Origin of the sequence: Corynebacterium sp. Marseille-Q4381 (assembly GCF_036881695.1) — a bacterium.
Classification (GTDB): Bacteria; Actinomycetota; Actinomycetes; order Mycobacteriales; family Mycobacteriaceae; genus Corynebacterium.
Map to the genome: position 1 here is coordinate 280566 of NZ_JBAJNR010000001.1, position 55793 is coordinate 336358.

Sequence of the window (55793 nt, forward strand, 5' to 3'; positions counted from 1 at the left end):
AAGCTCGCGGGCCCGTACGTCCAAGGCGGGGAGGCCTCAGCGGAAGCCGGGAAGACCAATGACGCCCCGAAGGCCGCGGGCGCGGCGTTGCCGTCGCGCAAGACCGCGCTCGCAGTCGCTGGTGCCGCGGCCGGTGTCGCAGCTGTGCGCCGAGCTCGCCGACGCGGGAAGCGCCACTAAGGCAACTTCACCACGACCCCACATTCACCGCGGCGATCAAACGGGACGAGATCAACGGAACATTCCCCCGCTCGCTCACGGATGTAGCCTGCGTGAATGTGGCAGATCATCGCATCCGGCGCGGCGCCATCTGCGTTGATAAATGGGCATGCCCTGAGGCCCACTATCTTGTTTTCCCGGAGGTGCGGGTCGAAGCCGAGCTTTCGCAGTTCTTGCACCGCCGCACCCAGTGGGTCTTCGTACTCCATCCACGTTGCCTCCCTTGGGCGGTCCGATGGGAGGACGCCCCTTCCCCACACTCGCCCGAGCTCTTCAGCGCGAGTAATTGCAGCCGAGCCGTCGGTAGATTCCGAGCCGCAGAGTTGACCTGCAAGTACCTGGATGAGCTGGACGTATTCGTTTGCCAGCTCCGATGGTTGGGGCGAGCGAATCGAATACTTCAGCCACGGTCGACCTCGATAGGGTGTCTCCTGAGCCTCTGCGGTGACAACCCCCGCATCGATCAACCCGTCGAGGTGGCCTCGCACGGTATTCGGATGCGCAGCTACCGCCTGAGCAATCTCGGACACCCGCGCTGCGCCTCCGCATTCACGGATTGCTTCAATCACCTCGCGTTGTTTAGCGCTGGCCGCTGCAGCTTCTTCTGTCGCCGCGTATGCCGGGCGCGGCCCGGCTCCCTGACCCCGGTTGCTCTCATCTCTGACCACTGTGGACCTCCGTAGCTTCGCGCGTGTTTGCCCCTACACCAGAAATAGTACGATGAAAGCCGTGAAAAATGATGGGTTCGCGGCACACCGCAGGTGGCACAGGGTACTTGCGGGGGTGGTCATAGCCTGGCTCGTTGCCGCCGTGTGCGTGAATGCTGCGGCGCTAGGCCCAAGCAGCGCACCGGTCTCGCACTGGGCACGCGTGCACACCCTGACAATCGGGGCAATCACCACCGCAATCGTCGGGTACTCCGCCCACTTTACCGCGACACTCACACGGGGTCCGCAGCCCTCATACGTCCAGCTAGGCGCGGAGATCGCCATCATCCAAGTGAGTCTCGTCTGGTTCCTGCTCCACCCCGTCTGGACTACAGCAAACTCGGTTTTCGCCGCCACGGTCGCCGCCGTCATCATCTGGCACGTGCGCACGCTGACACGAATGATCCGCCGCGCCTTCACCAACCACCTTGCGGTTACCGCGTGGGCCTATGTCATCGCCGGTTGCTTGCTTCTTGTTGCTGTTACCCTCGCTGTGTTGGCGCAGTACTGTCGCAATCACGACGCATTCATCCACGCGCACTCGCGCGCAGCCGTGTGGGGATTCGCCTGGACTGCTGTCCTCGGCACCTCATTAACCCTGCTGCCGACGCTCACTGGAGGACACGTCAATGTGAAAGCCCGCACTCGTTGTCCACAGGCGCTGATCATTCACGGGATTGCTGTAGCGCTCGCTGCCACGTGTCTCGCTGCAGGACTACCGCGATCAGCAGGTGCATGGCTGCTCATTTCCGCCGCCAGCTGCGCAAGTCTCATACTGCCGACACTTGTCGAAGTGGTTCACAAACACACCCCACGAAACGCCTCAGCCTTGCTCCTGTGGTTCGGTGTTGTGTGGCTTTTTGCCTGCCTCGTGGGCGACGCCGTCTTGCTGGCCGCTGGTCATCTTCCACCCAGCCTGACGGCCGGGATCGCCGTTGCATTGCTCGGCGCGGGGCTTGGACAGACGCTCCTCGGCGCACTGTCGCACCTCCTGCCAGTGCTCACAGGGCGGCCAGCAGCCAAAGAGCACTTGGTTCGCGGTTTGGTGGCTCGAATTGCCCTGATCAACGCTGGTGGATGTGCGGCCATTGCAGGCTTTCCGGTGGCTGGTGGCGCTGCAGTAGCTGTAGCCGGTCTCTGGCACACCGCGCAATTAGGTATCTCTCTCAAGAAAGCGAGCCAAGACGCATGACACAACCCAGCCCCTCCCACACCATGCAAAGCAAGAAGGCATCTCACCGCAACGGCGCTGTGGCGTGGGCAGTTGTTGCGCTTCTTGCGGTTGGCGCAGTCGGCGGAACCCTGCTGGTAGACAGCTCCGGCCCAGGCCCGGTGCGAGGACAAGTGATCCAAGATGTCCGAATTAACGGCATGAGTTTCGAGCCTGCAAGCGTTGTGGTTGACTCCAGCACCCCTGTCGTCCTGCGGATCACGAACGACGACGACCGGGAGCACAACCTCAAACTCGGCGATGGGTTCTCTGGCCCGATACACCCTAACGACACCGTTATCTTCGACTTCGGCACCTTCGAAGCCAGCGAGCAGGGGTGGTGCGCGAAGGCGGGACACAAATCGATGGGAATGGTCTACGACGTCATCGTGCAGTGATCACTGCACGCTGCACCTTTACGCCTCGCACCATGAGCGGCAAGAACGCAACGAGGCAACCAAAAGCCACGAGGCTGCACAGGATTGCGGCGACAGAGTTCTCAACCGCAAGCCAGCAAACGAGCGCAGCGTTGAAAAGCACAGCCCGTGTCACACCTGCCCGATTCAGTTCTGCGAGGCCTGCGCGGGTGGCTGTCGGCCCACCTCCCATTGTCGTAGGCAGAAGGTAACTCATCGTCCCGAAGAGCAGCTGCGCCGCGAAACCGAGTAGCAAAGGAATCACCGGCATCTGAAGGCCGCTAAGGCTTTCCCCCGAGGTAAGAAGCCTCGCAGCAAACGACACGCAGAAGACGAAAAGCCACGTCACAGACGCAAGAGCAGACAGGCTCCAGTAAGTAACCCGGCCCTTCCGCTCGCCGCGCACCCCAAGCAGCGCCGAAATCCACCCCTGCAGTGCGTATGCCCACGAAGCTGCATACACAAGCATGCCGATGCCCGCTGTCACCCCATGGCCACCGACAACGCCGGCGACCGCCAACCCCAGCCCAGCGCACCCTGCAATGAGCATGGCTGATGGCTTTCCGAGCGTGCCGTTGATACGCCACATCGCGGGAAACAGCACGGTCAATGACCCGGCCGCGGCGAACCCTACAAACCCGAAGACATTCAGCATCACGTGCGCCAACAGCGCACGGTTCTGCCAAGCGCCCTGCAGATCGGAGACCAGCAGCGCTCCCAGCAACGCTCCTACAACCAGGCATCCGGCAGATGCAACGTAAAAGTCAACCGCCGGCCGGAACCGTTGATGAGGTCCTGCCGCCCGAATCTGACGCGCGATGACGGCCCCGTGCCACGCCAGAACACCCGCCACACCTGCGGCTCCTGCGGCGGAGATCCACCATGCCCACTGCTGCGCTGGCCCTGGCAGCATTCCCACCAAGACCAGCACGACACAAAGGTTGAGCAGCCGAGAGCGGAGCAGCTGAGCGGGACGCTCGCTGTCATCCAGCCGGCGGTGCAAAAAACGCTCAGTGAGGTTCTGCGACCAAACGGTGATTGAGTTAGTCAAAATCCCGAGGGCGAAGATATGGATCAGCAGCCACCGGGAACTTGGAACGAATGGGTGGACGAGACCGACAAGGATGAACACCAAGATCCAAACCGTAACCGGTCGGGACACGCGGCGATGCCAGACCCGAGGACTCCACTTGTCGGTCTCAGAGGGATGATGAAGGCCACCGTGATCTGTCATACCTTCAAAGGTATCAATCTGACGGTGATTACTACGGAACCAACCGTAAAAAATAGGCGGCCGGATAGCCACCCATTTTTCTACCGCCCTTTACTCCTCGCCGTCCTCCACTGGGACCAGCGAGATCTTGCCGCGGTTGTCGATGTCGCGGATCTCCACCTCGACCTTGTCGCCGACGTTGATGACGTCCTCGACGTTTTCAACGCGGGTGTTGCCGCCCAAGTTGGAGATGTGGATCAGGCCGTCGGTACCCGGCAGGATCGAGACGAACGCGCCAAAGGCAACCGTCTTGACCACGGTGCCGAGGTAGCGTTCGCCGACCTTCGGCATCTGCGGGTTCGCGATGGCGTTGATGCGCTCCACCGCCGCGTCGGCCGCCGAGCCCTGCGTTGCGGAGACGTAGATGGTGCCGTCGTCCTCGATGGTGATCTCGGCGCCGGTCTCCTCCGTGATGGAGTTGATGGTCTTGCCCTTGGGGCCGATGACCTCGCCGATCTTGTTCACCGGCACGGTGACGGTGGTGATCTTCGGAGCGAGGTCGCTCATCTCGTCCGGACCGTCGATGACCTCAGCCATGGTGTCGAGGATCGTCTCGCGGGCCTCGCGCGCCTGGTTCAGAGCGCTTGCCAGCACGTTGGACGGGATACCGTCGAGCTTGGTGTCCAGCTGCAGGGCGGTGATGAACTCGCGGGTGCCCGCCACCTTGAAGTCCATGTCGCCGAAAGCGTCTTCAGCACCGAGGATGTCGGTGAGCGCGACGTACTCGGTCTCGCCTTTGACCTCGCCGGAGACCAAGCCCATAGCAATACCTGCAACCGGGGCCGCCAGCGGTACACCGGCGTTGTACAGCGACAGCGTCGACGCACACACGGAACCCATGGAGGTCGAGCCGTTGGAGCCGAGCGCCTCCGAAACCTGGCGGATGGTGTACGGGAACTCCTCGCGCGACGGGATGACCGGGGTCAGAGCGCGCTCCGCGAGCGCACCGTGACCGATCTCGCGGCGCTTGGGCGAACCGACGCGGCCAGTCTCGCCGGTGGAGTACGGCGGGAAGTTGTAGTGGTGGATGTAGCGCTTCGACTGCTCCGGCGTGAGCGAATCGATGTGCTGCTCCATCTTCAGCATGTCGAGCGTGGTAACGCCGAGGATCTGGGTCTCGCCGCGCTCGAACAATGCGGAGCCGTGGGCGCGCGGGATGAGCTCGACTTCAACTTCGAGATCGCGGATGTCGGTGACACCGCGGCCGTCGATGCGGAAGCCCTCGGTGAGGATCTTCTCGCGCACGATCTTCTTTTGCACCGCGTTGTACGCCGCGCGGATCTCCTTAGAGGCGGCTGCGAGCTCTGCGGTGTCGTCGTCGTCGATGTCGAACTTGTCCAGGAGATCTGCTTCGATCTCCTCCATGTACGCGTTGGACTCGTTCTCGCGCTCGGCCTTGCCGGCGATCGTCATGATCTTCGAAAGGCGCTTTGCAGCCTTCTTCTCCACCGCGTCGTAAACCTTGTCGGAGTACGCCGGGAAGAGCGGAAACTCCTTTGCGTCCTTCGCGGCCTCCTTGGCCAGCGCGGCCTGGGCCTCGCACAGCGTGCGGATGTACGGCTTTGCAGACTCGAGGCCCTCCGCCACGGTCTCCTCGGTCGGTGCCGGGTAGCCGTCGCGCACCAGCTGGACCACGTTCGCGCCAGCGCCAGCCTCGACCATCATGATCGCGACGTCGGACTCAGTCTTGCGGCCGCGACGGCGCTCGACAATGCGGCCCGCAACCACCATCTCAAACAGCGCTCGCTCGTGCTGCGCGTGGTTCGGGAACGCAACCCACTGTCCCTCAGGGTGCTTGTCATCGGCGATCAGCGCCATGCGCACGCCGCCGACCGCGCCGGACACCGGCAGGCCAGACAGCTGGGTCGCAGCGGACGAGCCGTTGATGGCGACGACGTCGTAGTACTCCTCCGGGTCCCAGCTCATAACCGTCACCACAACTTGCACTTCGTTGCGCAGACCCTTGACAAAGGTCGGGCGCAGCGGGCGGTCGATCAGGCGGCACGCCAGAATCGCCTCGGTGGACGGGCGGCCTTCGCGGCGGAAGAAGGAGCCGGGGATCTTGCCCGCGGCGTACATGCGCTCCTCAACGTCCACCGTCAGCGGGAAGAAGTCGAAGCCCTCGCGCGGCTGGTTGGATGCGGTGACGGTGGCGAGCATCATCGTGTCGTCATCGAGGTAGGTGGTCACCGACCCGTCGGCCTGGCGCGCGAGCTGGCCGGTTTCAAAACGGATGGTACGGGAGCCGAAATCGCCGTTGTCAATGGTGGCGACCGCTTCAGTAATGCCGTAATCCTCGTCGACAAAGACGTCGTACGAGTTCTTCGGGGTAAACGTGCTCAAAAAATTCTCTCCTTAGGCGATCATCGATGCCGCCGTAACGTGCTCTGACTGTTGAACGGTCTCACATAATAGCAGCTCGCATGCAAAACGGGCCCGCCCCCGTGAAGGAGCGGGCCCGTAGAGCCTGAAAAACGGCGGCGCGACTAGCGGCGCAGACCCAGGCGAGCGATCAGGGAGCGGTAGCGCTCAACGTCGTTCTCGCGCAGGTACTTCAGCAGACCGCGGCGGCGACCGACGAGCAGCAGCAGACCACGGCGGGAGTGGTGGTCGTGCTTGTGGTACTTCAGGTGCTCGGTCAGATTGTTGATGCGCTCGGTCAGCAGCGCAACCTGCGCCTCCGGGGAACCGGTGTCGGTCTCGTGCAGGCCGTACTCCTTGAGGATTTCGGCCTTCTTCTCAGTGCTCAAAGCCATGAGGAACTCTCCTTGTATTTCAGTTCGCACTCGTGATGTTTTCTTGCGCCCCAACTGCTGCGAACCACAGTCAAAGCCGAGAGGCGATGTTACCGTGCAGCTGTGCCGGCAGCCAAACCGGTCAGGCGTTGCATGAACTCTTCCAAGAATCTGTCGACGTCCACGCCGACTGCCACGTGGGCGGTCTTGACCGGGTCGTTCAACCGCGTCTCGTCGCCGATGGTGCGGCCGCGGGTCTCCCCCTCGGTGTCCGTTTTCATGTTGATGTCCAAGGTGGTGACCAGGCTCGGGTCCACGGCGACGGCGACGGCGAGCGGGTCGTGCAGGCCGCAGCCGCCGAGGTAAGGCGCGGTAGTTTCGTACGCCTTGATGTAGTAGTTGGTCGCCGCCGCCAGGAAGTCGCCGCCGGCGGTGCCAAGCTCGGACCACTTCGCAGTCTCCTCAGTGGTCAAAAGCGTCTGCAACGTGACGTCGAGACCGATCATGGTCACGTCCTTCGCGCGGCGGAACAGCAGGTCGGTGGCCTCGGGGTCCTGGTTCACGTTTGCTTCCGCCCACTTCGACACGTTACCCGGCACGGTGAGCGCTCCGCCCATCATGACGATGTGGGCGCGCTCGGCGAAGGTCTCGCTGGCTTCGATGGCAGCGGCGATGGTGGTCGACGGACCTGTCGGCACGATGACCAAGTCGTCGCCGTACTTCTCCACCGACTCGACCAAGAAGTCCACGGCCGAGGTCTCCTCCACCGCGCGCGAGGGCTCCGGCAGATCCGCCTCCCCCACGCCGTTCTTGCCGTGGATGAACTCGGAGATCTCCAGCACCTCGAAGCTGTCCTTGGCGCGGGCGTGATCGGGGCCGGCGAAGACCGGCACGTCACCGCGGCCGAACAGCTCCAGGATGGCCAGCGTGTTGCGCACGCCGGTCTCCACCAACACGTTGCCGTAGGTGCCAGTCACGCCGATGAGGTCGAGCTCCTCCGAGCCAAGGGCGTAGGCCAGGGCGAGCGCGTCGTCAATGCCAGTGTCAAGATCGAGAATGATTTTGCGGGTCATGGCACCCGACTCTACGCGCTGGTCTCACGCACCGAGGATCTCGCGGGTGCGGGCGACGTCGCGGCCCATGTGCTCCAACAGCTCGTCGACGGAGTCGAACTTCACCATGTCGCGGACCTTTGCCACGAACTCGACGCGCGCCACCCTGTCGTACAGATCCGCGTCGCGGTCGAGCACGAAGGATTCCACGCTGCGGCGCTCGTCGCCGAAGGTGGGGTTCGTCCCCACCGAGATTGCGGCCGGGTAGCGCACGCCCGGTTCCATATCGCCGTCGATCCGCGCGTCGTCGACGATGGTCAGCCAGCCGGCGTACACGCCGTCGGCGGGCAGCGCCGCGCCTTCCGGCACGTACTGGTTCGCCGTGGGGTACCCCAGCTCGCGCCCGCCGCGCCCGGCGCCCCGCTCGATTGCGGAGACGACAGAGAACGGCCGGCCCATGTAGTCGGTGGCCACGCCCAGGTTCCCCCCTGCGAGCTGGTCGCGGATGGCGGTGGAGCAGATGCGCACGCCACCGTCGTCAAGCAGCTGCACCACAGTGACATCGACGCCGTACTTCTCCCCCAGCGACGTCATGGTTTCCGGCGTGCCCTCCGCGCCGCGGCCGAACGTGAAGTTCCGGCCCACCACGACGTGCTTGGCGTTCAAGCGCCCGGCAAGCGTGTCGCGGACGTAAGACTCGGCGCTGTCTCCTGCGAGTTCGACGCGGAAGTCGATCACCACGAGGTAATCCACGCCGAGCTCCGCGATATGGCGCGCGCGCTCTGCAAACGGGGTGAGTTCCGCGGGTGCCGTTTCGGGCGCGAACACGGTGCGCGGGTGCGGGTCGAACGTCATCACGACGCTTTCAAGCCCCAGCTGGCGGGCGGTGTTGACCGCCTGGGTGATCAGCAGCTGGTGACCGCGGTGCACCCCGTCGAAGACGCCGATTGTGACTACGGTTCCGTCCGGGCGTCCGAAATCGTGGGGCACCTCGGCCAGACCGCGCATAATCTTCACGCGACATAGAGTACGGCATACTGAAAAACCATGACCGATCCCCTCGAAGCATCTGGCATCGTGATTGTGGACAAGCCCGCGGGCATGACAAGCCACGACGTGGTGGCGCGCCTGCGGCGCATCTTTGGCACTCGCAAGGTGGGCCACGCCGGCACCCTCGACCCCATGGCCACCGGTGTGCTGGTCGCCGGCATCGAACGCGGTACGAAGCTCCTTGCTCACCTCGTGGCCGAGGAGAAGGTCTACGAGGCCACGATCCGCTTGGGCGCGTCAACCACCACGGATGACGCTGAGGGCGAGGTCCTTTCAGCGGCGGATGCATCGCACGTCACAGACGAGGCGATTGCGGCGGGCATCGCGGCGCTGACCGGCGACATCATGCAGGTTCCGGCGAGCGTGTCCGCCATCAAGATCGGCGGCAAGCGCGCTCACGAGCTGGTCCGCGAGGGCGCCGAGGTGGCAATCCCCGCGCGCCCGGTGACGGTGCACAGCTTCGACTACACCGTCCGCCGCGGCGAGCACCTCGACATCGACGCGATAATCCGCTGCTCCTCCGGCACATACATCCGCTCGTTGGCGCGGGACCTCGGCGCTTCGCTTTCAGTTGGGGGGCATTTGGTTGCTTTACGACGCACCCTAGTCGGCCCCTTCCCCATCACCCGTGCACACACCCTGAAGGACTTGGAAGCGCACCCGGCGCTGACGCTGACGATGGACGAGGCGCTCACCACCGCCTGGCCGGTGCTAGACATCACCCAAGACGAATACGACGCGCTCGCCATGGGCAAGTGGTTGGAGCCGAGGGGGCTTTCCGGCGTGCACGCGGCTAAAGGTCCTGACGGGCGCGTCGTCGCGCTGGTGAAGGAGCAGGGCAAGCGGCTCGCAACCACCTTCGTCGCCCGCCCGTCGACGCTGACGTAGCACTAGATAAAGAACGCCGACGCGATCACGTACCCGCCGCGCACCACCCAGCGGCCCTCGAAGTACGGCGCGGGGGCGGGGCGGGCAAGCAGCTGGGCGACAAACGTGCCGTCGGCGCGCAGGGCAATCTCCGCCTCTTCGAACCCCAGCCAGCGCCTAGTCAGCGGGAACCAGCACTTGTAGGTGGCCTCCTTCGCGCAGAACAGCAGCCGGTCGGCCCACGACTGGCCCGCGGCCATCATCGCCAAGACCGACTCGCGCTCCGCCGGCAGCGCGATCTGCTCCAAAACACCTTCCGGCAGCGGCTGCGCGGGTTCCGCGTCCAGCCCCATTGAGCGCACGTAGCGCGTCGGTGCCGCCACCGCCGCGCGCAGGCCCTCGGTGTGCGTGAGCGAGCCGGTGAAACCTTTTGGCCACAGCGGCATACCCCGCTCCCCGCGCAGTATCGCCCCCGCCGTGGTCACCCCGAGCTCTTTCAGCGCCTGGTGGGCGCACCAGCGGGCGTCGCCGAACTCGCCCTTGCGCATGTCGAGGGCCTCCGAAACCTGGGCGCGTTCACTCGGCAGCAGGTCGCGGTAGTTGGTCAGGTCGCGGGCGTCGTCGTTGCGCAGGTACACCACGCGCGCGGCGGGCGGAAACAGGCTTACGTCCCTCATCACCCCTCCACCTCCATCACCGGATACGGGAAGGCAAGGGGCGGGTGCTCGCGGTGCTCCCACTCGCGCGGGTAGCCGAGCGAGACCTCAATGTGCTTCACCCCGTCGACTTGCATGACCCCCGGCATGTGCAGGTGGCCGTAGATCACCGCCTTGGCGTTGTAGCGCTTCGGCCAACTGCGCGTGTGCCTGGTGCCGCACCACAGCGCGACTTCGGACCAGCGCATCTTCAGCGTCGGCTCCTGCACAAGCGGCCAGTGGTTAATCAGGATCGTGGGGCCTTCGATCCGGGACAGCCGCTTGGTGGTGTACGCGAGGCGGTCCCAGCACCACGCCCGGACGTCGACGAAAGGGGCGATGGCGAACTCGTCCGTCATCATGATGTTGCGGCGCCGGGCCGCGGCAACCGCCTCCTCCACGCTCATGCCGGGTGCGCGGAAGGAGTAGTCGTACAGCGTGAACAGCGGGCAAACGGTTACCCCGCCGAAGACCGGGTAGGGGTCCTCCGGGGTGATCACACCCATCTCCCGCATGGACTGCACCAATGCCGTGTACTTGTCGCGTCCCCGGTGGCGGTCAGCGGAGCGGGAGAACAGCTCGTGGTTGCCTGGGGCCCAGATGACCGTGTCGAATCGCTCGTTGAGCTTAGCCATGACCCGGACGATCAAGTCGCTTCGCTCAGCGACGTCGCCGGCGACGATGAGCCAGTCCGACGGGTCGGTCGGCTGGATCTCGTCAATGCGCGGGGAATTCGCCTTCACCGCCGCGTGCAGGTCGCTCACTGCCCACAAAGTGGTCATGGAAGGTTTCTAGCACACAGCGCGAAGTCTCGGCCGCGCAGCCGGCCGGGTTAGGCCCCTGTGCGCGCCCACCGCATCGACCTGAACCGCAGCCACACGCCCACCAAGCGGAAGACAATGGACAGCAGGTGGCCAGTCCAAATCCCCGTCAGCCCCCAGCCGAACTGGACGGAGAGAAGCGTCAGCGGCAGGAACCCGCCGAGAACTGAAGCGATGGTGAGGTTGCGCAGGAACGCGGCGTCGGACGCGCCGAGCAGCACACCGTCGAGGGCGAAAACCACGCCACCCGTGACGACCATGGCGATCAAGAGCCACCACGGCACGCGAAGCTCCGCGAACACAGCGGCATCGCTCGTGAACAACGACTGGATCGGCCGGGCGAGCAGCGCGAACACCGCGGCGAGGGCGGTGGAGAACAGCACGGAGAACCGCGTGACCTGCACCCCGACAAAACGGGCCTCGTCCACGTTGCCCGTGCCGAGGGCGGAACCGGTAAACGTCTGCGCCGCGATGGCCAAAGAATCGAGCACCAGCGTGAGAAAGTTCCACAGCTGCAGCATGATCTGGTGCGCGGCGAGCACCGCGACGCCCGACCTGCCCGCCACGGCAGCGGCCGCTAGGAGCGAAATCTGGAACGACAGGGAGCGCAGGATGAGATCCCTGCCCAACACCAGCTGCTGCTTAATCACGCTCCACCGCGGCGCCCAGCTGCCGCCGTAGCGCAACTGCTCCCGGATCAGCACCGCGAGGAAGAACCCCGCTGTAATCCCCATGCCAATGACGTTGGCTACGGCGGAGCCGACCAGCCCGTACCGGCTGACCAGCACCGGCAAGAGGATTGCCCCGGGCACGAGCCCGCACAGCGTGAGCATGAACGGCAGCCGCGTGTTCTGCACGCCCCGCATCCACCCGTTGCCGGCCATGATGACCAGGGTGAGCGGGATCGCGAACGCCGCCACCCGCATCCAGCGCGCAGCCTCGGCGGACGTGGCTGCGTCGTTGGTCAAAAACATCGCGAGCGGCTGCGCGAAGAGCATGACTAGCGCAGCGAGCAGCGCGCCGACAGCGAGGGCGACCCAGGTGGCTTGGACGCCCTCAGCGACAGCGTCGTCGCGCCTGCCCGCGCCGAACATGCGCGAGCTTCGCGCGGTGGTGCCGTACGACAAAAACGTCAGCTGGGTGGTCACCGTGGACTGGATCGCGGTGCCAGCCGCCAGCGCGGCCAGCTCCCCGGTGCCGAGACGGCCCACCACCGCCGTGTCTAGCAGTAGGTACAGCGGGTTCGCTGCCAGCACACCGAGTGCGGGCAGCGACAACGTGAGGATCTGTCGCGCGGTGATCATGGCAGCGCAGCGAGCAGCTCGCGGGTGATCACGTCTTGGGTGCCGTAGGCGGAATACCCCGCCGCCGGCACGTGCCCGCCGCCGCCGAGCGCCTTCGCCACCTGGGACACGTCGATCACGGACGACCGCAGCGACACGGCCCAGTAGCGCGGCGCTTGCTGCTTGAACACCACGCCGACGTCGGAACCCTCAAGCGCTCGCGCGTAGTCGATCACTGCCTCAACTGCAGTCTGGCTCATGCGCGCCAGCGACTCGGCCGGCACCGCAATCACCGCAACCGTGAGTCCCTTCTCGCGGTAGATCTGCATGTCCGCGAGTACCGAGCCCATAATCTTCAAATCGATGGCGCTCATCGAATCCATCAGATCGAGGGCGATCTGGCGCGTGTCCAGATCGAACTGCATGAGCTCAGCGGCGAGCACGTGCATCCGCGCGGTGCCCCACCGGAAGTTGCCCGTGTCGGTGACCAGCCCCGCGTACAGGCAGTACGCGATATCCCGGTCAAGCTCGGCACCCATGTAGCCCAACAACTCGCGCACCAGCGTGGTGGTCGACTCCGAGTCAATGATGAGGTTGGTGCCGCCGAAGCCGGGGTTCGTCTCGTGGTGGTCGATCACCACGACACGGGACGGGTCGGCGGCAATCGCGTCCTGCACCAAGCCGGTGCGGTCAAGGGAGGCGCAATCAACGGTGACCACGAGCGCGTCGTCAGGCAACGAGCCCCCGTAGTTGATTGCTCCCACACCCGGCACGGTGTCCAGGTTGGACGCGTGCGGGTAGGTCTGGCCAATATGCACGCTGGTGTCGATCCCCAGCCGCCTCAGCCCGAACGCCAAGCCGCAAGCTGAACCCACGGCGTCGGCGTCGGGTTTGACGTGGGCCACGACCGCCACCTTCGCAGCGCCGAGCAGCCGCGAACTTACGGCCTCGAACTGCGCGGCGTGCGCGGGAAACAGTGAGTCCATTTCCGCGCCCTACCTACTTCTCCCCGTCACCCTTGTACGGGTTGGAACTGCCGGCGGGCGTGGCGTTGGCGCGCAGCCGAGCGGTTTCCTCGTCGCGCGCGCGGGCGCGGCTGAGAAGCTCTTCCATGCTTGCCGACGCCGCCGGCACCTCGTCGTACACAAACTTCAACGTCGGCGTGAACCGCACGTTGAGCTGGTCCCCGACAATCTTGCGGATCTGGCCGCGGGCGCGGTTGAGCGCTTCCGCAGCCGAATCCAGGTCGGGCTCGTCATCGATGTTGCGCCCGCGCACGGTGTAGAACACCGTCGCGTCGTGCAGGTCGCCGGTGACGCGGACGTCGGTGACGGTGACCAGCTCGAGACGCGGGTCTTTTACCTCGTGCTCAATCGCGGTCGCCACGATCTGCTGGATCTGCTTGGCAAGGCGCTGTGCGCGCGGGTTCTCACCCATGACTCCTCCTTGTGTGTCGGTTTCCCACCTGGAAGGTACCCGTGCGGCGTAAAACTAGCCGCGCGGGACCTCGACCATCTCGTACGCCTGGATGATGTCGTCCACCTGGATATCCGGGTAGGACAGCACCATGCCGCACTCGTAGCCCTTCGCAACCTCGGTGACGTCGTCCTTCTCCCGGCGCAGCGAGTCGATCGTCGCGTCGGGGGTGACGACGTTGCCGTCGCGCACCAGGCGCACCTTCGCACCGCGGCGCACCGCACCGTCGGTGACCATGCAGCCTGCAATGAGGCCGACGGCGGAGGCCTTGAAGATCTGGCGGATCTCCGCCTGGCCCAGGTCGCGCTCCTCGTAGATCGGCTTGAGCATGCCGCGGAGCGCAGCCTCAACCTCCTCGATGACCTGGTAGATCACGGAGTAGTAGCGGATCTCCACACCCTCGTTGTTCGCTTCCTCCGTCGCCTTGCCCTCGGCGCGCACGTTGAACGCGACGATGACAGCGTCGGAAGCTGCGGCGAGCAGGACGTTGGTCTGGGTGACAGCACCGACACCGCGGTCGATGATGTTCACCTCCACCTCGTCGTCCACCTCGATCTTGAGCAGCGCCTCCTCCAGCGCCTCCACGGAACCGGCGTTGTCGCCCTTGATGATGAGGTTGAGCTGGCTGGTTTCCTTGAGCGCCTGGTCCAGGTTCTCCAGGGAGACGCGCTTCTTGGTGCGGGCCTGCATCGCAGCGCGGTGGCGGGCATCGCGCTGCGCGGCAATCTGGCGCGCCACGCGGTCGTCGTCCACCACGAGCAGGTTGTCGCCCGGGCCGGGGACGCCGTTGAGACCTTGGACCTGCACCGGGCGGGACGGGCCCGCCTCTTCGACGTCGTTGCCCCACTCGTCGACCATGCGGCGCACGCGGCCGAAGTTGCCGCCGACGACGATGGAGTCGCCGACGCGCAACGTGCCTCGCTGCACGATCACGGTCGAAACCGGACCGCGGCCGCGGTCAAGGTGGGACTCGATCGCAACACCCTGCGCGTCCATGTCCGGGTTCGCGGTGAGCTCAAGCGCTGCGTCCGCGGTCAGCAGGACTGCCTCAAGGAGATCGTCGATACCCGTGCCCTGCTTGGCCGAGATGTCGATGAACATGGTGTCGCCGCCGTACTCTTCCGGCACAAGGCCGTACTCGGTGAGCTGGCCGCGGATCTTGTCCGGCTGCGCCTCGGGCTTATCCACCTTGTTCACGGCAACCACGATCGGCAGGTCCGCCGCCTTGGCGTGATTGATCGCCTCAACGGTCTGCGGCATCACGCCGTCGTCCGCAGCAACCACCAAGATGGCCAAGTCGGTGGACTTGGCGCCGCGGGCACGCATGGCGGTGAACGCCTCGTGGCCCGGGGTATCCAGGAAGGTGATCTTGCGTGGCTCGTCCTCGAGGGTCACCTCAGTCTGGTACGCGCCGATGCCCTGGGTGATGCCGCCGGCCTCGCCCTTGCCCACGTTCGCGCGCCGGATCGAGTCCAGCAGGCGGGTCTTACCGTGGTCGACGTGGCCCATGACGGAAACCACCGGCGGGCGCTGTTCAAGCGCTTCCTCGCCACCGATGTCCTCACCGAACTGCAGGTCGAAGGACTCGAGCAGCTCGCGGTCCTCGTCCTCCGGCGAGACAATCTCAACCTCGTAGTTGATCTCGGCGCCGAGCAGCTGCAGCGTCTCTTCGGAGACAGACTGCGTCGCCGTGACCATCTCGCCCAGGTTGAACAGCGCCTGAACAAGGTTCGATGCCTCGGTGCCGATCTTCTCGGCGAGATCCGTCAGGGTCGCACCTTGGCGCAGGCGCACGGTCTTGCCGCCGCCGTCGGGAAGACGAACGCCGCCGATGACGTTCGGTGCGTGCATCTCCTCGTACTCAGCGCGCTTCTGCCCCTTGGACTTGCGGCGCTTGCCGGGTGCGCCGCCCGGACGCCCGAAAGCGCCGGCGGTGCCGCCGCGGCGACCGCCGCGGCCTCCGCGGAAACCGTCGCGCGGGGCGCCACCCGGGCCGCCCTGGCCGCCGCCGCGGCCGCCGCGGTTACCGCCCTGGCCGCCGCGGCCGCGGTTCGGGCCCGCAGCCTTGGACGGCATCTGGGTCGGCGACGGGTGCGCAGCCATATCGGCCGGCGACGGGCGCGAGCCGCGCTCGCCGCTCGGACGCGGGGCACCTTGCCCCTGGCCCTGTCCCGGGCCGCGGCCGCGGCCAGCACCCTGCTGCGCGCCACCACGGCCGCCGCCCGGACGCGGGGCGGGACGGCCGCCGCCGCTGTTGGAGGAGAACGGGTTATTCGCTACGCGCGGGCGGCCGCCCGGCTTCGGCATCGGACGCGGCATCGCATTGCCCGGGTTTGCGGACTGGCCGGACCCTGCGCCCGGCTTCGGGGCAGCAGGCTTGGGCGCTGCCGGCTTCGGAGCACCCGGCTTAGCCGGCGCGGGCTTGGCGGCAGGCTTAGCCGGCGCGGGTTTCGCGGCTGCCGGCTTCGGCGCTGCGGGCTTGGCAGCACCCGGCTTCGGGGCTGCGGGCTTGGCAGCCGCAGGTTTCGGCGCCGCAGGCTTCGGAGCCGCAGGCTTGGCGGCAGGCTTGGCCGCCGGCTTCTCCGCCGCGGCGGCAGGCTTGGGCGCCGCCGGTTTGGCGGCTGCGGGTTTCGCGGCCGCAGGCTTCGGGGCCGCCGGTTTGGCCGCCGCCGGCTTCTGCGCGTTTGCGTTTGCGGTCTTGTCGGCCGCGTCTGCCTTCTCACCGCCGGCTTGCGCCTCGTAGTGGGCGCGCATCTTCTTCACCACCGGCGGTTCGATGGTGGACGAAGCGGTCTTGACAAACTCGCCCTGCTCCTTGAGCGTGGCGAGGAGTTCCTTACTTGTTACGCCGAGCTGTTTTGCCAGTTCGTGAACGCGTAGCTTTCCGGGCACGTGTCTCCTTGGTTGTTGGCTAGGAGTGCGCGCCCTTCGTAGTTACACAAAAAGCGACGTACCCCTAGATTGGTCAGTGACTTTCATCGCTGATGCTGCTTCATGGTCGCGTACTCATCAGTGTTCGGTCTTCCTATCTGTATGTGGGTCTCTATGTGGGTCGCTAACGTACTCACGTACATGACTCACGTCCACAAGGGTGGACAAGCGAAGCGCCCTGGCGAACGCCCGGCGTTGCTCCGCTAGCTCAACAGCTTCCGGCGTCGGTATAATCCACGCGCCCCGCCCAGGCAGCCTGCGGCGGGGGTCCGCCAGCACGCGGCCGGGGTGTTCCGGATCCTGCACAACCCGCAGAAGCTGGGTGTCTTCCACCTTCTGGCGAGTGGCTATGCAGGTCCGCATACGGATGGGCATGCGCATACCTTCGCTGGTAACAGTTTGTAAGCCGTCGCCTAGAATACGCCACGTTACGCCGAAACTTCTAACCCGCGGCCCCCGCGGCGGTTAAGCGTCGTCGCCGTCGGCGTCGGAATGGATGTCGATCTTCCAGCCGGTGAGGCGGGCGGCGAGGCGGGCGTTCTGGCCTTCCTTGCCAATGGCCAGGGACAGCTGGTAGTCCGGCACCACGACGCGGGCGACCTGCGCCTGGGCGTCGGTGACCTCGACACTGATGACCTTCGAGGGCGCGAGCGCGTTACCGACGTAAGTCGCCGGGTCCTCCGAGTGGTCGATGATGTCGATCTTCTCGCCGCCGAGCTCTTCCATGATCGCGGTGACGCGCGAGCCGCGCGGGCCGATGCAGGCGCCCTTAGCGTTGACGCCCTTCACCGTCGGGCGCACGGCCACCTTGGTGCGGTGCCCCGCTTCGCGGGCGATCGCGATGATCTCAACGGTGCCGTCGGCGACCTCGGGCACCTCGAGGGCGAACAAACCGCGGACAAGTTCGGGGTGAGTGCGCGACAGGTTGACGGTGACGTCGCGGTCACCGCGGTTGACGCCGACTACATAAGCCTTAATGCGGTCGCCGTGGCTCAGTTGCTCGCCCGGGATCTTCTCCGCCGGCAGCAAAATACCGTCCTGCGGCTCGATCTCTGAGCCGATTTCCACCGCGTTCACCCCGCGGGCTTCCTTGTACGCGTCGCGCTGGACCACGCCAGAGACGACCTGGCCCTCTAAGTCGGCGTACTCCGAGTAGACGCGGCCAACCTCGGCCGAACGCAGCTGCTTCTTAATGGCGTCGCGCACGGCGACAGCGCCGATGCGGGAGAAGTTCACCGGGGTGTCGTCGTATTCGGAGAGTACTTCTCCCTCAGTGTCGTGCTCTGTCACGATGACCGAGACGTCGCCGGTTGCGGTATCAATGTCGATTCGCGCCTTCGACCCGTCGTCGAGCGGGTGCTCGCGGAAGTCCTTGTACGCCCACAACAGTGCGGACGCAATCGTCTCCAGCAGAGCCGGAACCGGAATCCCCTGGTTCTTCTCGATGGCCTTCAAGGCCGCCATATCAATATTCACTTGTCACCTCTTCAAACGGGAGTTCCGCCAGCTCCATCTCCTCTGCCGGCGGATTGTTGAACTCAATTTCTACCACCGCACCCGCCAATTCAGAAACTGCGCGAGGGGCGGCTTCCGGCTGTTTGGCACCGGAGCTGACAAGCGCAACCTGCGTCTCATCCTCGCTTAGCGCGCCGATGCGGAACACCTGCTCGCCGACCGCCACTAAACGCCCGCGGTTGCGGCGCCAGTGACGCGGCTGCGTCAGCGGCAGATCCACGCCCGGGGTCGTCACTTCAAGGGTGTAGCCGGCTCCAAAGTTGAGGTCGCCGGCGTCCTCGCGTGCGTCGAAAAGCGCGGAAAGCTCCTCGCTGACCTCCTCCAGCTCATCGAGCGTGGGGCGGGAATCGCTGTCGAGCGCGACGACAACCTGGGACTTCGCCCCCGCTTTCGCGGTGCGCACACCCTCCACGTCCATGCCGTAGGCGGCGGCGACCGGCTCGATCAGGCGCGTAAGTTCTTCTTCGGAAGGGAAAGCCATGCGCTAAAGCCTATCGTGTAGCGTTTGAGCAGTGAAAAAGCTGTTCGCCCTGCCCGCCTGCCTTCTTGTCGCTAGCACGGTCGCCGGGTGTACCGTGATGGACGTCGTCGGCCCGCGCCCGAACGCGGAGATCGTGGCTCTGGCGCGACAGGCGGCGGCTGATGAGGCGGCGGGTAGCGAACTGCGGGGGGCGCAGAAGCAGGCGCTTGTTAACGAGGCGTTGCGTCTCTGCGGCACCACCCCTCAAGGCGAAACCCCGTCGTCGTGCAGCGTGGAGCTCGGGGAACTTCCCGCGGCCGCAGACACCGGGTCGTTGGTCGCAATGACCGCTGAGGCGGCGAAGCGGGTACCGGAGGATTCCGTGGACCTCGTCGTCGCGCAGGCCATCGACGCCGCGGCTGCGGGAGGCGTCGACCTCGAGGACGCCCATCCGGGCGCGAACGAACTCGACGCCGCGGACCCCGCCGACGCCGCGTCGCAGAAAGACATCTTAGAGCGGGAATACGCGTTCCAGTACGGTCTCGGGGTGGCCAAGGCGTTCGGCGACGACGCGCTGGCGGACCGCATTGTGGAGCTCGACCGGGCTTCGAAGGAGCGGGTCGCGGCACTAGTTGAAAGCGTCGACGGGGACACCCCTGAGACGGTTGCCGCCCCAGGCTACCTCATCGGCGACGCCGAGCAGCCGACGGATGAGGCCTCGGCGGCAGCGCTGGTGGAGCACCTGCGCCAGAACCTGGTCGACGAGTGGCGCCACACCGCCGCCGCGGCGAACGACCCGGCGTGGCGCGAGGCCGCGATCTGGCTCGCAGCCCACGCGCAGCGTTCGTAGCTAACCCGCGCGTAGTTAGCCCGCCAGCGGCGCAGTTTCCTTGCGCACCAGCTCGACAACCTGGTCGACGATGCGCTCTGCCGGTACCTCGAGGGTCTCGCCGCCGCGAATGCGCAGCTCCACGATGCCGTCGGCGAACGAGCGGCCGAGGATCACCACGAACGGCATGCCGAGCAGCTCGGCATCTTTGAACTTGACGCCCGGGGAGACTTTGGGGCGGTCGTCGAAAAGCACCTCGAGCCCCGCGGCATCGAATTCAGCAACCAGCCGCTCGCCGGCCTCGAGCGCCGCGGCGTCCTTGTTCGCGACCGCGACGTGCACCTGGTACGGCGCGATGGCGACCGGCCACACAAGGCCCTTGTCGTCGTGGCGCTGCTCGGCCACAACCGCCATCATGCGGGAGATACCGATGCCGTAGGAGCCCATGGTGGGCACGGCGCGCTTGCCGTTTTCATCGAGAATCTGCACGTCCATCGCTTCGGTGTACTTGCGGCCCAACTGGAAGATGTGGCCCAGCTCAATACCGCGGGCAAGGGCCACGGTGCCATTGCCGCTTGGCGACGGGTCGCCTTCCTTAATCTCCGCAGCCTCGATGAACCCGTCGACGGTGAAGTCGCGCCCGGCCACGAGGCCGACGACGTGGCGCTGCGGCGCGTCCGCGCCCGTGATCCAGCTGGAGCCGTCGACCACGCGCGGATCCGCCAGCAACCGCACCCCGTTGGCCGCGAGCGCGCGCGGGCCAACGTAACCCTTGACCAGGAACGGGTTGTTTTTGAAGTCCTCGTCGCTTGCGAGCTCAAACGTCGCGGGCTCAAGGCTCGCCTCGAGGCGTTTTTCGTCCAGTTCGCGGTCGCCCGGGATCAGGATGCCGGTAAGTTGCGGGCCGACCGGGTTGCCGTCCTCGTCGGTGGCGCGCGGGTCGTTGACCTTGACCATCATGCACTTGAGGGTGTCGGAGGCTTGGACCGCGCGACCGTCGACAAGCAGCTGCTCCCGGTTCGCCCACTCGACCAGCGCCGCGATGGTTTCGGACGCAGGCGTGTCGTACTCGGTGGCCTCCGGCAGGCCCGCGATGTCGCGCGCGGGCGGGGCGACCGTGGTCACGGCCTCGACGTTGGCGGCGAAATCACCCGCGGTCGAGACGACGAACGTGTCCTCGCCGTTGTCGGAGTACGCCAAAAACTCCTCGGAGGCAGAGCCGCCCATCGCGCCGGAGGTGGCCTTGCAGATTTCGTAGCGCAGACCAACGCGGTCGAAGATGCGCTGGTAGGTGGCGCGGTGCTTGGCGTAGGACTCAGCCAGCCCCTCATCGGTCATGTCGAAGGAGTAGCTGTCCTTCATCACGAACTCGCGGCCGCGCAGAATGCCCGCACGCGGGCGCGCCTCGTCGCGGTACTTCGTCTGGATTTGGTACAGCGTGACGGGAAAATCCTTGTAGCTGGAGTAAAGGTCTTTGACCTGGGCGGTGAACATCTCCTCGTGCGTGGGGCCGAGCAGCATGTCCGCGCCCTTGCGGTCCTTCAGGCGGAACAGGTCGTCGCCGTACTCGGTCCAGCGGTTCGTCGCTTCGTACGGCTCGCGCGGCAAAAGCGCTGGGAAGAGCAACTCCTGCGCGCCCATCGCGTCCATCTCTTCGCGCACGATGCCCTCGATCTTGCGCAGCGTGCGAAGGCCAAGCGGCAGCCAGGAGTACACGCCGGGAGCCGCGCGGCGCACGTAGCCTGCGCGCACAAGCAGTTTGTGGCTGGGCACTTCCGCGTCGGCGGGATCTTCGCGCAGGGTGCGCAGGAACAGGGAGGACAGGCGTGTGATCATGTCAGGAAATTCTAGCGCTAGGGTTTTTGGCATGCTCATCGTGCTGCCACCGTCTGAAACCAAGGCTCCCGGCGGTGCCGGTGGCCCGATCACCGTCTCCTTTCCCCAGCTCGACCCGGTGCGCGAGACGCTTATGGGGCAGCTCGCCGCAAGCGACGTCGACACTCTCATGACCGAGCTGAAGATCCCCGCCGGCAAGCGAGCGGAGGCGGAGGAGAACCTGACGTTGCAGTCAGCGCCTGTCATGCCCGCGATCGAGCGCTACACCGGCGTGCTGTACGACGCCCTCGATGCGCCGTCGCTTCCAGCCGCTGCGCGCCAGCGGTTGGCGGTCGGCTCGGCGCTCTTCGGGCTTGTGCTTGCTAACGACCACGTGCCCCGCTACCGCCTCTCCGCCGGTTCCAAGCTCGGCGGACGGACAATGCGTGCGTGGTGGGGCCCGCGCGTTACCGAAGTACTGCAGGCGGAGGATTTCGTCGTTGACCTGCGTTCGGGCGCTTACCAGCAACTTGGCCCAGTACCCAGCGCGGTGACCGTGCGCGTAGAGCAGGCCGACACAGGCAAGGTGGTCAGCCACTTCAACAAACGCTACAAGGGGGAACTGGCGCGGACCCTGGCATTTGCCACTACCCCACCGAGTTCAGTCGACGATGTTGCGGATGCGGCCCGGGCAGGCAGTTTGAACGTGCTGGTGGACGGAAACGAGGTGACGCTTAAGGTGTGAGAACGGTGCAGTACATTCGATGACCATGCCGTTGCGCCGCGCTCTTCCAATCTCCGGAATCATTTACCTCGCCGTTCTCGCGTTCGTTGCCGCCAGGTGGGACGCAATTCCGGACCCGGTGCCGATGCACATCGGCCCCGGCGGTGAAGTGGATCGATGGTCGGAGAAGAACTTCCTCAGCGCCACCGCGGTGACGTGGATCGGCGTCGTGATTTCCGCGGCGATGGCGCTGTGCGCGCCGAAGCAGAGCCTGGCCGCGGCGCGGCGCGAGCCCTCCGACGAAGGCACCCTACCCAACGACGCGCTGCCCTACTCGGAGTCGGCGTCGCAGCGCGCGCAGCATCTCATCGATACCACCAATACATTCTTGGGAACGCTGCTTATCGCCACCAGCATCGTCTTGGCGCTGACCCAGGTCATGATGCTGTTTCCCGAGATCGTCTCGCCCACCCTGTGGTGGGTCTTTTTCGGGTTGTACATGGTGGGGGTTGTGGTGGCGTCGATAAGCCTTGCCCGAACATCCCGCCGGAACTTCGACGACATACCGGCAGACGCAGATGAGCTGCAACGCGTGGACGCGCTCAAGCGGGTGGCGTCGATGGGCTTGTATAGTCAGCCGCGCGACCCCATGGCGGTGGCAGTGCTGCCCGGTGAGCCCGGCAAGCTGCAGATCAACTCGGCGCACCCGGCGGGCAAGCAGCAGCTGCGCCGGATGGGCATCGGCATCGGCGTTTCGATCGTCCTCGTTGTGCTGCTGGCGGTGATCGCGTGACGGCGCCCCGCACGCAACGCCGCGGCGCGCTCAAACTGGCAGCGGCCATCCTCATCGCACTCATCGGCATCGCGGCGATCGCGTTCACCGTCAAGACGTGGCAGGAGCGCACCGGAGACACGGTGGTGGTGAGCCGGATTGTGGACGGCGACACGATCGATATCGAGCGCTCGGGCGAGACGGTTCGCGTGCGCTTGCTCAACATCGACACCCCGGAGAAAGAGGAGTGCCTGTTCAACGAGGCGACCGAGCACCTCACGATGCTCATCGCCCCCGGCGACCGCGTCTCACTGGTTCACGACGTGGAGCGCCAGGACCGCTACGGCCGCGAACTGGCCGGGGTGGTTACAGCCGACGGCACCTTTGTCAACGAGGTGATGGTGGCCGACGGTTTCGCGCGCGCCGTGGAATATCAGCCGAACACCCGCTTTACCCGGCAGATGCGCGACGCGGAGGCCCAAGCCAAGGCCGCTCGCACCGGCATCCACGCCGTGCCCACCGAGTGCCTTATGCCCACCGAGATCGCCCGCGACGCGCTTGCGCGCTACCAGGGTGACCCGGACCCGTTTTACCTCGACGTGATGCGCGACGCGGTGGACAACACGAACAACTTCACCTACCGGGACCAGGCGATTGCGCTGATCGACAGCCTCTAAGCCGATAGCCTTTAAGGCCATGAGCGACTTGAACGAGGCACGGGCCATCCTGGATAACGCCCGACATATCGAGGTCTTCACCGGCGCGGGTATGAGCGCGGACAGCGGGATCGCGACCTACCGCGACGCTCAGACCGGCCTGTGGGAGAACGTGGACCCGCAGGCAATGGCGTCGATAGACGCGTGGCGCATCGACCCGGAGACCATGTTCGCCTGGTACCTCTGGCGCGCACACCTCGCGCAGCAGGCCGAGCCCAACGCCGGCCACTTCGCCATCGCCCGCTGCCCGAAAACCTCAGTGACCACGCAGAACATCGACAACCTCCACGAGCGCGCCGGCAGCCACAACGTCGTCCACCTGCACGGGTCGCTGTTCGAGTTCCGCTGCTCCGAGTGCGGCCGCCCCTACACCGCCCCGATCGAGCTGCCCGAAGGGCCGGTCGAGGCAATTACCCCGCCCGCATGTCCCGAGTGCGGCGGTGCGGTGCGCCCCGGAGTGGTGTGGTTCGGCGAGGCGCTACCCGACGACGCGTGGGCGGAGGCCGAGCGGCGCATGAAAACCGCGGACGCGCTGTTGATCGTCGGCACCTCGGGGGTGGTCTACCCCGCCGCGGGCCTGCCGCTCATCGCCCACGCGAACGGGGTGCCGATCGTCGAGGTCACGCCAATGCGCACCGACCTGTCCCACCTGGCTGACGTGGTGGTCGAGGACACCGCGGCGCGCGCCGTGCCGCAGCTTATTCCTACTTCGTCGCCCGCAGCACAGTAAACGTCGCGTCGCGGGCGACCTGCTCCACCGTGGTGAATCTGCGCTCCACCTCGCCGCGGTAGCGCAGGTGCGAGTTGTGCACCAGGTACAGCTGCCCGCCGGGTTTGAGCATTCTTATCGACGCCCCCAGCAACTCCCTCACCAACGTCGCATCCACCGCCGTGCCGTCGTGGAAGGGCGGATTGAGCGCAACCGTGTCGAAGGACTCGCCGGGGAACTTCGACCCCGCGTCGTCCCACGTCGCGTTCAGCCCGTTGGCGCGCGCTGAAAGCACTGCGTCGGCGTCGGAGTCCGTGGCGAAAGCGTTCATGCCCCGCGTCACCGAGCCGTTGCCGCAGCCTAAGTCCAGCAAGCGGCCGGGATCCGCGGGCAGGCACGATCGCAGCAGCTCGCCGCCGCGGTCCGGCTTCGCACCTGAGAACACACCGCCGATCGCGGTGAGACCGTTGACTGTCACCGGCTCGTACGCGACCGGCTTGGGGCCTTCGGCGGCAAGGCAGCGGAACTTGCCTCGGCCGCGCGAGGCCGCGACGCGGTCGAACGACTCAGCCAGCACGTCGTTCATGCCCCGCGAGAGGTGCTTGTTGTTGCCGCCGAAAACAACACGAAGCGGCGCAAAACCGCTGGAAGCGAGCGAGCGCGCCACGTAGTCCAAGCGACCGAGCGCCTTCGGCATTTCTCCCACCGCCACGGCCGGCCCCTCCGAGCCGGCGAGGAAAACGTCCAGCCGCACGTCGCCGGCGGTCGCCGCGCCGAGCGACGCCGCCGACTGGCTGCGCGCGTAGTCGGGGTCGAGAAACACCACCGGGTTGCCCGCGCCCAGCGCGGCCCGCGTGAGGTCGAGGGTGGGGTCGTGGCAGATCAGCACGGTCTCGCCCGGCGCGATCTGCGCGGTGTCGAGGATCAGGCTATCCAGCGTGCGCAAGGCCGGCCACCTCCCCGAAGACGTAGACGGCGGGCGCGGACACGCCCTCGGCCTCCATGACGTCGGCGAGCGTTTCGGCGGTGGCGAAGAAGACCCGCTGGTTGGATGTCTCGCCGTCTTGGATAACGGCGGCGGGGGTGGTGGGGTTCAGGCCGGCGTCGATAAGCGACTGCCCTATGGCGCGCACGTTGCGCACCCCCATCACCACCACGATGGTCCCGCCGAGCGTGGCAAGCGAAGCCCAATCCACCAGCGACTTGTCGTGCCCGGGCGGCAAGTGGCCGGAAACCACCGTGAACGCGTGGGTGACCCCGCGCTGCGTGACCGGGACCTGCGCCGCCGCCGGCACGGAAATCGCCGAGGTCACCCCGGGCACCACGTCGCATGCAATCCCCGCCGCCGCGGCCGCCTGCAGCTCCTCGAACCCCCGGCCGAAAACGAACGGGTCGCCGCCCTTCAGCCGCGCCACGTGCTTGCCCTCGCGTGCGTAGGAGACCAACAGTTCGTTGATGCGCTCCTGCGCCACCTGCTTCGCGTACGGCAGCTTGGCCACATCCACGACCTCCTTGCCGTCGATGTCGATAAACTCCGCAAGCTCCGCGGCGGGCCCTAAGTGGTCGACGAGGATGACGTCGGCTGCCTCAAGCGCGCGCAGACCTCGGATGGTGAGAAGGTCCCACGCGCCGGGGCCGCCACCGACAAGCGTGATGTGGCCTGTACTCCCTGTACTCATGGCAGAACAGTTTAGGGTGAGACCATGCAACCACCACAGCTCGCCCACACGCTCGCTGACCGCTTACCCGAATTGGCGCACGCGCAGCCGCCCACGCGCTTTGAAAACCCGAAGCTCGTGGTGCTGAACGAGCCGCTGGCGGCCGAGCTCGGCCTCGACGCAGGTTGGTTGCGCACGGACGAGGGGGTGCGCTGGCTGGCTGGTTCCTCCGGCGGCCACGCCATGGCGTATGCGGGCCACCAGTTTGGACAGTTCGTGCCGCTGCTTGGCGACGGCCGCGCCCTCCTTCTCGGCTCCCTTCCCCACGCAGACGGCACGCCCCGCGAGATCCAGCTGAAGGGCTCGGGTCCGACGACGTTCTCGCGCCCGGGTTCTGACGGTGTCGGGGCCATCGGCCCCATGCTTCGCGAGTACTTGGTCTCCGAATTCATGCACGCGGTGGGCATTCCCACCACGCGATCGCTGGCGGTAGTCGACACCGGCGAACACGTCGTCCGTCAGCAGGGCCGCGTACCCGGGGGCATCGTCGTGCGTGTGGCCGCGTTGCACCTGCGCGTCGGCAGCGTGCAGTACGCCGCAACGCAGTCCGCCGAGCTAGTGGACCAGGTCGTGCGCGCCGCCGGCTTCGACTCCCCCGCCGCGATGCTGGACGGTGTCCTGGACGCGCAGCTTTCGCTCGTTGCATCCTGGATGCGCATCGGGTTCGTCCACGGGGTGATGAACACGGACAACACCGCGCTATCCGGCGAAACCATTGACTACGGACCGTGCGCGTTCACGGAGACGTATGACCCGAACGCGGTGTTCTCCTCCATCGACGCGCAAGGCCGCTACCGCTTCGGCTACCAACCTTCCATCGCGGTATGGAACATCGCGCGGCTTGCCGAAGCGTTGCTTCCCGTCATGGACCAAGACGCGGCCCAGGCTGTGCTGGCGGACGCGCAGGAGCGTTGGGACCGGGCATGGAATGCCGCCGTGCCAGACCCGGCTGCGCTGGCGGCGGCGGGAGACCTGTTCACCCACGCCGGCATCGTCTTCGGCCCCCGCAACGGCATGCTTGAGCGGGCCATTGTGGAAGCGGAACAGAACGGCAACTACGCGCCGTACTTCGAGCTTCTTTCCGCGACCAGCGACCCGTTCAACCCCGACGCCGGCCCGGAATGGATGAAGGCGCCCGAAGGCGCCTTCACGTTCCAAACATTCTGCGGGACCTAAGACCCCGCCGCGCAGGACTCGGCTACTTGGCCGTGCCCTGCCCGTCCAAGTGGCGCTCCACATCCAGGCCCAGAGTCTTCTGGGTCCACGCCCACTGCTCCTCGTACGCCGCGCGGTCGCGCTTCAGCGACTTGCCGTAAGTCGGGAACATCTCGTGGAGCTTGTCGCCCCAGTCGATCATGCGCTCACCGAAGCAGCGCTCGAGCAGCTCGAGCATCGCGGCCGGGGTGATCGACGCACCCGGGGACGCGCCCAGGATGCCGGCGATGGTGCCGTTCTGGTCGTTGACCAGTGCGGTACCGAATTCCAGCGAGCCGAAGCGGGGGGCAGCGGTCGGCTTGATCACCTGCACGCGCTGGCCGGCGACAACCTCTTGCCAGTCCTTCGGGTCGGCCTCCGGGTAGTACTCGCGCAGCACTTCCATCTTGCCGTCGAAGTTGCGGAAGACCTCCTCCACCAAGTACGTGACCAGGTTGAAGTTAGTGGCCGCAACGCCCAGGTACGACGGGATGTTGTCCGGGCGAATCGACTTAAACAGGTCGAGGTAGGAACCCTTCTTCATAAACTTCGGGGTCCAGCCGCCGTACGGGCCGAACAGCAGCGACTGCTCGCCGTCGACCACGCGCAGGTCAAGGTGCGGCACGGACATCGGCGGGGCGCCGACCTTCGCCTTGCCGTACACCTTCGCCTGGTGCTGGGCCACGAGCTCCTGGTTGGTCGTGCGCAGCCACATACCGGAGATCGGGAAGCCCGCGTAGCCGCGGACCTCCGGAACACCCGCTTTGCGCAGCAGGTCGAGCGCGTAGCCGCCGGCGCCGACGAAGACGAAGCGTGCGCGGGTGACCTTGCGGTCGCCGTTGCGCAGGTTTTTCACGCTGACCTTCCAGAAGTTGCCCTCGCGCTTAATGTTGGTCACTTCGTGGCCGTAGCGGATGACGGTGCCGTTTTCCTTCGCGGAGTCCAAGAACTGCTTGGTCAGCGCACCGTAGTTGATGTCGGTACCCGCGTCCGTCCAGGAAATCGCAACCGGCTCGGCGTCGAAGTCACGGCCCTGAGCCATCAGCGGCAGCATGCGGGCAAACTGGTCGCGGTCCTCGGTGTACTGCATCTGCGGGAACATGTGGTTCGCGCTCAGCGCGTCGTAGCGGCGCTTCAGGTACCCGATCTGGTCTTCGCCCTGGCCAAACGAGACGTGCGGCACCGGATTAATGAAGGCGCTCGGGTCGGTGAGCACGCCGTTTTCCACGCGGTTCGACCAGAACTGACGAGAGAGCTGGAACTTCTCGTTGATGTTCATGGCCTTGGAGACGTCGATGCGGCCGTTCTTCTCCGGCGTGTAGTTCAGCTCGCACAGCGCGGAGTGGCCGGTGCCGGCGTTGTTAAACGGGTAAGAGGACTCCTGGGCTGCGCCGTCGAGACGCTCGTAGATCACCTGAGTCCATCCCGGCTCCAGCGCCTGGAGCATCGCCCCAAGGGTCGCACTCATAATGCCGGCGCCAACGAGGAGAACGTCTACCTCGTCGTCATAGTGGTCTTTCTTCTCAGCCATTGCATGTCACCTGTTTCATTTCAGATCGTGTTCTGGTGCTGTCAAGGGTAATGGTTTTTCACTCTACGCTTATATAACTTGGCTCCGGCTAATATCGGTCGCATGAGTGCGCCGATAGACCCGACGTTTCAACCAGACATCCTCGGTGACGGCTTCGAGCAGGCGGTTTTGCCCATGGGCAAGGATCCGGACACCGGCACAGACGTCCGCGCCGTCCTCGTCCGCGCGAGCGTCGGCAACAAACACGCCGACAAGAACAAGCCGGCCCTGCTGTGGGTGCACGGCATGTCGGACTACTTTTTCCAAGACCACGTCGCCGACTACTTCACAGATCTGGGCTACCCGTTCTACGCGCTCGACCTGCGCCGCTGCGGACGGGCGCGCACGACCGGCCAGCGCTGGCACTACACCCTCGATGTGGCTAACTACTACCCGGAGCTGACTGCCGCACTCGATATCATCACCCGCGACCACCCCGGCGTGATCCCCATGGCCCACTCCACCGGAGGCCTCATCGTGCCGCTGTGGGTGGATGAGCTGCGCCGCGAGGATCCGAAGCGCCACGCGCAGATTAAAGGCATGGTTCTGAACAGCCCGTGGCTGGACCTCCAGTTCAACCCAGTAGCGGTCGCAGTGACCCGGCCAGTCATCAACACGCTCGGCCGCGTTGCCCCGAAACTACCCCTGCCGCAGGGCGGTCTCGGCGCCTACGGCGCTTCGATCTACCAAGGTGAGCACGGCGAGTGGGACTTCAACACTTCCATGAAGCCGCTCGACGGCCACCGCAAGTACCTCGGCTGGATCCGCGCTATTAATAAGGCGCAGCAGAAGATCCACTCCGGCGAAATAGACGCGGGTGTTCCCACGTTGACCCTCGTGTCTGCGCACTCGTACCTCGGCGAGGACTACTCCCCCGCCGCTGACACCGCCGACACGGTGCTCGATGTGGATCAGATCCGCAAATGGGCTCCTGAAACCTCATCCCAGAACGAAACAAAGATTATCGATGGCGCCCGCCACGACGTGTTCCTGTCCGAACCGTTCGCGCGCGAAGTCGCTTTCAAGACCACCGCCGAGTGGCTGGAGAAGATTTAAACGACATGGACACCACGCACTACGACCTCATCATCATCGGCACCGGCTCCGGCAACACGATCATCACCGAGGACTACGACGACAAACGCGTCGCCATCGTTGAGAACGGCAAATTCGGCGGCACCTGCCTAAACGTTGGCTGCATCCCTACGAAGATGTACGTGCTCGCCGCGGATACGGCCTACCAAGCGCGCGAATCCGAGCGCCTCGGCATCGACCTCGAGTTCAAAGGCGCCGACTGGCCTGCCATCCGCGACCGCGTTTTCACCAACCGCATCGACCTCATCGCAGCGGGCGGCGAGGAGTACCGCCGCTCCGACGCGTGCCCCAACGTGGACGTCTACGATCAGCCTGCGCGCTTCGTTGGCCCCCGCACGATCGAGACCGGCACCAAAGAAGGCCCCGCCACGATTACGGCGGACCAGGTACTGCTCGCCGCCGGCTCGCGCCCGTTCATCCCCGATTGGGCAGAAGGACTGGATTACCACACCAACGAGGACATCATGCGCCTCGAGAAGCTGCCCACATCCCTCACAATCGTCGGCGGCGGCTTCATCGCCATGGAGTTCGCCCACGTCTTCGAGGCGCTCGGCACCGACGTGACCATCGTCAGCCGCTCCGCGCTCCTGCGCACGCTCGACGAAACGATTCGCGACGAATTCAACACCCTCGCCGAAAAGCGCTTCAACGTCGTGCACTCCACGGTTGAATCCGCCCACCAGACCGAGGACAGCATTGAGCTGCTGCTTGCCGACGGCACCACCGTCTCCTCCCAGCACCTTCTCCTTGCCACCGGCCGCGTCCCCAACGGCGACGAACTCGAAGTGCAGAACGGGGGCATCGAAATGCTTCCGAACCACAGCGTGAAGGTCGACGAGTTCGGGCGCACCACCGCCGAGGGCGTGTGGGCGCTCGGCGACATCTCCTCGCCCTACCAGCTCAAGCACGTGGCCAACGCCGAAGCCCGCGCCGTCGGCGCCAACCTGCTGGCCGCCTTCGCCGGCGAAGAGCCCACCATGACCATGCCGCACGAGCACGTGCCATACGCCGTGTTCACCCACCCGCAGATCGCCACCGTCGGCCTCACCGAGGAGCAGGCCGTCGCAGCCGGCCACGACGTCACCACGAAGATCCAGCGCTACGGCGACGTCGCGTACGGCTGGGCGCTCGAGGACACCACCGGCGTGGTGAAGCTCGTCGCCGACAAGCAGTCGGGCCGCCTCCTCGGCGCCCATTACATGGGTCCGCAGGCCTCCACGCTGATTCAGCAGGCGATCACAATCATGGCGTTCGATTTGGACCTCCGCGACGTTCCCCGCAAGCAGTACTGGATCCACCCCGCGCTTGCTGAGGTCACCGAGAACGCCATCCTAGGACTCGATCTGGACTTCGCCCTCGCCTAACCCCTACCCCCACATGAGGGGGCCATGCGGGGCCCCTCCGTCAGCAGGCATCGCCTTTGCCCACGCCCACGTTACTTTTCCAAGGTTTAGATACTTCACTGGACGTTACCTGTGAAAAATATTGTGTGGTGGTTGCACGTTGCTCTAAGGACATTGCTACAGTAGTGCACGACACTCGGTCAGATGGAGCCGGTACTCCAGATCGAGAGCCTCCGGGCCAAGGTCGCCAGATCAAGTTCGGATGACTTGTAAAAACTAGAAGTAAGGATTTCGTTTCATGCGTAACTTCCGCAAGGCAGCCTTCGCAGGCGCCACCGCCGTTGCCGTGGCATTCGGCTCCACCGCAGTCGCCGCTGCAGACACCACCGAGAACACCCAGGAGTTCTCCCACACTCGCGTTCAGAACGTTCCGGCGGACGCAGAGTCTGACTTCCGTACCAACGTTGGCCACAAGGTCGAGGCTTGGTACAAGGACGAGGAGGGCAACGTCATCGCCACCGGCGTCAACAAGGACGAGTTCTACGGCGAGTGGACTGACGAGACCCCCGCTTGGTCCAAGATCCTCTTCGTTGGCGGTATCGCTGCGATGGTCAGCGCGGTTATCGGCCTGATCGTTGGCCCGGCTTACAACTTCTTCGTCCACGGCCCGGCAGCTTTCTAAGCCTCGCTCATCCACAAACTAAGATTTCTTGAAAGAAGGAAAATATGCGTAACTTCCGCAACGCAACCCTGGCCGTGGCGACCGCTACCGCTGTGACCTTCGGTGGCGCAGCTGCTGCAGGTGCACAGGAGGCAGGGAACACCGACCAGTCGTCCGTCGAGCAGACCAACTCCTCCCAGCAGAACGGCTCTTCCCAGTCGGCTGATGACAATAAGGATTACTTCATCGTCGACTCTCACGGTAAGACCAAGGACGAGGACGAGGTTCCGGCTTGGGCGAAATCCTGGAACACCGCCTCCATCGTGGCCTCCATCGGCGCTGTTATTGGCCTGATCATCGCTGGCTTCAACTTCGCTTCCTACAACGGCTGGATCAACTTCTAAGATCGCCGTTCGCTAACTGCGAAGCTATTGCGAAAGCTCCCGCCCTTCGGGGTCGGGAGCTTTTTCGTGCCGGCGGGAGCCTGCGCTCCCGGGGCGGCTACGCGCCCAGCATGTGCTGCCCAGCTGCGAGGTCGGCATCTGGGATCGTGAGGATCTCGTTGCCGTCGTCAGTGATCAGGATGGTGTGCTCGAACTGGGCGGTGTACTCGCCGTCGCGGTTCTGTACCGTCCAGCCGTCGTCCCAGATGTCGTACGGGAGGGCGCCGAGGTTGATCATCGGCTCGACGGTCAGCGTCATCCCGGGCTCGAGAATGTCGGTGTAGGCGTCGGAGTCATAGTGCAGCACCACGAGGCCGTTGTGGAACGTGGTGCCCACACCGTGGCCGGTGAAGTCGGTGACCACGTTGTAGCCGAAGCGCTTGGCGTAGGACTCGATGACGCGGCCGATGACGTTGATCTGTCGGCCGGGCTTGGCGGCCCTGATGCCGCGCATGGTGGCTTCGTAGGTGCGGTCCACCAGCAACCGGTGCTCCTCCGCCACCTCGCCCGCGAAGAACGTGGCGTTGGTGTCGCCGTGGACGCCGTTCTTATACGCGGTGACGTCGATGTTGGCGATGTCGCCTTCCTGAATCACCGTGGTGTCGGGGATACCGTGGCAGACGATCTCGTTGAGCGAGATGCACGAGGACTTGGTGTAGCCGCGGTAGCCCAGGGTCGACGGGTAGGCGCCGTGGTCCAAGAGGTACTCGTGGATCACGCCGTCGACGTAGTCGGTGGTCACGCCCGGTTTGATCTCTGCGCCGCCGACGGCGAGCGCGTTCGCGGCGATCTTGGATGCCTCGCGCATTGCCTCGATGGTCTCGAGGGTCTGCACGTGCGGCTCGCCGACGTTTTCCTGGACGTCGTCCTTCCAGGCGTACTCGGGGCGCTCGATCGACGCGGGCACTTTCCTAATCGGGGTGGGTTTTCCTGGGGTCAACTTTCCGCGTGGATTCATGCGGTCAATGTTAACCCCGGGCGGCGTCCAGGTTCGAAAGCATCGAGCTCGTCAGCGCCACGGCGGCTTCGGATCCGCCGCCTAAGACGACGAGGGTGGCAAAGGCGATGTCGTCGTCGGCGCGGTAGCCGGTGAACCAGGCGTGGGATCCGCCTGTGATCTCGGCTTCTCCGGTTTTGCCGTAGACGTCGCCAAACGAACCAAGCCCTCCTGCGGTACCCCCTGGCATCACCACCGCCTTCATCAACCGCCGCAACTCGTCGATTGACTCCGGCGACGGTGGGTCGACCTGCTCCCCCACCTTCGTCTCCTCGCCGGCAACTAAGAACGGCACCGGCATCGAGCCGTGCGCTGCCGTAGCGGATACCAGCGCCATGCCGAACGGGCTGGCCAGGTCGTACCCCTGTCCGTAGCCGGCCTCGGTGCGCTCCAGCGGGGTGTCCCCGACTGGAATGTCGCCGGTGACCGTGTCGATACCCGGGATGGAAAAGTCGACCCCGAGGCCGAACTGCTTGCCGACGTCCCTCAGCTCCCCCGGAGCCAACTTCGTCGAGATGTCCGCAAACGTGGTGTTGCAGGACCTCGCGAACGCTGTCTGCAAAGGAACGCTGCCGAGGCCGAAGCCGGCGTAGTTGGTCACGATGCGGCCGTAGATGTTCATGGTGCCGGGGCACGGCACCGTCGAATCCGGGGTGAGCCCCTGGCGCTGGAGGCCTGCGGCCGAAGTGATGATCTTGAACGTCGACCCCGGCGGGTACTGACCCATGGTGGCCAAGTTGCCCTTGCGGTCGGCGGCGGGGGTTTGCGCCACGGCGAGGATGCCGCCGGTGGAGGGGCGGATCGCCACGATCATCGCCTCTTGGCCGGCGACGGGCTCGAGCGCTTGTTCGGCGGCGCGCTGCACCGCGTGGTCGAGGCTCACGCTCACTGCCGGCGACGGGTCAGGCTCGACGCGCTCGACCTGCTCGAACTCGGCGCCGTTCTCGTTGACCACGGACACGCTCCAGCCGGGCTCGCCGTCCAAGTCGTCGCCGACGAGCGCGCCGATGCGCGCCATGATGTCGGGGGCGAAGGTGGGGTCTTGGTTCACCATCGCGGCTTCCTCGTTGAGGCGCACGCCCGGGGCGTTGCCGAGAGCTGCCTCGAAGGCGTCTTTCGACGTGGCGGGGATGACGGTGACGGAGTAGGTGGATTCGGCGGAGGCGAGGGCTGGGGTGAGGGAGGCGGCGTCGATAAGCGCAATGCTCCTGTCCCCCTCGTGCGCAGCCGCGAGTGCCTCCGCGATGCGCTGAGCGGTCTCGGGGGCAGAACGCATTGCGGACGGGTCGACCAGCACGCGGTATGCGACGCCCGGGCGAAGCAGCTCCACCCCGTCGGAGGACACGACGCTGGCCTGGTGCGCCGGGATTGCCCGGAGTTCGAGGTGCTGGTTGGCGCCGAGGCGCGGATGCAGGATGGACGGCTGCCAGCGAACGGTCCACTCGTCGGCGACCTGGGTGAGCGTCATGTTCGCGTCGTAGGTGTAGGTACGCTCGCGCGGGAGCTGCCACGACATTTCGTAAGTCGCCGTGGCGATGTTGTCGGTTTGCGAGACGTCCTTCAGCTGCGTTGTCAGCCCCTCGGCCTGCAGCCCCTCCCACGTCGTTGTGGTGGAGCGCTGGGCCTCTGCCGGATTGTCGACGCCCGCGGTGAAATCCTCGCGCGCCTCAAGCGCTTTGAGAAACGCTTCCGCGACCGGCTCCGCGGAGTTCGGCCGCGGGGTGCAGCCCGCCGCGCTCACAGTGAGAACGATGCTGGCGAGCAGGGCGAAAAGGCGGCGCATGGCAAAAACGTAGCAGCACCGGCCGTGTGATCGGTGCTGCTCAGGAGGTGTTGCGGAACGTCTAGCGCGTAACCTTGACCTCGGCCTTGGCGCCAGCGACCTCCTCGAGGCCCTCCTCCTCGGCGATGCGCAGCGCGTGCGCGATGAGCGTCTCCACAATCTTGGCCTCAGGAACGGTCTCCACGACTTCGCCCTTGACAAAGATCTGGCCCTTGCCGTTGCCGGACGCCACACCCAGATCGGCGTCGCGCGCCTCGCCCGGGCCGTTGACAACGCAGCCCATCACTGCAACGCGCAGCGGGAACTCCATACCGTCGAGGCCGGCGGTAACCTCTTCGGCCAGCTTGTACACGTCCACCTGCGCGCGGCCGCACGACGGGCACGAGACGATCTCCAGCTTGCGCGGGCGCAGGTTCAGCGACTGCAGGATCTGGTCGCCCACCTTGATCTCCTCCACCGGGTCGGCGGAAAGGGAGACGCGGATGGTGTCCCCGATACCGTCGGCAAGCAGGGCCCCGAATGCCACCGAGGACTTAATGGTGCCCATGAACTTCGGGCCAGCCTCGGTCACGCCGAGGTGAAGCGGGTAATCGGTCTTCTCCGCGAGCTGGCGGTAGGCCTCCACCATCAGCACCGGGTCGGAGTGCTTGACCGAAATGGCGATATCGCCGTAGCCGTGCTCCTCGAACAGGCCGGCCTCATAGATCGCGGACTCCACCAGCGCCTCAGGGGTGGCCTTGCCGTACTTCTCCAACAAGCGTTTATCCAGAGAACCGCCGTTGACGCCGATACGGATCGGGATGCCGGCGTCGCCCGCCGCCTTCGCTACTTCCTTGACGCGGCCGTCGAACTCCTTGATGTTGCCCGGGTTCACGCGCACCGCGGCGCAACCGGCGTCGATCGCGGCGAAGATGTACTTCGGCTGGAAGTGGATATCCGCGATCACCGGGATCGGGGACTTCGCGGCGATCGCGGGCAGCGCTTCAGCGTCAACCGTCTTCGGGCAAGCGACGCGCACGATGTCGCAGCCAGCGGTGGCCAGCTGCGCGATCTGCTGCAGGGTGGCGTTGATGTCGTGGGTCTTGGTGGTGGTCATCGACTGCACCGTGATCGGGTGGTCCGACCCCACACCCACGCCGCCGACCATCAGCTGGCGGGTCTTGCGCCGCGGCGCCAAGGTGGGCGGCGGGCCTTCGGGGATACCTAATCCGATGGGGAGACTCATGCGCACTAGATTAGCACCGCGGCGCACGGGCGCGACGCGGCGGATTGGGCGGGGTTTAGAAGATGCGGACCGGGTTGATCACGTCCGCAACCATGACAAACACACCGATGATGAGCAGCGTCGCGGCCATGAAGTAGGTCAGCGGCATCAGCTTTTCGTAGTTCACCGGCTCCCCCGGGCCGAGCCCGCGGGCACGGCGGAAAAGGTCGCGGATCTTCTCGTAGATGATGACGGCGATGTGCCCGCCGTCCAGCGGCGGCAGCGGCACAAGGTTAAACAGCGCCAGGAAGAAGTTCAGGCTGGCCAGCATCATGAAGAACACGGGCCACATGCTGCGCTCAGCCAACTCGCCGCCGGTGCGCGAGGCGCCGATGATGCTGACCGGCCCCTCGACGTCGCGCTCCGCGCCGAAGACGGAGGCGATCACGCCCGGGATTTTGCCCGGGAATGCCGCCAGCCCATCGACCGTGGCGCCGAGCATCTCGCCGCTGAAGCGGGCGGTGGCCGGGACGGCCTCGAGCGGGCTGAACTGCTTCACCGCGTCCTTGATTGGTGCCGCCCCCATGCCGATCGCTCCGGCGTCGAACTCCTCGCCGGTCTGCGGGTTAATGCGTTTGACGTTTTCAACCGCCACGTCAAACGAGATTGCTTCGCCGCCGCGGTCGACCTCGATGGCGACGTTCTCGCCCGGGCGGGTGATGACGTAGTCGCGCAGCTGCACGAACGACTCGATCGGGGTGCCGTCCACCGCGAGCAGCTCGTCTCCCCCGCGCAGTCCCGCAGCGTAGGCCGGGCCAGAGCCGGTGCACGCAGCAAGGGTTTCCGCATCCACTTGGTCTGAGGTGCACGTCAGCTCGCCCACCCGAAGCGTGCGGTCGGCGTACGGGTTCGGGATACCCGAGGACACGGCAACAAGGTAAATGATCACGATGCCGATCAGCAGGTTCATCACGATGCCGCCGACCATCACGCAGATGCGCTGCCACGCCGGCTTGTTCACCATCGCGTGCGGCGCCTCCTCCTCGGTGACGGGGTCCATCGCGGTCATGCCGGCGATGTCGCAGAACCCGCCGAACGGCAGCGCAGCGATGCCGTACTCGGTGTGTCCGCGCTTGGTCGACCACACCGTGGGACCGAACCCGATGAAGTAGCGGCGCACCCGCATGCCGAAGGCGCGGGCGGTGAACATGTGACCTGCTTCGTGCAGGGCGATCGACGCCGCGATGCCGAGGGCGAAGATGAAAACGCCGAGAAAACCCATGCGCTACTTCCCCGCCAGAGCCGCAACGGCAGCTTCGGCGTGCTCGCGGGCCGCCTGGTCCACGCGGACAACGTCATCGAAGGTAGCCGGCACGGTTGCGAACGCGTCGGCGCGCTCGAGCACCTCAGCAATGACGTCGACGATCTGGGGGAAGGCGATTGCCCCGGCGAAGAACGCGTCGACCGCGACCTCGTTCGCTGCGTTGTAGATCGCCGGGTAGGGATCGCCCCGCTTCACCGCGCCGCGCGCGAGCTCGACCGCGGGAAACGCATCCGCGTCCAGCGGCTCGAAAGTCCAGGAGTGGGCGTGGGTGAAGTCTAAGGCTGGCTGCGCGTCAGCGACGCGGCCCGGCCACGCGAGCGCGTGCGCAATCGGCATCTTCATCGACGGCGGCGACGCCTGGGCGATCGACGCGCCGTCCACAAACGTCACCATAGAGTGGATGACGGACTGGGGGTGGACGGTGACGTCGATAATCTCCGGGTCGATGCCGAAGAGCAGCACCGCCTCGATCAGCTCCAAGCCCTTGTTCACCATCGTGGCCGAGTTGATCGTGTTCATGGTTCCCATCGACCACGTGGGGTGCTTGACCGCCTGCTGCGGGGTGACGTCCATCATCTGCTCGCGAGTCCAGCCGCGGAACGGCCCGCCGGAGGCGGTGAGCACAAAGCGCGACACCTCTTCGGCGCGGCCCGCGCGCAGGCACTGCGCCATGGCGGAGTGCTCCGAATCGACGGGCACTAACTGGCCCGGCGCCGCGGTGTCGAGGACGAGTCGGCCGCCCGCGACGAGCGACTCCTTGTTCGCGAGCGCCAGGATCGCGCCGGTCTCGAGCGCGGCCAGCGTCGAGCGCAGCCCGGCAGCGCCGACGAGAGCGTTGAGAACGACGTCCGCCGGCTGCGCCTCGATCAGCAAAGCGGCCGCCTCGTCGCCCGTGAGCACCTTACCGCCGAGCGCCTCGGACACCTCTGCTGCCGCGTCCTCGCGCTGCACCGCGACCTGCGAAGGAGCCAAACCGAACTCGCGGGCTTGGTTGATTACAGCGGCCGGGTTGCTGCCCGCCGCGGCGATGCCCGCGACCTCGAATTCGTGTCTGTTCGCAGCGATGACTTCCAGCGCCTGCGTGCCGATGGAGCCGGTGGACCCGAGAATGAGAATGCGCTTCACGCCCGCCATTGTTCCAGCCGCGGTCGAACTTTCGGAGGTTTAGGGGGTATTAGGTCGCAGATGCGGGGATAGCTGTGCGACAATGGAGCGAGATTTTGAACTCGAGTTTGTCAACAAAGGAGTTTGGCTGTGGCCCACCACGCTCAAGAGAAGGCACCGCAGGTGTACAACGGCGTTTCCGAGGCAGATGTGCCCTCAGCCCGTTTCGGCTGGAGCGAGGTCGGCCGCGGCGCCGTGCAGACCGCCGGCTGGATCTCGGTGCTGGTTCTGCTCGCCTACAACTTCGGCAACCACCAGGGCCACGTCGAGACGATCTGGCTGATCGCGCTCGCGGTCCTCATCGCTCTCGGCTTGATCCTTCACGCCACTTCCCCGAAGCTCAACCAGGTGCGCACCGTCACCGCCCACAACAAGCCGGTCGGCCACCAGGAGCCGGACTGGGCGTACGACCAGAAGACGCTCTCCGGCGTTTACGAGAACCTGGACGAGCGCCAGCTGCGCGCACTGAATATCGACCCGGCTCGCGTGGCGCACCTGCGCGCCCCGCAGCGCGAAGTCACCACCCACACCACGACCACGGTGCGCGAGGCCGAGCCGGCCGAGGTAGTCCGCGTCAAGCCGACTGAGACCCGCACCCACTAAGCGTCGCACTTCCTGGCGCAAGACTAAAGCCCGGTCCCCGCTGTGGGGCCGGGCTTTGTGGTGCTTGGGATGGGGAGAAAAAAGGGGGCGTCGATAAGCCTGATGCCCCTAACCCGCCTTCTCCTCCGCAGCCAGCTGGCCGCAGGCGGCTGCGATCTCCTGTCCCTTCGTGTCGCGCACCGTACAGGTGACCCCCTGAGCAATGACGCGGCGGACGAACTCGTCCTGGCGCGCCCTCGGCGAGGCGTCCCACTTCGAACCCGGAGTTGGGTTCAGCGGAATGAGGTTCACGTGCACCTTGGAACCGAGGGCGCGGTGCAGCTTCTGACCCAGCATGTCCGCGCGGAAATCCTGGTCGTTGATGTCGCGGATCAGCGCGTACTCGATGGAGACGCGCCGGCCCGACTTGTCCGCGTAGTAGCGTGCGGCGTCGAGCACCTCGGCGACCTCGTAACGGTTGTTCATCGGCACCAGCTCGTCGCGCAGCTCGTCGTCCGGCGTGTGCAGGGAAACCGCGAGCGTGCAGGAGAGGTCCTCGTCCGCGAGTTTGCGGATCTGCGGGGCGAGACCGACGGTGGAGACTGTGACGTTGCGTTGCGAGATGCCGAAGCCGTCGGGCGACGGCTGCGTGATCTGGCGGACCGCCGAGACCACGCGGTTGTAGTTCGCCAGCGGCTCGCCCATACCCATGAACACAATATTGGACAGGCGCGATCCTTCCGCAGCCATCATCGCGGCGGCTTCGCGGACCTGGTCGACGATCTCCGCCGTGGACAGGTTGCGGTCCAGCCCGCCCTGGCCGGTCGCGCAGAACGGGCAGGCCATGCCGCAGCCAGCCTGGGAGGAGATGCACAAGGTGGCGCGGTCGGGGTAGCGCATCAGGACGGACTCCAAAAGAATGCCGTCGTGCAGGCGCCACAGCGTCTTCGTGGTGTCGCCGTTGTCGGTCTCCACCTGCCGCACCGGGGTGAGCAAAGTGGGAAACAGCGCGTCCTTCACCGTCTGCCGTTGCGCCTCCGGCAGGTCGGTCATGGTCAGCGGGTCGGCCTCGAACTTGCCGTAGTAGTGGCGCGCGATTTGGTCGGCGCGGAACTTCGGCAAGCCGAGCTCGGCGATGGCTTCTTTGCGCTCGTCCTTCGTCAGGTCGGCGAAGTGCTTCGGCGGCATGCCGCGGCGCGGCGCCAGAAGCTGGATCTGAGGGACGTCGCCCTTCTGGCTCGTCTCGCGTTGTTCAGTCGGCTCAGTCATAATGCCGCGTATTGTTGCACGTCACGCGCTCGGGCGGCGAATTGCAGCTTACAGCGGGTTCATCAGCGCGGCCGCGTTGAGCAGCACGTAGGTCGCACACGCTGCCGGCAGCATGCCGTCGAGGCGGTCCATCAGGCCGCCGTGGCCCGGCAGCAAGTTCGACATGTCCTTGATCCCCAGCTCTCGTTTGAACTGGCTTTCAACAAGATCGCCCATGGTCGCGCAGACGACCAGCGCCGCCCCTAAGACGATGCCCATCCACCACGGTCCGTTGATCAGGAAGTGGACGGCGACTACGCCGGTGACAACGCCGAAGATCATCGAGCCGGCGAAACCTTCCCAGCTCTTGTTCGGGCTTACCGCCGGAGCCATCGGGTGCGAGCCGAACATGACCCCGGCCGCGTACCCTCCGACGTCGGAGGCCACAACACAGAGCATGAACGCGATGATGAAGTGGGATCCGGGGATGCCGCCTTCGTCAATAAGCGAAATCAGCGCCGCGAACGACCCGAACAGCGGAATCCAGGTCAGGACGAAGATGCCGACTGCCGTGTCGCGCAAGTAGTGCACCGGTTTTGCGTCCCGGCCGTTGTGGAACAGGCGCCAGAACATGAGGAACAGCACCGTGATCGCGAACGCGGCGACCAGGCCTGCGGTGCTGTAGAGCGCGGAGGACCAGATCATGATCTGCCCCAGCACGATAAGCAGCGTGCGCGGCTGCTGGTAGCCGGCTTCGCGCAGGCGCGTGAGCACCTCCCACATGGCGAGCGCCACCGCGGTGGCGACGAGCGGGTACCACGCTTTCGGCCCAACCCACACCGCAGCGATGACGAGCGCGCCGAGAATCACGCCTGTGGTGATCGCGGCGCCCAAATCGCGGCCCGGGTTGTTTTTCGGCTTCGGGGCACGCAAGTGCACCGAGGGGCGGCGCTGCTCCTCGGCTGTTTCTGCGCGCTCTGCTCGGCTCTCGGTCATGGGGTCCTAGACCTCCATCAACTCCGCTTCCTTCTTGGCCACCAACTCATCGATCTGAGCCACGTAGCTCTGGGTGGTCTTGTCCAGCGCCTTCTCCGCCGTCTGGACCTCGTCCTCGCCCGCGTCGCCATCCTTCTGGATCTTCTTCAGCGCGTCCATGCCCTGGCGGCGCACGTTGCGGATAGCCACCTTGCCGTCCTCGCCCTTCTGCTTTGCCTGCTTGACCAGGTCTTTGCGGCGCTCCTCGGTCAGCTGCGGCACGGTCACGCGGATCACGTGGCCGTCATCGGTCGGGTTCACGCCGAGGTCAGAGTTGCGGATTGCCTCTTCGATGTCGCGCATGGTCGAGGGGTCGAACGGCTTGATCAGCAGCATGCGCGGCTCCGGCACCGAAATGGTCGCCATCTGGTTAACCGGCGTCGGGGCACCGTAAAAGTCCGCCATCACGCCGTTGAACATGGCCGGGTTGGCGCGGCCGGTGCGGATGGAAACCAGCTCGCCGCGGGTGTGCTCCACGGACGAGGCCATCTTTTCCTCGGAGTTCATCAGCACGTCATCAATCATGGGTCAATCCCTACTTTCCGTTGCTAAACGTATCGCCCTTAATCTACCAGCGGGCGAGCGTCCTAGACTGTTGCCATGCACCACCCCGCCTTCAGCTTCTTCGCCGACGAACCGCTGCGGGGTGCCCCCGGAGGCAGGCTGGACGGGTGGTGGATCCCGGTAAAGGACTCCACCAACGTGCGCGGGTGGCCCACTACCGACGGCTCGCCGCACCGGGCCCGCACCGCGCGGACGACCGACCCGATTGCGCAGAAGTTGCTCGCCGCGGGCGCGACCATCCCGGCCAAGACGCTGACGTCCGAATTGGGCGCGACGTGCTACGCGGAGCGGCCGGACGTGCCTGTGCTCGAATCCCCCGCCTACCCCGGCCGCACACCCGGCGGGTCGTCGACCGGCGCCGGCGTTGCAGTGAGCTTAGGCCTGTGCCGCGCTGCGCACGGCACCGACGCGGGCGGCTCCATCCGCGTTCCCGCCGCCGCGTGCGAGGTCATCGGGTTCAAGTTCGGCGGTGCCTCGCTCGCAGCCGACGGGTTCCTCGCGCGGAGCACGGCAGAGCTTCGTACGGTGCTCGGCTGGCCGCCGCAGCTTGAGGTGCCCCGCAGGTTGCGCATTGGGTTGCTTACCGACGGCCTGTTTACACCCACCACCCTCCAACCCGAGCGCGGCGACGCCGTCACCGCCTGCGCGTCAACGCTGGCGAAACGGCACGACGTCGTCGACATTTCGCGATACCCGCAAGCATGCGCAACCTACGAGCATTTCACCTCGCTGATCACCTCCAGCTTCCGCAAGCTCGACCCCTTGGACAGCGAGTACATCGCGTGGATGAAAGAGACCGGCAGCGGTGTAACTGCCGCGCAGCTTGCAGACGCGGTGGCGCACCGCGCAGAGCTTCCCGGCATCCTCGCCGCAGCGTGGGATGTCGATGTCGTGCTCTCCCCCACCCTCGCGTACGACCCGCCGGCTATCGGCTACTTCCCGTCTTTGCCTCCTGAGGAGAGCTTCCACGCGCAGACGGAGTGGTCGCCGTGGTGTTCTTTGTTCAACATGCTCCAAGCCCCCGCGCTTGCCCTCGGGCCGGTGCACCTTGGCGCGGTCACCGCGACCGGGCGGGAGCTCCTCGCCTTGGCCGATGAGCTCCGTCCCGCCTGAGCGCGTTACGCGACCAGCGTGCCCACCTGCTCGCCGGAGACGGCGCGCTTGATGTTGCCCTCCTCCAGCAGGTTGAACACCAGGATCGGCATATCGTTGTCCATGCAGAGGGAGAACGCGGTCGCGTCGGCGACCTTGAGCCCCTTCTCAATCACTTCGCGCGGGGAGATCTCCGAGAAAAGCACCGCGTCCGGGTTCACGCGCGGGTCCGAGTCATACACCCCGTCGACCGCCTTCGCCATCAGCAACACTTCGCAGCCGATTTCCAGCGCCCGCTGGGCGGCGGTGGTGTCGGTGGAGAAGTACGGCATGCCCATGCCCGCGCCGAAGATGACCACGCGGCCCTTCTCCAGGTGGCGGGCGGCGCGCAGCGGCAGGTACGGTTCCGCAACCTGCGCCATGTTGATGGCGGTCTGCACGCGGCAGTCCACACCCATTTGGCCGAGGAAGTCCTGCAGCGCGAGGCAGTTCATCACGGTGCCGAGCATGCCCATGTAGTCGGAGCGGGCGCGGTCCATGCCGCGCTGCTGCAGCTCGGCGCCGCGGAAGAAATTGCCGCCGCCGATGACCACGGCGACTTGGGTGCCGGCGTTGTGCACGTCGGCGATCTGACGGGCAACGCTTTCCACCACGTCAGGGTCAATGCCGACCTTGCCGCCGCCGAACATCTCACCCCCCAGCTTCAGCATGACTCGCTTGAAACCAGTGCGGTTGGGGTTGATGTCAGTCACCGGGAAATGCTCCTTCGCGCGGATGGGCCTGCAAAATGTTCGCAGCCGATCTTAGCCCCGCGCACACCTAAGGTAGGAACCGGCCGCGCGCCACCGGCCGGGGACGGCAAAACCCCGCACCCAACCGGCCGCGTGCGCGGCAAGTTTCAAGGGTGCGGGGTGTGCGGGTGGGCAGCGAGTGCGCCACCTGGCGGCTACTTAGGCCTGGCCGACCTCGTAGCGGACGAAGTCGGTGATCTCGATGCCGCTTTCTTCAGCGAACTGCTTGACAGTCTTCTTGGAGTCCGCCAGCGACGGCTGGTCGAGCAGGACGACGTCCTTGAAGAAGCCGCCCATGCGGCCCTCGACGATCTTGGCGATGGCAGCTTCCGGCTTGCCCTCGTTGCGGGTGATCTCCTCCTGGACCGCGCGCTCCTTCTCGATCACGTCAGCCGGCACAGCCTCCTGGTTGAGGTAGCGGGCCTTCATCGCGGCGATCTGCAGAGCAACCTGGTGCGCAGCCTCCGCGTTGTCGCCGGTGTACGCAACGAGCACGCCAACGGCCGGCGGCAGGTCCGCAGCCTTCTGGTGCAGGTAGACCTCGACATTGTCGCCCTCGATGGTGGCCGCGCGGCGCAGTTCCAGCTTCTCGCCGATCTTGGCGGAGAGGCGCTCCAGCACGTCGTGCGCGGTCTCGCCGTTCACGTCAGCGTTGGCCAGCTCCTCCTGGGAGTTTGCCTTGGCGGCGGCAGCAGCCTGAGCGATCTGGTCTGCGAGGTCCTTGAACTCCTGGTTCTTGGCCACGAAGTCGGTCTCGGAGTTGATCTCCACGATGGTGTTGCCGGACACAGCAACCAGACCCTCGAGCGCGTTGCGCTCAGCGCGCTTGCCCACGTCCTTCGCACCCTTGATGCGCAGGACCTCAACGGCCTTCTCAAAGTCGCCGTCGGTCTCCTCAAGCGCCTTCTTGCAGTCGAGCATGCCGGAGCCGGTGGTCTCGCGGAGCTTCTTGACGTCTGCTGCAGTGTAGTTCGCCATTCGGGCGATTCCTCCTCAAGTAGTGGGGAAAGGTGTTTAACGTTAGAAAGACTAGCCGAAGACTTTTGCCTCGGCAGAAATAGGGGGCGCAAGCCCACGCAAAAAGCCCCGCGCGAGGCGGGGCAATTTCGTGCGAAGGCGCTACTTAGGCCTGGGTGGCGGACTCGGTACCAGAGATCTGGATGCCCTCGTCGACCTTGCCGGTCTTGTTGGCTGCCTCAGCCTGCTTGGCCTGCTCAGCAGCGCGGACAGCTGCCGGCTGCTCAACCTCCTCGACAACCTGCGGGGACGCAGCCTCAGCGGCGGCAGCTGCTGCAGCAGCCTCAGCCGGAGCAACATCCTCGGAGGACGCAGCCTGCGCTGCGGCCAGGGAAGCCTCAGCCTGGATCTTGGCGTCGCTGTCGCCAGCGGCGTCACGAGCTGCGGCGAGCTGACGCTCCTCGCGCTGCTGCTTGCCCTCGATGACAGCCTCGCCCACGATGTGGGTGAGCAGCTTCACGGAGCGGATAGCGTCGTCGTTGCCCGGGATCGGGAAGTCGACTTCGTCCGGGTCGCAGTTGGTGTCCAGGATGGCGACAACCGGGATACGGAGCTTCTTCGCCTCGGAGATGGCGATGTGCTCCTTGTTGGTATCGACGATCCACAGTGCGGACGGAGCCTTGGTCATGTCCGCGATGCCGCCGAGCACGCGCTCGAGCTTGATGCGCTCGCGGTTGAGCATCAGGACTTCCTTCTTGCCGCGGCCTGCGTAGCCGTCCTCGGCTGCGTCCATCGCCTGCAGTTCCTTCATGCGGGCGATTCGCTTGGACACGGTCTGGAAGTTGGTGAGCATGCCACCGAGCCAGCGGTGGGTGACGTACGGCATGCCGACGCGCTCCGCCTCTTCCTGGATGGGCTCCTGAGCCTGCTTCTTGGTGCCCACGAAGAGCACGGTGCCGCCGTGTGCGACGGTTTCCTTCACAAACTCGTACGCCTCATCGATGTAGGTCAGCGTCTGCTGCAGGTCGATGATGTAGATGCCGTTGCGGTCGGTGAAGATGAAGCGGCGCATCTTCGGGTTCCAGCGACGCGTCTGGTGGCCAAAGTGCACACCGGCGTCGAGGAGTTCGCGCATGGTTACGACTGCCATGGGAATGTCTCCTTCGGAGAATAATCGTTCGGTTTTCTAGTGGTCGTGTTGCGCGGGTTTTTATCCCGCGCCCTGGCACCGGGCTAGCCCTGCACCCCTTTCGAGGGACCGTTGCTGAGCTGGTCTTATTCGGCGCGCGTAGTCAGCCTTCGCAGACTGCCGGGATAACAATACCCAGCGCGGGCTGGAAAACCTAATTGATCAGCGCGATTGTGGATAACTCGGTTGCCGCCCGCACGGTTATTCACAGGCGCAGGGGCATCATGCTTTACGACGCCCCCTTCAACCCCCACACTATCCCCATGCAATACCCCGCCCTCACCCTGTTGAGCGCCGCCCTCACCGCCGCCCTCTTCACTTTTACCGCCGCGCCCGCCGCCGCCTGGGTCGACCCGACCACCGGCAACCCCCACCCGACAAACGTGGCCCGCCGCGCGGATATCCCCGAGAAGAACTGGCTCCCCGGCCACCGCGGCGTGGACTTAGGTGCCCGCCCCGGCGCGGACATCCTCGCCACCGAGGACGGGGTCGTGGCGTTCGTGGGCGTGATCGTCGGCACCCCAACCATTTCCATCGACCACCCCGGCGGCATCCGCACCACCTACCAGCCGGTGCACGCGCGCGTGGCCGTTGGCGACCACGTTGTCGAAGGCGACATCATCGGCACACTTGCCCGCCCCGCGTCCCAGTTCGCCCGCGAGCACGCCGGCCTGCACTGGGGCGCGCGCACCGGCCCCGACCACTACATCGACCCGCTGAGCCTCCTCGAGCCGCCGCGCATCCGCCTCAAACCGCTCGACCCGTCTCAGGCGCGCGGGTGAGCTTGGTCGTAGACCTTCTTTAAGCGCTGCGCCGAGACGTGCGTGTAGATCTGGGTCGTTTGCAAACTGGAGTGGCCAAGCAGCTCTTGGACTACGCGGATGTCCGCCCCACCCTCAAGCAAATGGGTTGCGGCGGAGTGGCGCAGCGAGTGGGGAGTCACGCCCGCCGCGTCGGCGTCCCTCGCCGATTGCTCAACGATGCGCCGTACCTGCCGCTGATCAATGCGTTTGCCCCGGCTTCCGAGAAACATGGCGGCCTCGCTGTCGGGGCCGGCTAGCTTCGGCCGCGCCATCTCCATCCACTCGCCCACCGCGTCGGCTGCGGGCCCGCCAAACGGCACGACCCGCTGCTTGTTGCCCTTGCCGGTCACGCTTGCCACGCCGCGCGCGAGGTCAACATCGCCTAGGTCTAAACCGGTGAGCTCACCGACGCGCATGCCGGTGGCGTACAGCAGCTCAAGGATCGCCCGGTCCCGGCACGCCACCGGGTCGTTGTCGTCCGCGCCTTCCCCGCCCGGCGCGCCTGCCATTGCCGCGGCGGTGTCGGGGCGCACGACGGTTGGCAGCGGACGCGAGATCTTTGGCGCGACGAGGCGTGCGGCGACGTCACATTCCAGGTAGCCCTGTTTGTACGCCCACGTGGAGAATGCCCGGACCGCGGCGGTGCGCCGGGCGAGCGTGGAGCGTGCCTTGCCCTCGCTCACAGCACCAGCGAGCCAGAGCCGCAGGTTGTCCAGGGTGAATTCGGCGAAGGAGTCGACCGAGCCTTCGAGCGTTGCCAGGTCGGCGAGGTAGGCGCGCACCGTGTTGTCGCTGCGACCGAGCACCAACCGCGCGTGCTCGGCGAAGTCTTCAGCCGCCGCCGATACCTGGGTCATGCATCAGGAGTGTAATCCCGCCACTTCCGTTACGCGGCTTCGATCGACGCCCGCCGCCACAACCGCCGCTCCCTGACCACCAACTGCCGCTGCTGCAATTCCATAAGCAGGTGCACGGTCAGCCCCAGGCTCAGGCCGGCGACCGCCGCGACTTCCTCAGCTTCACGCCCATCGTCGCCGACGGGCGGCAGCGAGTCGTAGACCCGCAGCTCGTTGTGGGAAAGCTGCTGCAGCGGGGTTGGCGCGAACAGCGCCTCCATCGGCTCGCGCGCATCCGTTGCGCCGACGGGCCCCAACAGCTCGTGGATGTGGTCGGCGCTCAGGACGGCTTGCGCGCGGCCGTCGACAATAGCCAAGTTCGTGCCCAGCGACGACTGGCTCATTATCGAGCCCGGCACTGCCATCGCCACGCGGTTGTACGCGATGACCCACTTCAGCGTGTTGAGCGCACCGGACCGGTAGCCCGCCTCCACCACAACCGTACCCGGCGTCAGCGCGGCGATGAGGCGGTTGCGGGTGAGGAATCGGTGGCGGTCGGGGGTGACTCCGGGAGGATACTCGCTAATCACTGCACCGCCTTCGGCGACGACGCGGTTGAACAGGCGCTCGTTGCTGCGCGGATACGTCACCCCGGCCCCGCACGCCGCGATCACAACCGACGGCGCGGCGTTCGCCAGGGCCGTGTCGTGCGCGACAGTGTCCACGCCCAGCGCGCCGCCGGAGACGATCGTGTAGTTGTGCTTCGCCAGCCCCGCGACCAGGTTGGCGGTCGCGCCGTGACCGTCTTGGGTGGCATTGCGCGTGCCGACGATACCGACGGACTGGGCAAACAACGCCGCGAGGTTTGTCTCTCCCCGAACCCAGAGCGCGTGGGGTTCGCAACCCCCGTCGACGATCTCAGCGCCCGGCGCGCCGAAGCTAGCCTGGATTGCCTCGCCCGGCCACTCCGGTGAATCCGGGGTGATGAGGGTGTAGCCGTACCGCTGCGCCGTCTCCAAGTCGGCGACCGGGTCCGCTAGCCGGTAGCGGGCCTCGGTGGCGCGGCCGAGGCCGCCGAGCCAGCTTGCGCGGCTGCGCACTCCGTCGGTGATCTCGTCGGCATCGCGACCGGCGCGAAGCAGGGCTTGCAGGTGCGGGTTCGGGCCTTCGATGACACGTGAAAGGTAGGCCCAAGATTCAAGCTTGCTCACGCCGCCACCCCTGCCCCCGTCGCACCGCGAAGCGTCAGCGCCTCGTCGATGTGCTCCATGTGCGGGGTGTCTTCGCCGGAGAGATCCGCGACCGTCCACGCGAGCTTGAGTACCCGGTCCACACCGCGCTGCGTGAGCGCTTGGCTTTTCAGCATCCACTGCAGCGTTTGCGCCGCGGCTTCCACCGGCGGAAAGTGGCGGCGCAGGAAGGCCGAATCCACCCGCGCGTTCACGGCCGCGTTGAGGCCCGCCTTCGACCACCTGGCCGCCGCCCGCTCGCGGGCTCCGGCGACCCGGTCGACGATCTCGGCCGACGTCTCCACCCCGACGGGGCTAAGTACGGCAGACTGCGCGGTGGTGGTGAGGAAGATGTCGAGGCGGTCGCGCAGCGGCCCCGAGACGTTTGCCAAGTGGCGGGAGCCCGAGCGGCACGTGCACTCGGCACCCGATTTGCCGCACCGGCAGGGGTTGGCGGCCAAGATCAGCTGGAAGTCGGCCGGGTAGGTAACTTCTCGCCGGTTGCGGCGGTGCACTACCTGGCGCTTCTCCAGCGGGATGCGCAGCGAGTCGAGGACGTGGGCGCTGATCTCGGACGCCTCGTCGAGAAACAGCACGCCGTTGTGCGCCTGGCTTACCGCGCCGGGCCGTGGCGTGCCGGATCCCCCGCCGATGAGCTCGACTCTGGTCAGCGACGGGTGCGGCGCAACAAACGGCCGCTCGGCGACGATCTCTCCCCTCGACACACCAGCCGCGGAATGCAGCGCCGTGGTCTCAATCTGCTCCGCCACCGTCAGCGGCGGAAGGATGGAAGGCAAGCGTTCCGCCAGCATCGATTTTCCCGATCCGGGCGGGCCGACCATCATCACGTGGTGCCCGCCGGCTGCGGCGACCTCGAGGGCTTTCCGCTCGAAGAGCTGGCCCGCCACGTCGGCGAAGTCGGGGGCTGCCGGTGCCGCAGCGGACTCCCGCGGCACGTCGATGGCCCGCTCGAGGCCGACCTCACCGCGAAGCCACTGGTAGACCTGTGGAAGCGTGTCGCCGAGCAGCACGCGGCGCTGGCCGAGCAGCGCCGCCTCCTCCGCGTTGGCGCGGGGGACGATGACGGTGTCGAAGTCGAACTCCGGCGCCTGGCCGCGCGCCCGTTCCGCGGCCAGCAGCATGGGTAGGACACCCTCCACGCGCCTCAGCGAGCCGTCGAGGGCGAGCTCCCCCATGATGACGGTGCGCCCCAACCGCGCGTGGACCGCTGGGTCGAGGCTAGCCACCACGCTCAGCGCAATAGGCAAATCAAAGTGGCTGCCGGCCTTCGGCAAGTGCGCCGGCGAGAGCGACACCATGATCTTGGTGCGCGGCCACGGCAAAGCCGTGTTCGCGATCGCGGTACGGATCCGCTCGCGCGACTCCTTCACCGCCGCGTCCCCCAACCCCACCATGTGCATCCCCGGAAGCCCTGGGCCCACGTTGGTTTCCACGGTGACCATGTGGGCGCTGACCCCTTCAACCGTGGCGGTTAGCGTGCTAGCAAGCGCCATCTTCGACCCCCTCGAAGCGGAGCATCGTGTACTCGGTGAAGCCAGCGCCGTCGAAGACGACCTCGCAGACGTCGAAGCGGACGTCCACGTACCCACCGTGCGGAGATCGGTCGAGCCACTCCCCGGCGCAGCGGCGCATTGTGAGAAGCTTCTTGGCAGTGACGGATTCCGCCCCGCCGTACTCGTTACTGCGGCGGGTTTTCACCTCTAGGAACACCACGGTGCCGTCGGGCGCGGCGAGGACCGCGTCGATCTCGCCTGCACGGCACCGCACCCGCTGGTTCAGCACCTGGTAGCCGTGCTCGGCGTACCACGTTGCGGCGAGGTCCTCGCCGAAACGGCCAAGGGCGTACTGGTCAGCAACGGCGCTATCCGGGTGGCCAACGTTTTCCGCCACCGTGCCGTGTGTAACGCGCGGCATGCCGGTGGCGGGTGTGCGGGTGAGGCTTAACGTGTGGTGCGACATGAATCGCTCCCCCTTCGTTTCATCGTGTGCGGTATGTAAACGGGATTTATCGGGAGCAGAAGAAAAACTGCTCCATCCTGTTAGACCGATGAAACGGGTGCGCGGTTCCCCCGAACCACGAAAAAGCGCGTTGCGCTAGCGCTGCGGGAAGGCGATCTCCGGCTTATCCAGCTCTTCGATGTTGACGTCCTTGTAGGTGATCACGCGGACGTAGCGGACGAAGCGCACGGCGCGGTACATGTCCCACACCCAGCAGTCGGACATCCGCACCTCGTAGTAGACGTCTTTGCCCTCGGTGTGCGGAATTAGCTCGACCGCGTTCGCGAGGTAGAAACGCCGGTCAGTTTCGACCACGTAGGAGAACTGGCTGGCCACGTCGCGGTACTCGCGGTAGAGCGACAGCTCGACCTCAGCTTCGTAATTGTCCAGCTCTTCGGCGCTCATCTACCGCACAACCCCTTTGTAAACCTCGTTGGCTTCACGGACGTTTGCATAACTATAACGGTGCTCGCTACTCGCACCGTGGCGGCGCACCGCATCCATATGCACCGCCGTGGAGTAGCCCTTGTGCTTCTCCAACCCGTACTCCGGAAAGTCCGCCGCCATCTCAGCGATCAGCTGGTCGCGGCTCACCTTCGCCAGCACGCTCGCGGCAGCGATGCAACGCGCGGTGTAGTCGCCGCCGACCACGGGTAAGTGCGGCACGGCTAGGCCGGGGATGGCGAAGCCGTCCATGAGCACGTATTGCGCTTTGGGGATGAGTCCCGCTACCGCGCGACGCGCCCCGTCGTAGTTCGCGGTTTGGATCCCGCGGCGGTCAATCTCGGAGGCGGGGATGTGGATGACGGTGTGGGCGAGGGAGAGGTTCACGATGGCGTCGAAAAGCAATGCCCTTTTCCCGACAGAAAGCTTCTTAGAATCAGTGAGCCCCTCGAGCGGCGGCAGCGGCTTGGTGGGAAGGATGCACGCGGCGACGGTTAAGGGGCCGAAGCAGGCGCCGCGGCCGGCTTCGTCCACCCCCGCCACGGGTCCGAGCCCCGCTTTCTCCAGCGCCACCTCGTACGTGCGGAGCTGCTTCAAGCGGCGCACGCTAGTGTTGGATATCCGGGTTCGCCACGTTGCCGAAACGGCTGAGCGGGAACACCACGGCCTGCACCCGGCCGCGCAGGTTCTCGCGCGGGATGGTGCCCTGGTACTCGTCGCCCAAGTGGTAGCGCGAGTCGGCCGAGTTGGTGCGGTTGTCACCCATCATGAAGTAGTTGCCGTCGGGCACCTGGACCGGGCCGAAGTACGCGCCGCCGCAGGCCTCGGAACCAGTGGTCTCGTCCACCGGGTAGGTCGGCGGCGACAGCACGTACGACTGGTCGATCGGCTCACCGTCCACCATCACCGCCGGGTCGCCCGCCTGGCAGGACACGGTTTGCCCGCCCTCTGCGATGATGCGCTTGACCAAGGTGTTCTCATCCTTCGGCACGAGCCCCACCCAGGAGCCGACCTCCTGCATGCCGCGCACGAAAGCGTTGGACGAGCGGTTGGAGTAGAAACCGGTGTTCCACGAGTCGGTGCCCTTGAACACCACCACGTCGCCCGGCTTCGGGTCGTTGAAGTAGTAGCTGACTTTCTCTACGAGAATCCGGTCGCCGCTGCCGTTCTCGCCGTGGAGGGTGGGTTCCATCGAGGCGGAGGGGATCACGTACAGCCGGCCGAGGAACGTCTGGATGACGAACATGATCGCGAGCGTGAGCACGATCACCGCGGGGATTTCGATGTACCAGGGCGCCTGGTTGTCGTCCTTCGCGGCCGTATCCCCGGCGCGTTCTGCGGCGCCCGCTTCTTGGCGCTGCGCGGACTGGTCGTTCGGGAAGTGCGGTTCACGTTCGGTCGAGACCGGTTCATTCGGGTTGGTCACCCGAGATACTCTACACCCGCCGCGCCGCGCAACCTGCATCCCACCTGCGGTTTTCTCTTCTGCAGGCAGGAACGCGAAAACCCGCTCACCAGCAGCCTCGTGCGTGGTGAGCGGGTTGAAAACGCGTGAAGATTAGCGGCGCTCCTTGATGCGGGCAGCCTTGCCGCGCAGGTCGCGCATGTAGTAGAGCTTCGCGCGGCGGACCTTACCGCGGCGGACGACCTCGATCTTCTCGATGTTCGGGGAGTGAACCGGGAAGGTGCGCTCAACGCCGATACCGAAGGAGATCTTGCGGACCGTGAAGGTCTCGCGGATGCCGCCGCCCTGACGGCGAACGACGAAGCCGGTGAAGACCTGGGTACGGGTGACAGAACCCTCAATCACCTTGACGTGGACGTCAAGGGTGTCGCCGGGGCGGAAGTCAGGGATGTCGTCGCGCAGCTGACCTGCATCGACAAGGTCGATAATGCCGTTGCTCATAGTGAAGCAATCCTTTACATGTACGGACAGAGGACCCAGTGGCGCTGGCGCTCAACCATGCTCTCCTGGTTCGTATCGTGTGCAATAACCTCCGATACCTTACATATCGGCCGGTCAGTTACCAAATCCCGCCCGCTTGAGCGCGTCGCTCATCGCGTTGGAGGCTGTGCCGCCGTCCCGGCCGGAGCGCGCGCGACCGCCGGAGCGGTTTCCAGACCGGTTGCCGCGGCCCTTGTCGCGTTGGCCGTTTCCGCCACCAGCGCCGCCGCGTTTCCCCTTCGGTGCCGGCTGGTCGTCTAGCCGCATGGACAGGCCGATGCGGCTTCGCTCCACGTCGACATCAACCACCTTCACCTTCACCACCTGGCCGGAGCGGACCACGGCGTGCGGGTCTTCGACAAACCGGTCGGCGAGCTGGGAGATATGCACCAGGCCGTCTTGGTGCACACCCACGTCCACAAAAGCTCCGAAAGCGGCCACGTTGGTCACGGTGCCCTCCAGGATCATGCCCGGTACCAGGTCTTTGACCTCCGTGACACCCTCCTTGAACGAGGCGGTTTTAAACTCCGGGCGCGGGTCGCGGCCGGGCTTGTCCAGCTCCGCGATAATGTCGGTGACCGTCGGCACGCCGAAGGTGTCGTCGGCGAAATCAGCGGGCCGCAGCTTGGTCAACACCGCGGAGTTGCCGATCAACGCATCGGTGGCCAGCCCAGCCGATTGCGCGATTCGCTTGACCACCGGGTAGGCCTCCGGGTGCACGGCCGAGGCGTCCAGCGGGTCAGCTCCGCCGTTAATGCGCAAAAATCCCGCGGCCTGCTCGTAGGCCTTCGGCCCCAGGCGCGACACTTTCGTCAGCTCTTTGCGGGTGAAAAACGAGCCGTGCTCGTTTCGGTAGTCCACAATGTTGCGCGCAATCGTTGGGCTGATGCCAGCGACTCGCTCAAGCAGGGGAACCGAGGCGGTATTTACATCGACGCCGACCGAGTTCACGGCGTCCTCCACCACCGCGTCCAGCGACTTAGCCAGGGCGGTCTGGTTCACGTCGTGCTGGTACTGGCCCACACCGATCGACTTCGGGTCGACCTTCACAAGCTCCGCCAGCGGGTCCTGGAGGCGGCGGGCAATCGACACCGCGGAGCGCAGCGAGACATCCATGTCTGGGAACTCGGCCGCGGCGATTTCACTTGCGGAGTACACGGATGCGCCGGATTCGGACACCACCACCGGGGTGGGCCGCGCCCCGCCCGCCTGGGCGATGAGGTCGGCCACCTCGCCGGCGAGCTTCTCCGATTCGCGCGAAGCGGTGCCGTTGCCGATCGCGATCAGCTCCACGCCGTGCTCTGCGGCGAGGCTGGCAAGCTCGGCGCGCGAAGCGTCCCAGCGGTTCTGCGGCTGGTGCGGGTAGACGATCGTGGTGGCCAGGACCTTGCCCGTGCCGTCGACCACCGCGCACTTGACCCCGTTTCGGTACCCCGGGTCGAGCGCGAGCGTGGCGCGCTGGCCAGCGGGGGCGGCGAGCAGCACGTCGCGTAGGTTTGTGGTGAACACCTCCAGAGCGCCGGCTTCAGCCTTCTCTTTGAGCCGCATTCGGGTGTCCACGTTGGCCGAGACCATCAGTTTGGTGCGCCACGCCCAGCGCACAGCTTTGGCAACCCACTCGCTGTCGTGCACCGGCAGGTCGAAGTGCTTGGCAATCATGCCCTCGTACACCGCGTCGTCCCCCGCGTCGAGCTGCAGCGCAAGCACACCCTCGTTCTCGCCGCGGAAGAGCGCGAGAATGCGGTGGCTCGGCAGCGTGTCGAAATCTTCCGAGAAATCGAAGTAGTCGGCGAACTTCGCGCCGTCACGCTCCTTGCCCTCGACCACGCTCGCGCGCATCGTGCCGGTTTCGTACACGCGGTCGCGCACCTCTCCGACCAAGTCTGCGTCGAGCGCGATGCGGTCGACCAGAATCGCCCTTGCGCCCTCGAGCACCGATTTTTCGTCGGGGAACCCCTCAGAGGTAAACCGTGCGGCGAAGGTTTCTGGGGTGTTGCTGGGTGCGTCGATAAGCAGCTGCACCAGCGCTTCCAACCCTGCCTCGCGCGCGATGTCCGCCTTCGTCTTGCGGCGCTTCTTGTACGGCGCGTAGAGGTCCTCCAGACGCGCCTTCGTGTCCGCGGCGGCGAGCTGGGCGTGTAGCTCGTCGGTGAGCTGGTCGCCGATCGCCTCAATGATCGCTTCGCGGCGCTCTGCAAGCTCCGTGAGGTAGCTGTTGCGCGCTTCGATGTGGCGCAGCTGCGCGTCGTCCAGCCCGCCGGTTGCCTCCTTGCGGTAGCGGGCGATAA

Annotated in this window: 56 protein-coding genes (2 of these 56 cut by a window edge); 17 read left to right on the forward strand and 39 right to left on the reverse strand. The window is 65.9% G+C overall.

Features of this window, described 5'->3' with window-relative positions; genetic code table 11:
- Positions 1-180, forward strand: partial view of an oxygenase MpaB family protein gene (locus V6D40_RS01440; RefSeq protein WP_334288575.1) — the final stretch only. Its footprint begins 957 nt before the window's first position; only the last 180 of its 1137 coding nucleotides appear in the window; the start codon falls outside the window, past its left edge; its stop codon occupies positions 178-180.
- Here the strand turns inward: V6D40_RS01440 and V6D40_RS01445 are convergent.
- Positions 177-788, reverse strand: a complete 612-nt coding sequence (locus V6D40_RS01445; RefSeq protein ID WP_334288576.1) for a helix-turn-helix transcriptional regulator — start codon at positions 786-788, stop codon at positions 177-179. The genes V6D40_RS01440 and V6D40_RS01445 overlap by 4 nt on opposite strands.
- A 430-nt stretch (positions 789-1218) precedes the next feature.
- Between V6D40_RS01445 and V6D40_RS01450 the strand changes: the two genes are divergently transcribed.
- Together V6D40_RS01450 and V6D40_RS01455 are read left to right on the forward strand one after the other, a co-directional pair.
- On the forward strand, positions 1219-2118 hold the full coding sequence (locus V6D40_RS01450) for a hypothetical protein (protein WP_334288577.1): 900 nt from the start codon (positions 1219-1221) through the stop codon (positions 2116-2118).
- A complete protein-coding gene (locus V6D40_RS01455; protein ID WP_334288578.1) occupies positions 2115-2534 on the forward strand; it encodes a cupredoxin domain-containing protein in 420 nt (139 codons plus the stop codon). Before V6D40_RS01450 ends, V6D40_RS01455 begins: the two co-directional genes overlap by 4 nt.
- Here the strand turns inward: V6D40_RS01455 and V6D40_RS01460 are convergent.
- The 5 genes from V6D40_RS01460 to V6D40_RS01480 all read right to left on the reverse strand — a co-directional run bounded on the left by V6D40_RS01460 (position 2521) and on the right by V6D40_RS01480 (position 8620).
- Positions 2521-3786, reverse strand: a complete 1266-nt coding sequence (locus V6D40_RS01460; RefSeq protein WP_334288579.1) for a copper oxidase — start codon at positions 3784-3786, stop codon at positions 2521-2523. The genes V6D40_RS01455 and V6D40_RS01460 overlap by 14 nt on opposite strands.
- Before the next feature lie 90 nt (positions 3787-3876).
- Complete coding sequence (locus V6D40_RS01465) at positions 3877-6168, reverse strand: polyribonucleotide nucleotidyltransferase (protein WP_334288580.1); 2292 nt, start codon at positions 6166-6168, stop codon at positions 3877-3879.
- A gap of 143 nt (positions 6169-6311) precedes the next feature.
- Positions 6312-6581, reverse strand: a complete 270-nt coding sequence (gene rpsO / locus V6D40_RS01470) for a 30S ribosomal protein S15 (RefSeq protein WP_334288581.1) — start codon at positions 6579-6581, stop codon at positions 6312-6314.
- A gap of 89 nt (positions 6582-6670) precedes the next feature.
- Positions 6671-7633 (reverse strand): nucleoside hydrolase, encoded by a 963-nt coding sequence (locus tag V6D40_RS01475; protein WP_334288582.1) that lies wholly within the window; start codon positions 7631-7633, stop codon positions 6671-6673.
- Positions 7634-7657: 24 nt separating this feature from the next.
- Positions 7658-8620: a bifunctional riboflavin kinase/FAD synthetase gene (locus V6D40_RS01480; RefSeq protein ID WP_334288649.1), complete on the reverse strand. Its 963-nt coding sequence runs from the start codon at positions 8618-8620 to the stop codon at positions 7658-7660.
- Between the two features lie 39 nt (positions 8621-8659).
- On the opposite strand from V6D40_RS01480, the gene truB reads away from it, so the two are divergent.
- On the forward strand, positions 8660-9550 hold the full coding sequence (gene truB, locus V6D40_RS01485; RefSeq protein ID WP_334288583.1) for a tRNA pseudouridine(55) synthase TruB: 891 nt from the start codon (positions 8660-8662) through the stop codon (positions 9548-9550).
- Positions 9551-9552: 2 nt separating this feature from the next.
- Here the strand turns inward: truB and V6D40_RS01490 are convergent, their stop codons facing one another.
- The 9 genes from V6D40_RS01490 to rimP all read right to left on the reverse strand — a co-directional run bounded on the left by V6D40_RS01490 (position 9553) and on the right by rimP (position 18731).
- Entirely contained in the window at positions 9553-10206 is a 654-nt protein-coding gene (locus V6D40_RS01490; protein WP_334288584.1) for a 4'-phosphopantetheinyl transferase family protein, read from the reverse strand.
- Entirely contained in the window at positions 10206-11006 is an 801-nt protein-coding gene (locus V6D40_RS01495) for a metallophosphoesterase family protein (protein WP_334288585.1), read from the reverse strand. Before V6D40_RS01495 ends, V6D40_RS01490 begins: the two co-directional genes overlap by 1 nt.
- Positions 11007-11056: 50 nt before the next feature.
- Complete coding sequence (locus V6D40_RS01500) at positions 11057-12349, reverse strand: MATE family efflux transporter (protein ID WP_334288586.1); 1293 nt, start codon at positions 12347-12349, stop codon at positions 11057-11059.
- The gene (locus V6D40_RS01505; RefSeq protein ID WP_334288587.1) at positions 12346-13314 is read right to left on the reverse strand and encodes a DHH family phosphoesterase; all 969 of its coding nucleotides are present in this window, start codon (positions 13312-13314) and stop codon (positions 12346-12348) included. Before V6D40_RS01505 ends, V6D40_RS01500 begins: the two co-directional genes overlap by 4 nt.
- Positions 13315-13327: 13 nt before the next feature.
- Entirely contained in the window at positions 13328-13765 is a 438-nt protein-coding gene (gene rbfA / locus V6D40_RS01510) for a 30S ribosome-binding factor RbfA (protein WP_334288588.1), read from the reverse strand.
- Positions 13766-13819: 54 nt separating this feature from the next.
- Positions 13820-16696 (reverse strand): translation initiation factor IF-2, encoded by a 2877-nt coding sequence (gene infB / locus V6D40_RS01515; RefSeq protein ID WP_334288589.1) that lies wholly within the window; start codon positions 16694-16696, stop codon positions 13820-13822.
- 117 nt (positions 16697-16813) lie between these two features.
- The gene (locus tag V6D40_RS01520) at positions 16814-17116 is read right to left on the reverse strand and encodes a YlxR family protein (protein WP_334288590.1); all 303 of its coding nucleotides are present in this window, start codon (positions 17114-17116) and stop codon (positions 16814-16816) included.
- Between the two features lie 84 nt (positions 17117-17200).
- Complete coding sequence (gene nusA, locus V6D40_RS01525; protein ID WP_334288591.1) at positions 17201-18211, reverse strand: transcription termination factor NusA; 1011 nt, start codon at positions 18209-18211, stop codon at positions 17201-17203.
- Positions 18201-18731 carry a ribosome maturation factor RimP gene (rimP, locus tag V6D40_RS01530; protein ID WP_334288592.1) on the reverse strand — a complete coding sequence of 177 codons (531 nt, stop codon included), beginning with the start codon at positions 18729-18731 and terminating at the stop codon, positions 18201-18203. Before rimP ends, nusA begins: the two co-directional genes overlap by 11 nt.
- 31 nt (positions 18732-18762) lie before the next feature.
- Between rimP and V6D40_RS01535 the strand changes: the two genes are divergently transcribed.
- Complete coding sequence (locus V6D40_RS01535) at positions 18763-19560, forward strand: DUF4439 domain-containing protein (RefSeq protein WP_334288593.1); 798 nt, start codon at positions 18763-18765, stop codon at positions 19558-19560.
- 15 nt (positions 19561-19575) lie between these two features.
- Here V6D40_RS01535 and V6D40_RS01540 read toward each other — a convergent pair whose 3' ends face one another.
- Positions 19576-21375 carry a proline--tRNA ligase gene (locus V6D40_RS01540; RefSeq protein WP_334288594.1) on the reverse strand — a complete coding sequence of 600 codons (1800 nt, stop codon included), beginning with the start codon at positions 21373-21375 and terminating at the stop codon, positions 19576-19578.
- Positions 21376-21406: 31 nt separating this feature from the next.
- On the opposite strand from V6D40_RS01540, the gene V6D40_RS01545 reads away from it, so the two are divergent.
- The 4 genes from V6D40_RS01545 to V6D40_RS01560 are packed head-to-tail and all read left to right on the forward strand — an operon-like array spanning position 21407 to position 24296.
- A complete protein-coding gene (locus tag V6D40_RS01545) occupies positions 21407-22099 on the forward strand; it encodes a YaaA family protein (RefSeq protein ID WP_334288595.1) in 693 nt (230 codons plus the stop codon).
- Between the two features lie 25 nt (positions 22100-22124).
- On the forward strand, positions 22125-22871 hold the full coding sequence (locus tag V6D40_RS01550; protein ID WP_334288596.1) for a DUF1648 domain-containing protein: 747 nt from the start codon (positions 22125-22127) through the stop codon (positions 22869-22871).
- On the forward strand, positions 22868-23527 hold the full coding sequence (locus tag V6D40_RS01555) for a thermonuclease family protein (RefSeq protein WP_334288597.1): 660 nt from the start codon (positions 22868-22870) through the stop codon (positions 23525-23527). Before V6D40_RS01550 ends, V6D40_RS01555 begins: the two co-directional genes overlap by 4 nt.
- Positions 23528-23546: 19 nt before the next feature.
- On the forward strand, positions 23547-24296 hold the full coding sequence (locus tag V6D40_RS01560) for an NAD-dependent deacylase (RefSeq protein ID WP_334288598.1): 750 nt from the start codon (positions 23547-23549) through the stop codon (positions 24294-24296).
- Here V6D40_RS01560 and V6D40_RS01565 read toward each other — a convergent pair.
- Together V6D40_RS01565 and cobA are read right to left on the reverse strand one after the other, a co-directional pair.
- The gene (locus V6D40_RS01565; RefSeq protein ID WP_334288599.1) at positions 24271-25221 is read right to left on the reverse strand and encodes a class I SAM-dependent methyltransferase; all 951 of its coding nucleotides are present in this window, start codon (positions 25219-25221) and stop codon (positions 24271-24273) included. The genes V6D40_RS01560 and V6D40_RS01565 overlap by 26 nt on opposite strands.
- Positions 25205-25954 carry a uroporphyrinogen-III C-methyltransferase gene (gene cobA / locus V6D40_RS01570; protein ID WP_334288600.1) on the reverse strand — a complete coding sequence of 250 codons (750 nt, stop codon included), beginning with the start codon at positions 25952-25954 and terminating at the stop codon, positions 25205-25207. Before cobA ends, V6D40_RS01565 begins: the two co-directional genes overlap by 17 nt.
- A gap of 24 nt (positions 25955-25978) precedes the next feature.
- Between cobA and V6D40_RS01575 the strand changes: the two genes are divergently transcribed.
- The gene (locus V6D40_RS01575; protein WP_334288601.1) at positions 25979-27169 is read left to right on the forward strand and encodes a protein adenylyltransferase SelO family protein; all 1191 of its coding nucleotides are present in this window, start codon (positions 25979-25981) and stop codon (positions 27167-27169) included.
- Positions 27170-27191: 22 nt separating this feature from the next.
- On the opposite strand, the gene mqo is transcribed toward V6D40_RS01575, so the two are convergent.
- The gene (mqo, locus tag V6D40_RS01580; protein WP_334288602.1) at positions 27192-28718 is read right to left on the reverse strand and encodes a malate dehydrogenase (quinone); all 1527 of its coding nucleotides are present in this window, start codon (positions 28716-28718) and stop codon (positions 27192-27194) included.
- Positions 28719-28820: 102 nt separating this feature from the next.
- On the opposite strand from mqo, the gene V6D40_RS01585 reads away from it, so the two are divergent.
- From V6D40_RS01585 to V6D40_RS01600, 4 genes are all read left to right on the forward strand, one after another.
- Positions 28821-29813: an alpha/beta hydrolase gene (locus V6D40_RS01585; RefSeq protein ID WP_334288603.1), complete on the forward strand. Its 993-nt coding sequence runs from the start codon at positions 28821-28823 to the stop codon at positions 29811-29813.
- Positions 29814-29818: 5 nt separating this feature from the next.
- Positions 29819-31216 carry a mycothione reductase gene (mtr, locus tag V6D40_RS01590; protein ID WP_334288604.1) on the forward strand — a complete coding sequence of 466 codons (1398 nt, stop codon included), beginning with the start codon at positions 29819-29821 and terminating at the stop codon, positions 31214-31216.
- A 277-nt stretch (positions 31217-31493) separates the two neighbouring features.
- Positions 31494-31877: a hypothetical protein gene (locus V6D40_RS01595; RefSeq protein ID WP_334288605.1), complete on the forward strand. Its 384-nt coding sequence runs from the start codon at positions 31494-31496 to the stop codon at positions 31875-31877.
- Positions 31878-31921: 44 nt separating this feature from the next.
- Positions 31922-32260 (forward strand): hypothetical protein, encoded by a 339-nt coding sequence (locus V6D40_RS01600; protein ID WP_334288606.1) that lies wholly within the window; start codon positions 31922-31924, stop codon positions 32258-32260.
- Positions 32261-32357: 97 nt separating this feature from the next.
- Here the strand turns inward: V6D40_RS01600 and map are convergent, their stop codons facing one another.
- From map to dxr, 5 genes are all read right to left on the reverse strand, one after another.
- Positions 32358-33257, reverse strand: a complete 900-nt coding sequence (gene map / locus V6D40_RS01605; RefSeq protein ID WP_334288607.1) for a type I methionyl aminopeptidase — start codon at positions 33255-33257, stop codon at positions 32358-32360.
- A gap of 10 nt (positions 33258-33267) precedes the next feature.
- On the reverse strand, positions 33268-35079 hold the full coding sequence (locus V6D40_RS01610; RefSeq protein ID WP_334288608.1) for a penicillin-binding transpeptidase domain-containing protein: 1812 nt from the start codon (positions 35077-35079) through the stop codon (positions 33268-33270).
- A gap of 61 nt (positions 35080-35140) precedes the next feature.
- A complete protein-coding gene (gene ispG, locus V6D40_RS01615) occupies positions 35141-36304 on the reverse strand; it encodes a flavodoxin-dependent (E)-4-hydroxy-3-methylbut-2-enyl-diphosphate synthase (protein ID WP_334288609.1) in 1164 nt (387 codons plus the stop codon).
- Between the two features lie 55 nt (positions 36305-36359).
- The gene (locus V6D40_RS01620; protein ID WP_334288610.1) at positions 36360-37565 is read right to left on the reverse strand and encodes a M50 family metallopeptidase; all 1206 of its coding nucleotides are present in this window, start codon (positions 37563-37565) and stop codon (positions 36360-36362) included.
- Positions 37566-37568: 3 nt separating this feature from the next.
- The gene (gene dxr, locus V6D40_RS01625) at positions 37569-38741 is read right to left on the reverse strand and encodes a 1-deoxy-D-xylulose-5-phosphate reductoisomerase (RefSeq protein WP_334288611.1); all 1173 of its coding nucleotides are present in this window, start codon (positions 38739-38741) and stop codon (positions 37569-37571) included.
- Positions 38742-38861: 120 nt separating this feature from the next.
- Here dxr and V6D40_RS01630 point away from each other — a divergent pair, with 120 nt between their 5' ends.
- Positions 38862-39374 (forward strand): DUF2631 domain-containing protein, encoded by a 513-nt coding sequence (locus V6D40_RS01630; protein WP_334288612.1) that lies wholly within the window; start codon positions 38862-38864, stop codon positions 39372-39374.
- Between the two features lie 108 nt (positions 39375-39482).
- Here V6D40_RS01630 and rlmN read toward each other — a convergent pair whose 3' ends face one another.
- The 3 genes from rlmN to frr form a co-directional block, all read right to left on the reverse strand.
- Entirely contained in the window at positions 39483-40541 is a 1059-nt protein-coding gene (gene rlmN, locus V6D40_RS01635; protein WP_334288650.1) for a 23S rRNA (adenine(2503)-C(2))-methyltransferase RlmN, read from the reverse strand.
- A 129-nt stretch (positions 40542-40670) separates the two neighbouring features.
- Positions 40671-41597: a phosphatidate cytidylyltransferase gene (locus V6D40_RS01640; RefSeq protein WP_334288613.1), complete on the reverse strand. Its 927-nt coding sequence runs from the start codon at positions 41595-41597 to the stop codon at positions 40671-40673.
- 6 nt (positions 41598-41603) lie between these two features.
- Positions 41604-42161, reverse strand: a complete 558-nt coding sequence (gene frr / locus V6D40_RS01645) for a ribosome recycling factor (RefSeq protein WP_334288614.1) — start codon at positions 42159-42161, stop codon at positions 41604-41606.
- A gap of 75 nt (positions 42162-42236) precedes the next feature.
- Here frr and V6D40_RS01650 point away from each other — a divergent pair, with 75 nt between their 5' ends.
- Positions 42237-43313 carry an amidase gene (locus tag V6D40_RS01650; protein ID WP_334288615.1) on the forward strand — a complete coding sequence of 359 codons (1077 nt, stop codon included), beginning with the start codon at positions 42237-42239 and terminating at the stop codon, positions 43311-43313.
- 5 nt (positions 43314-43318) lie between these two features.
- Here the strand turns inward: V6D40_RS01650 and pyrH are convergent, their stop codons facing one another.
- The 3 genes from pyrH to rpsB form a co-directional block, all read right to left on the reverse strand.
- The gene (gene pyrH / locus V6D40_RS01655; RefSeq protein WP_334288651.1) at positions 43319-44002 is read right to left on the reverse strand and encodes a UMP kinase; all 684 of its coding nucleotides are present in this window, start codon (positions 44000-44002) and stop codon (positions 43319-43321) included.
- Positions 44003-44242: 240 nt separating this feature from the next.
- Complete coding sequence (gene tsf, locus V6D40_RS01660; RefSeq protein ID WP_334288616.1) at positions 44243-45061, reverse strand: translation elongation factor Ts; 819 nt, start codon at positions 45059-45061, stop codon at positions 44243-44245.
- Positions 45062-45206: 145 nt separating this feature from the next.
- On the reverse strand, positions 45207-46190 hold the full coding sequence (gene rpsB / locus V6D40_RS01665; protein ID WP_334288617.1) for a 30S ribosomal protein S2: 984 nt from the start codon (positions 46188-46190) through the stop codon (positions 45207-45209).
- Between the two features lie 302 nt (positions 46191-46492).
- Between rpsB and V6D40_RS01670 the strand changes: the two genes are divergently transcribed.
- A complete protein-coding gene (locus tag V6D40_RS01670; RefSeq protein ID WP_334288618.1) occupies positions 46493-47011 on the forward strand; it encodes a M23 family metallopeptidase in 519 nt (172 codons plus the stop codon).
- Here V6D40_RS01670 and V6D40_RS01675 read toward each other — a convergent pair.
- The 9 genes from V6D40_RS01675 to V6D40_RS01715 form a co-directional block, all read right to left on the reverse strand.
- Positions 46996-47889, reverse strand: coding sequence for a tyrosine recombinase XerC (locus V6D40_RS01675; protein ID WP_334288619.1), 894 nt, complete (start codon positions 47887-47889; stop codon positions 46996-46998). The two genes, V6D40_RS01670 and V6D40_RS01675, sit on opposite strands and share 16 nt — an antisense overlap.
- 29 nt (positions 47890-47918) lie before the next feature.
- The gene (locus V6D40_RS01680) at positions 47919-49079 is read right to left on the reverse strand and encodes a DNA-processing protein DprA (RefSeq protein ID WP_334288620.1); all 1161 of its coding nucleotides are present in this window, start codon (positions 49077-49079) and stop codon (positions 47919-47921) included.
- Positions 49076-50611, reverse strand: a complete 1536-nt coding sequence (locus V6D40_RS01685; RefSeq protein WP_334288621.1) for a YifB family Mg chelatase-like AAA ATPase — start codon at positions 50609-50611, stop codon at positions 49076-49078. Before V6D40_RS01685 ends, V6D40_RS01680 begins: the two co-directional genes overlap by 4 nt.
- On the reverse strand, positions 50598-51077 hold the full coding sequence (locus V6D40_RS01690) for a YraN family protein (protein WP_334288622.1): 480 nt from the start codon (positions 51075-51077) through the stop codon (positions 50598-50600). Before V6D40_RS01690 ends, V6D40_RS01685 begins: the two co-directional genes overlap by 14 nt.
- Positions 51078-51212: 135 nt before the next feature.
- Positions 51213-51521 (reverse strand): DUF2469 domain-containing protein, encoded by a 309-nt coding sequence (locus V6D40_RS01695; protein WP_334288623.1) that lies wholly within the window; start codon positions 51519-51521, stop codon positions 51213-51215.
- Positions 51522-52166: a ribonuclease HII gene (locus tag V6D40_RS01700; RefSeq protein WP_334288624.1), complete on the reverse strand. Its 645-nt coding sequence runs from the start codon at positions 52164-52166 to the stop codon at positions 51522-51524.
- Between the two features lies 1 nt (position 52167).
- Complete coding sequence (gene lepB / locus V6D40_RS01705) at positions 52168-52986, reverse strand: signal peptidase I (RefSeq protein WP_334288625.1); 819 nt, start codon at positions 52984-52986, stop codon at positions 52168-52170.
- Between the two features lie 132 nt (positions 52987-53118).
- The gene (gene rplS / locus V6D40_RS01710) at positions 53119-53466 is read right to left on the reverse strand and encodes a 50S ribosomal protein L19 (RefSeq protein WP_334288626.1); all 348 of its coding nucleotides are present in this window, start codon (positions 53464-53466) and stop codon (positions 53119-53121) included.
- A gap of 114 nt (positions 53467-53580) precedes the next feature.
- Positions 53581-55793, reverse strand: the 3' portion of a protein-coding gene (locus tag V6D40_RS01715) for a Tex family protein (RefSeq protein WP_334288627.1). Its footprint extends 97 nt past the window's final position; the window shows 2213 of its 2310 coding nt (coding positions 98-2310); its start codon lies beyond the right edge, outside the window — the gene reads right to left on this strand; it ends in the stop codon at positions 53581-53583.

What these genes read in the sequence shown, in the direction of transcription:
- rimP (WP_334288592.1), bottom strand. Translation starts at nt 18,731, where the DNA reads ATGGCTTTCCCTTCCGAAGAAGAACTTACGCGCCTGATCGAGCCGGTC.
- V6D40_RS01610 (WP_334288608.1), bottom strand. Translation starts at nt 35,079, where the DNA reads ATGCGCCGCCTTTTCGCCCTGCTCGCCAGCATCGTTCTCACTGTGAGC.
- V6D40_RS01670 (WP_334288618.1), top strand. Translation starts at nt 46,493, where the DNA reads ATGCAATACCCCGCCCTCACCCTGTTGAGCGCCGCCCTCACCGCCGCC.
- V6D40_RS01540 (WP_334288594.1), bottom strand. Translation starts at nt 21,375, where the DNA reads ATGATCACACGCCTGTCCTCCCTGTTCCTGCGCACCCTGCGCGAAGAT.
- V6D40_RS01475 (WP_334288582.1), bottom strand. Translation starts at nt 7,633, where the DNA reads ATGACCCGCAAAATCATTCTCGATCTTGACACTGGCATTGACGACGCG.
- V6D40_RS01505 (WP_334288587.1), bottom strand. Translation starts at nt 13,314, where the DNA reads ATGGACTCACTGTTTCCCGCGCACGCCGCGCAGTTCGAGGCCGTAAGT.
- rpsB (WP_334288617.1), bottom strand. Translation starts at nt 46,190, where the DNA reads ATGGCAGTCGTAACCATGCGCGAACTCCTCGACGCCGGTGTGCACTTT.
- V6D40_RS01640 (WP_334288613.1), bottom strand. Translation starts at nt 41,597, where the DNA reads ATGACCGAGAGCCGAGCAGAGCGCGCAGAAACAGCCGAGGAGCAGCGC.
- V6D40_RS01690 (WP_334288622.1), bottom strand. Translation starts at nt 51,077, where the DNA reads ATGTCGCACCACACGTTAAGCCTCACCCGCACACCCGCCACCGGCATG.
- pyrH (WP_334288651.1), bottom strand. Translation starts at nt 44,002, where the DNA reads ATGCTGAAGCTGGGGGGTGAGATGTTCGGCGGCGGCAAGGTCGGCATT.
- V6D40_RS01545 (WP_334288595.1), top strand. Translation starts at nt 21,407, where the DNA reads ATGCTCATCGTGCTGCCACCGTCTGAAACCAAGGCTCCCGGCGGTGCC.
- mqo (WP_334288602.1), bottom strand. Translation starts at nt 28,718, where the DNA reads ATGGCTGAGAAGAAAGACCACTATGACGACGAGGTAGACGTTCTCCTC.
- V6D40_RS01455 (WP_334288578.1), top strand. Translation starts at nt 2,115, where the DNA reads ATGACACAACCCAGCCCCTCCCACACCATGCAAAGCAAGAAGGCATCT.
- V6D40_RS01695 (WP_334288623.1), bottom strand. Translation starts at nt 51,521, where the DNA reads ATGAGCGCCGAAGAGCTGGACAATTACGAAGCTGAGGTCGAGCTGTCG.
- V6D40_RS01685 (WP_334288621.1), bottom strand. Translation starts at nt 50,611, where the DNA reads ATGGCGCTTGCTAGCACGCTAACCGCCACGGTTGAAGGGGTCAGCGCC.
- frr (WP_334288614.1), bottom strand. Translation starts at nt 42,161, where the DNA reads ATGATTGATGACGTGCTGATGAACTCCGAGGAAAAGATGGCCTCGTCC.
- V6D40_RS01560 (WP_334288598.1), top strand. Translation starts at nt 23,547, where the DNA reads ATGAGCGACTTGAACGAGGCACGGGCCATCCTGGATAACGCCCGACAT.
- V6D40_RS01480 (WP_334288649.1), bottom strand. Translation starts at nt 8,620, where the DNA reads ATGCGCGGTCTGGCCGAGGTGCCCCACGATTTCGGACGCCCGGACGGA.
- V6D40_RS01650 (WP_334288615.1), top strand. Translation starts at nt 42,237, where the DNA reads ATGCACCACCCCGCCTTCAGCTTCTTCGCCGACGAACCGCTGCGGGGT.
- V6D40_RS01595 (WP_334288605.1), top strand. Translation starts at nt 31,494, where the DNA reads ATGCGTAACTTCCGCAAGGCAGCCTTCGCAGGCGCCACCGCCGTTGCC.
- V6D40_RS01585 (WP_334288603.1), top strand. Translation starts at nt 28,821, where the DNA reads ATGAGTGCGCCGATAGACCCGACGTTTCAACCAGACATCCTCGGTGAC.
- V6D40_RS01575 (WP_334288601.1), top strand. Translation starts at nt 25,979, where the DNA reads ATGCAACCACCACAGCTCGCCCACACGCTCGCTGACCGCTTACCCGAA.
- V6D40_RS01550 (WP_334288596.1), top strand. Translation starts at nt 22,125, where the DNA reads ATGCCGTTGCGCCGCGCTCTTCCAATCTCCGGAATCATTTACCTCGCC.
- V6D40_RS01675 (WP_334288619.1), bottom strand. Translation starts at nt 47,889, where the DNA reads ATGACCCAGGTATCGGCGGCGGCTGAAGACTTCGCCGAGCACGCGCGG.
- rplS (WP_334288626.1), bottom strand. Translation starts at nt 53,466, where the DNA reads ATGAGCAACGGCATTATCGACCTTGTCGATGCAGGTCAGCTGCGCGAC.
- rlmN (WP_334288650.1), bottom strand. Translation starts at nt 40,541, where the DNA reads ATGCCGCCGAAGCACTTCGCCGACCTGACGAAGGACGAGCGCAAAGAA.
- V6D40_RS01495 (WP_334288585.1), bottom strand. Translation starts at nt 11,006, where the DNA reads ATGACCACTTTGTGGGCAGTGAGCGACCTGCACGCGGCGGTGAAGGCG.
- V6D40_RS01460 (WP_334288579.1), bottom strand. Translation starts at nt 3,786, where the DNA reads ATGACAGATCACGGTGGCCTTCATCATCCCTCTGAGACCGACAAGTGG.
- map (WP_334288607.1), bottom strand. Translation starts at nt 33,257, where the DNA reads ATGAATCCACGCGGAAAGTTGACCCCAGGAAAACCCACCCCGATTAGG.
- tsf (WP_334288616.1), bottom strand. Translation starts at nt 45,061, where the DNA reads ATGGCGAACTACACTGCAGCAGACGTCAAGAAGCTCCGCGAGACCACC.
- V6D40_RS01600 (WP_334288606.1), top strand. Translation starts at nt 31,922, where the DNA reads ATGCGTAACTTCCGCAACGCAACCCTGGCCGTGGCGACCGCTACCGCT.
- ispG (WP_334288609.1), bottom strand. Translation starts at nt 36,304, where the DNA reads ATGAGTCTCCCCATCGGATTAGGTATCCCCGAAGGCCCGCCGCCCACC.
- V6D40_RS01500 (WP_334288586.1), bottom strand. Translation starts at nt 12,349, where the DNA reads ATGATCACCGCGCGACAGATCCTCACGTTGTCGCTGCCCGCACTCGGT.
- V6D40_RS01520 (WP_334288590.1), bottom strand. Translation starts at nt 17,116, where the DNA reads ATGCGCATGCCCATCCGTATGCGGACCTGCATAGCCACTCGCCAGAAG.
- dxr (WP_334288611.1), bottom strand. Translation starts at nt 38,741, where the DNA reads ATGGCGGGCGTGAAGCGCATTCTCATTCTCGGGTCCACCGGCTCCATC.
- truB (WP_334288583.1), top strand. Translation starts at nt 8,660, where the DNA reads ATGACCGATCCCCTCGAAGCATCTGGCATCGTGATTGTGGACAAGCCC.
- mtr (WP_334288604.1), top strand. Translation starts at nt 29,819, where the DNA reads ATGGACACCACGCACTACGACCTCATCATCATCGGCACCGGCTCCGGC.
- V6D40_RS01490 (WP_334288584.1), bottom strand. Translation starts at nt 10,206, where the DNA reads ATGAGGGACGTAAGCCTGTTTCCGCCCGCCGCGCGCGTGGTGTACCTG.
- V6D40_RS01620 (WP_334288610.1), bottom strand. Translation starts at nt 37,565, where the DNA reads ATGGGTTTTCTCGGCGTTTTCATCTTCGCCCTCGGCATCGCGGCGTCG.
- rpsO (WP_334288581.1), bottom strand. Translation starts at nt 6,581, where the DNA reads ATGGCTTTGAGCACTGAGAAGAAGGCCGAAATCCTCAAGGAGTACGGC.
- rbfA (WP_334288588.1), bottom strand. Translation starts at nt 13,765, where the DNA reads ATGGGTGAGAACCCGCGCGCACAGCGCCTTGCCAAGCAGATCCAGCAG.
- cobA (WP_334288600.1), bottom strand. Translation starts at nt 25,954, where the DNA reads ATGAGTACAGGGAGTACAGGCCACATCACGCTTGTCGGTGGCGGCCCC.